General features: G+C 38.2%; 55 protein-coding genes and 1 pseudogene (2 of these 56 running past the window's edge). 25 read left to right on the top strand and 31 right to left on the bottom strand.

Going from position 1 to position 57,671, the window contains the following annotated elements; all coding sequences use genetic code 11:
• The 9 genes from M2408_RS23765 to M2408_RS23805 all read left to right on the top strand — a co-directional run.
• Positions 1-1,187, top strand: partial view of a FecR family protein gene (locus M2408_RS23765; RefSeq protein ID WP_259187072.1) — the 3' portion only. It extends 10 nt beyond the left edge of the window; 1,187 of the gene's 1,197 nt are visible here — the last part of the coding sequence; its start codon lies off the left edge, out of view; the stop codon is at positions 1,185-1,187.
• Between the two features lie 129 nt (positions 1,188-1,316).
• On the top strand, positions 1,317-4,784 hold the full coding sequence (locus M2408_RS23770; RefSeq protein ID WP_259187073.1) for a TonB-dependent receptor domain-containing protein: 3,468 nt from the start codon (positions 1,317-1,319) through the stop codon (positions 4,782-4,784).
• A 97-nt stretch (positions 4,785-4,881) separates the two neighbouring features.
• The gene (locus tag M2408_RS23775; protein ID WP_259187074.1) at positions 4,882-6,522 is read left to right on the top strand and encodes a DUF4397 domain-containing protein; all 1,641 of its coding nucleotides are present in this window, start codon (positions 4,882-4,884) and stop codon (positions 6,520-6,522) included.
• Positions 6,522-7,727 (top strand): hypothetical protein, encoded by a 1,206-nt coding sequence (locus tag M2408_RS23780; RefSeq protein WP_259187075.1) that lies wholly within the window; start codon positions 6,522-6,524, stop codon positions 7,725-7,727. The genes M2408_RS23775 and M2408_RS23780 overlap by 1 nt, the downstream gene beginning before the upstream one ends.
• A gap of 132 nt (positions 7,728-7,859) precedes the next feature.
• A complete protein-coding gene (locus tag M2408_RS23785; RefSeq protein WP_259187076.1) occupies positions 7,860-8,864 on the top strand; it encodes a fasciclin domain-containing protein in 1,005 nt (334 codons plus the stop codon).
• A complete protein-coding gene (locus tag M2408_RS23790) occupies positions 8,854-10,197 on the top strand; it encodes a fasciclin domain-containing protein (RefSeq protein WP_259187077.1) in 1,344 nt (447 codons plus the stop codon). The genes M2408_RS23785 and M2408_RS23790 overlap by 11 nt, the downstream gene beginning before the upstream one ends.
• Before the next feature lie 4 nt (positions 10,198-10,201).
• On the top strand, positions 10,202-11,200 hold the full coding sequence (locus M2408_RS23795) for a fasciclin domain-containing protein (protein WP_259187078.1): 999 nt from the start codon (positions 10,202-10,204) through the stop codon (positions 11,198-11,200).
• Positions 11,201-11,301: 101 nt separating this feature from the next.
• Positions 11,302-14,553 carry a carboxypeptidase regulatory-like domain-containing protein gene (locus M2408_RS23800; protein ID WP_259187079.1) on the top strand — a complete coding sequence of 1,084 codons (3,252 nt, stop codon included), beginning with the start codon at positions 11,302-11,304 and terminating at the stop codon, positions 14,551-14,553.
• 96 nt (positions 14,554-14,649) lie between these two features.
• Entirely contained in the window at positions 14,650-16,806 is a 2,157-nt protein-coding gene (locus M2408_RS23805) for an IPT/TIG domain-containing protein (protein WP_259187080.1), read from the top strand.
• Between the two features lie 87 nt (positions 16,807-16,893).
• Here the strand turns inward: M2408_RS23805 and M2408_RS23810 are convergent, their stop codons facing one another.
• The 3 genes from M2408_RS23810 to M2408_RS23820 form a co-directional block, all read right to left on the bottom strand.
• A complete protein-coding gene (locus M2408_RS23810; protein WP_259187081.1) occupies positions 16,894-17,634 on the bottom strand; it encodes a metallophosphoesterase in 741 nt (246 codons plus the stop codon).
• 193 nt (positions 17,635-17,827) lie between these two features.
• Positions 17,828-18,589: an SDR family NAD(P)-dependent oxidoreductase gene (locus M2408_RS23815; protein WP_259187082.1), complete on the bottom strand. Its 762-nt coding sequence runs from the start codon at positions 18,587-18,589 to the stop codon at positions 17,828-17,830.
• Between the two features lie 93 nt (positions 18,590-18,682).
• Complete coding sequence (locus tag M2408_RS23820; protein WP_259187083.1) at positions 18,683-19,597, bottom strand: AraC family transcriptional regulator; 915 nt, start codon at positions 19,595-19,597, stop codon at positions 18,683-18,685.
• 180 nt (positions 19,598-19,777) lie between these two features.
• On the opposite strand from M2408_RS23820, the gene M2408_RS23825 reads away from it, so the two are divergent.
• From M2408_RS23825 to M2408_RS23845, 5 genes are all read left to right on the top strand, one after another.
• A complete protein-coding gene (locus tag M2408_RS23825; protein WP_259187084.1) occupies positions 19,778-20,203 on the top strand; it encodes an organic hydroperoxide resistance protein in 426 nt (141 codons plus the stop codon).
• 3 nt (positions 20,204-20,206) lie between these two features.
• Positions 20,207-20,575, top strand: coding sequence for a DUF1304 domain-containing protein (locus tag M2408_RS23830; RefSeq protein WP_259187085.1), 369 nt, complete (start codon positions 20,207-20,209; stop codon positions 20,573-20,575).
• 12 nt (positions 20,576-20,587) lie between these two features.
• Positions 20,588-21,223 (top strand): nitroreductase family protein, encoded by a 636-nt coding sequence (locus M2408_RS23835; RefSeq protein ID WP_259187086.1) that lies wholly within the window; start codon positions 20,588-20,590, stop codon positions 21,221-21,223.
• 45 nt (positions 21,224-21,268) lie between these two features.
• Positions 21,269-21,700: a MarR family winged helix-turn-helix transcriptional regulator gene (locus tag M2408_RS23840; protein WP_259187087.1), complete on the top strand. Its 432-nt coding sequence runs from the start codon at positions 21,269-21,271 to the stop codon at positions 21,698-21,700.
• A gap of 98 nt (positions 21,701-21,798) precedes the next feature.
• Positions 21,799-22,227 carry a hypothetical protein gene (locus M2408_RS23845; protein WP_259187088.1) on the top strand — a complete coding sequence of 143 codons (429 nt, stop codon included), beginning with the start codon at positions 21,799-21,801 and terminating at the stop codon, positions 22,225-22,227.
• A 23-nt stretch (positions 22,228-22,250) separates the two neighbouring features.
• Here M2408_RS23845 and nudK read toward each other — a convergent pair whose 3' ends face one another.
• The 6 genes from nudK to M2408_RS23875 all read right to left on the bottom strand — a co-directional run bounded on the left by nudK (position 22,251) and on the right by M2408_RS23875 (position 29,033).
• Positions 22,251-22,832 (bottom strand): GDP-mannose pyrophosphatase NudK, encoded by a 582-nt coding sequence (nudK, locus tag M2408_RS23850; RefSeq protein WP_259187089.1) that lies wholly within the window; start codon positions 22,830-22,832, stop codon positions 22,251-22,253.
• Between the two features lie 53 nt (positions 22,833-22,885).
• Positions 22,886-24,112, bottom strand: a complete 1,227-nt coding sequence (locus M2408_RS23855) for a hypothetical protein (RefSeq protein WP_259187090.1) — start codon at positions 24,110-24,112, stop codon at positions 22,886-22,888.
• A gap of 457 nt (positions 24,113-24,569) precedes the next feature.
• Positions 24,570-24,851 (bottom strand): hypothetical protein, encoded by a 282-nt coding sequence (locus M2408_RS23860; RefSeq protein WP_259187091.1) that lies wholly within the window; start codon positions 24,849-24,851, stop codon positions 24,570-24,572.
• Positions 24,839-25,702 carry a DUF2071 domain-containing protein gene (locus M2408_RS23865; RefSeq protein WP_259187092.1) on the bottom strand — a complete coding sequence of 288 codons (864 nt, stop codon included), beginning with the start codon at positions 25,700-25,702 and terminating at the stop codon, positions 24,839-24,841. Before M2408_RS23865 ends, M2408_RS23860 begins: the two co-directional genes overlap by 13 nt.
• An 11-nt stretch (positions 25,703-25,713) precedes the next feature.
• Positions 25,714-26,604 carry an SIR2 family protein gene (locus tag M2408_RS23870; RefSeq protein ID WP_259187093.1) on the bottom strand — a complete coding sequence of 297 codons (891 nt, stop codon included), beginning with the start codon at positions 26,602-26,604 and terminating at the stop codon, positions 25,714-25,716.
• A 239-nt stretch (positions 26,605-26,843) separates the two neighbouring features.
• Positions 26,844-29,033, bottom strand: coding sequence for an ATP-binding protein (locus tag M2408_RS23875; protein ID WP_259187094.1), 2,190 nt, complete (start codon positions 29,031-29,033; stop codon positions 26,844-26,846).
• 133 nt (positions 29,034-29,166) lie between these two features.
• Between M2408_RS23875 and M2408_RS23880 the strand changes: the two genes are divergently transcribed.
• On the top strand, positions 29,167-30,255 hold the full coding sequence (locus M2408_RS23880; protein WP_259187095.1) for a lipase family protein: 1,089 nt from the start codon (positions 29,167-29,169) through the stop codon (positions 30,253-30,255).
• A 238-nt stretch (positions 30,256-30,493) separates the two neighbouring features.
• On the opposite strand, the gene M2408_RS23885 is transcribed toward M2408_RS23880, so the two are convergent.
• From M2408_RS23885 to M2408_RS23895, 3 genes are all read right to left on the bottom strand, one after another.
• Positions 30,494-31,216 carry a phytanoyl-CoA dioxygenase family protein gene (locus M2408_RS23885; RefSeq protein ID WP_259187096.1) on the bottom strand — a complete coding sequence of 241 codons (723 nt, stop codon included), beginning with the start codon at positions 31,214-31,216 and terminating at the stop codon, positions 30,494-30,496.
• Between the two features lie 55 nt (positions 31,217-31,271).
• On the bottom strand, positions 31,272-31,838 hold the full coding sequence (locus M2408_RS23890; protein WP_259187097.1) for an RNA 2'-phosphotransferase: 567 nt from the start codon (positions 31,836-31,838) through the stop codon (positions 31,272-31,274).
• A 197-nt stretch (positions 31,839-32,035) separates the two neighbouring features.
• The gene (locus M2408_RS23895; protein ID WP_259187098.1) at positions 32,036-32,593 is read right to left on the bottom strand and encodes a hypothetical protein; all 558 of its coding nucleotides are present in this window, start codon (positions 32,591-32,593) and stop codon (positions 32,036-32,038) included.
• Positions 32,594-32,955: 362 nt separating this feature from the next.
• On the opposite strand from M2408_RS23895, the gene M2408_RS23900 reads away from it, so the two are divergent.
• The 3 genes from M2408_RS23900 to M2408_RS23910 are packed head-to-tail and all read left to right on the top strand — an operon-like array spanning position 32,956 to position 34,271.
• Positions 32,956-33,450, top strand: a complete 495-nt coding sequence (locus tag M2408_RS23900) for an N-acetylmuramoyl-L-alanine amidase (RefSeq protein ID WP_223580418.1) — start codon at positions 32,956-32,958, stop codon at positions 33,448-33,450.
• A complete protein-coding gene (locus M2408_RS23905; protein ID WP_259187099.1) occupies positions 33,437-33,814 on the top strand; it encodes a hypothetical protein in 378 nt (125 codons plus the stop codon). Before M2408_RS23900 ends, M2408_RS23905 begins: the two co-directional genes overlap by 14 nt.
• Positions 33,771-34,271, top strand: a complete 501-nt coding sequence (locus tag M2408_RS23910; protein ID WP_259187100.1) for a hypothetical protein — start codon at positions 33,771-33,773, stop codon at positions 34,269-34,271. The genes M2408_RS23905 and M2408_RS23910 overlap by 44 nt, the downstream gene beginning before the upstream one ends.
• Before the next feature lie 86 nt (positions 34,272-34,357).
• Here M2408_RS23910 and M2408_RS23915 read toward each other — a convergent pair whose 3' ends face one another.
• On the bottom strand, positions 34,358-34,981 hold the full coding sequence (locus M2408_RS23915) for a hypothetical protein (protein ID WP_259187101.1): 624 nt from the start codon (positions 34,979-34,981) through the stop codon (positions 34,358-34,360).
• Between the two features lie 360 nt (positions 34,982-35,341).
• Between M2408_RS23915 and M2408_RS23920 the strand changes: the two genes are divergently transcribed.
• Together M2408_RS23920 and M2408_RS23925 are read left to right on the top strand one after the other, a co-directional pair.
• The gene (locus M2408_RS23920; protein ID WP_259187102.1) at positions 35,342-36,148 is read left to right on the top strand and encodes a LexA family transcriptional regulator; all 807 of its coding nucleotides are present in this window, start codon (positions 35,342-35,344) and stop codon (positions 36,146-36,148) included.
• Positions 36,149-36,652: 504 nt separating this feature from the next.
• Positions 36,653-36,886: a hypothetical protein gene (locus tag M2408_RS23925; RefSeq protein WP_259187103.1), complete on the top strand. Its 234-nt coding sequence runs from the start codon at positions 36,653-36,655 to the stop codon at positions 36,884-36,886.
• 368 nt (positions 36,887-37,254) lie between these two features.
• On the opposite strand, the gene msrB is transcribed toward M2408_RS23925, so the two are convergent.
• The 13 genes and pseudogenes from msrB to M2408_RS23985 all read right to left on the bottom strand — a co-directional run bounded on the left by msrB (position 37,255) and on the right by M2408_RS23985 (position 46,166).
• A complete protein-coding gene (msrB, locus tag M2408_RS26400; RefSeq protein ID WP_259187193.1) occupies positions 37,255-37,704 on the bottom strand; it encodes a peptide-methionine (R)-S-oxide reductase MsrB in 450 nt (149 codons plus the stop codon).
• A gap of 75 nt (positions 37,705-37,779) precedes the next feature.
• Positions 37,780-38,349: pseudogene (gene msrA / locus M2408_RS26405) on the bottom strand (peptide-methionine (S)-S-oxide reductase MsrA); the annotation flags it as partial.
• 6 nt (positions 38,350-38,355) lie between these two features.
• Positions 38,356-38,805 carry a YkgB family protein gene (locus M2408_RS23940; RefSeq protein ID WP_259187104.1) on the bottom strand — a complete coding sequence of 150 codons (450 nt, stop codon included), beginning with the start codon at positions 38,803-38,805 and terminating at the stop codon, positions 38,356-38,358.
• A 77-nt stretch (positions 38,806-38,882) separates the two neighbouring features.
• Positions 38,883-39,152, bottom strand: coding sequence for a hypothetical protein (locus M2408_RS23945; RefSeq protein ID WP_259187105.1), 270 nt, complete (start codon positions 39,150-39,152; stop codon positions 38,883-38,885).
• 11 nt (positions 39,153-39,163) lie between these two features.
• Positions 39,164-39,715 (bottom strand): sigma-70 family RNA polymerase sigma factor, encoded by a 552-nt coding sequence (locus M2408_RS23950; RefSeq protein WP_259187106.1) that lies wholly within the window; start codon positions 39,713-39,715, stop codon positions 39,164-39,166.
• A gap of 83 nt (positions 39,716-39,798) precedes the next feature.
• Positions 39,799-40,200 (bottom strand): DUF3784 domain-containing protein, encoded by a 402-nt coding sequence (locus M2408_RS26410; RefSeq protein WP_409049496.1) that lies wholly within the window; start codon positions 40,198-40,200, stop codon positions 39,799-39,801.
• A gap of 65 nt (positions 40,201-40,265) precedes the next feature.
• Entirely contained in the window at positions 40,266-41,348 is a 1,083-nt protein-coding gene (locus tag M2408_RS23955; protein ID WP_259187107.1) for a hypothetical protein, read from the bottom strand.
• 160 nt (positions 41,349-41,508) lie between these two features.
• Positions 41,509-41,688, bottom strand: a complete 180-nt coding sequence (locus M2408_RS23960; RefSeq protein WP_259187108.1) for a hypothetical protein — start codon at positions 41,686-41,688, stop codon at positions 41,509-41,511.
• Between the two features lie 48 nt (positions 41,689-41,736).
• Positions 41,737-42,240: a hypothetical protein gene (locus M2408_RS23965; RefSeq protein WP_259187109.1), complete on the bottom strand. Its 504-nt coding sequence runs from the start codon at positions 42,238-42,240 to the stop codon at positions 41,737-41,739.
• 344 nt (positions 42,241-42,584) lie between these two features.
• A complete protein-coding gene (locus M2408_RS23970; RefSeq protein ID WP_259187110.1) occupies positions 42,585-43,082 on the bottom strand; it encodes a DUF1772 domain-containing protein in 498 nt (165 codons plus the stop codon).
• A gap of 87 nt (positions 43,083-43,169) precedes the next feature.
• Positions 43,170-43,943, bottom strand: coding sequence for a helix-turn-helix transcriptional regulator (locus M2408_RS23975; protein ID WP_259187111.1), 774 nt, complete (start codon positions 43,941-43,943; stop codon positions 43,170-43,172).
• Between the two features lie 102 nt (positions 43,944-44,045).
• A complete protein-coding gene (locus M2408_RS23980; RefSeq protein WP_259187112.1) occupies positions 44,046-45,131 on the bottom strand; it encodes an NAD(P)/FAD-dependent oxidoreductase in 1,086 nt (361 codons plus the stop codon).
• A gap of 12 nt (positions 45,132-45,143) precedes the next feature.
• Complete coding sequence (locus M2408_RS23985; protein WP_259187113.1) at positions 45,144-46,166, bottom strand: LLM class flavin-dependent oxidoreductase; 1,023 nt, start codon at positions 46,164-46,166, stop codon at positions 45,144-45,146.
• Positions 46,167-46,348: 182 nt separating this feature from the next.
• On the opposite strand from M2408_RS23985, the gene M2408_RS23990 reads away from it, so the two are divergent.
• Positions 46,349-46,945, top strand: coding sequence for an HD family hydrolase (locus tag M2408_RS23990; RefSeq protein WP_259187114.1), 597 nt, complete (start codon positions 46,349-46,351; stop codon positions 46,943-46,945).
• A gap of 190 nt (positions 46,946-47,135) precedes the next feature.
• Here M2408_RS23990 and M2408_RS23995 read toward each other — a convergent pair whose 3' ends face one another.
• Positions 47,136-48,164 carry a hypothetical protein gene (locus tag M2408_RS23995; RefSeq protein WP_259187115.1) on the bottom strand — a complete coding sequence of 343 codons (1,029 nt, stop codon included), beginning with the start codon at positions 48,162-48,164 and terminating at the stop codon, positions 47,136-47,138.
• 273 nt (positions 48,165-48,437) lie between these two features.
• Between M2408_RS23995 and M2408_RS24000 the strand changes: the two genes are divergently transcribed.
• The 3 genes from M2408_RS24000 to M2408_RS24010 all read left to right on the top strand — a co-directional run bounded on the left by M2408_RS24000 (position 48,438) and on the right by M2408_RS24010 (position 50,878).
• Positions 48,438-49,100, top strand: a complete 663-nt coding sequence (locus M2408_RS24000; protein WP_259187116.1) for a hypothetical protein — start codon at positions 48,438-48,440, stop codon at positions 49,098-49,100.
• A gap of 508 nt (positions 49,101-49,608) precedes the next feature.
• Positions 49,609-49,830 (top strand): methyltransferase type 11, encoded by a 222-nt coding sequence (locus M2408_RS24005; protein WP_259187117.1) that lies wholly within the window; start codon positions 49,609-49,611, stop codon positions 49,828-49,830.
• A 187-nt stretch (positions 49,831-50,017) separates the two neighbouring features.
• On the top strand, positions 50,018-50,878 hold the full coding sequence (locus M2408_RS24010; protein ID WP_259187118.1) for an alpha/beta hydrolase: 861 nt from the start codon (positions 50,018-50,020) through the stop codon (positions 50,876-50,878).
• Between the two features lie 34 nt (positions 50,879-50,912).
• Here M2408_RS24010 and M2408_RS24015 read toward each other — a convergent pair whose 3' ends face one another.
• The 3 genes from M2408_RS24015 to M2408_RS24025 form a co-directional block, all read right to left on the bottom strand.
• Complete coding sequence (locus M2408_RS24015) at positions 50,913-52,124, bottom strand: MFS transporter (protein WP_259187119.1); 1,212 nt, start codon at positions 52,122-52,124, stop codon at positions 50,913-50,915.
• Positions 52,125-52,211: 87 nt separating this feature from the next.
• Positions 52,212-53,129 (bottom strand): AraC family transcriptional regulator, encoded by a 918-nt coding sequence (locus tag M2408_RS24020; RefSeq protein WP_259187120.1) that lies wholly within the window; start codon positions 53,127-53,129, stop codon positions 52,212-52,214.
• Between the two features lie 324 nt (positions 53,130-53,453).
• A complete protein-coding gene (locus M2408_RS24025) occupies positions 53,454-56,111 on the bottom strand; it encodes a glycoside hydrolase family 78 protein (RefSeq protein WP_259187121.1) in 2,658 nt (885 codons plus the stop codon).
• A 587-nt stretch (positions 56,112-56,698) separates the two neighbouring features.
• Here M2408_RS24025 and M2408_RS24030 point away from each other — a divergent pair.
• Complete coding sequence (locus M2408_RS24030; protein ID WP_259187122.1) at positions 56,699-57,256, top strand: hypothetical protein; 558 nt, start codon at positions 56,699-56,701, stop codon at positions 57,254-57,256.
• A gap of 18 nt (positions 57,257-57,274) precedes the next feature.
• Here the strand turns inward: M2408_RS24030 and M2408_RS24035 are convergent, their stop codons facing one another.
• A protein-coding gene (locus M2408_RS24035; protein ID WP_259187123.1) for a hypothetical protein crosses the window boundary here: on the bottom strand, positions 57,275-57,671 show its 3' portion. 371 nt of this gene lie beyond the right edge of the window; the window shows 397 of its 768 coding nt (coding positions 372-768); its start codon lies beyond the right edge, outside the window; the stop codon is at positions 57,275-57,277.

Genomic DNA, 57,671 nt, shown 5'->3' on the forward strand with positions numbered 1-57,671 from the left:
TTAATTTACGGGCCTTATTGCAAGATGAATCTTTTGTCAACTATTGCAGGAGAACAGAAAAAGAGGATATCGAGAAATGGGAAAAATGGCTGCAAAAATATCCAGAACATCAACAATCCATTGCGGAACTAAAGGAGACTATCTTGGCAATGGGATATTATGCCGGAGAGGTATCCGTTCAGGCAAATTACTTCCGTTTACAGCAACAGATAAAAAAGCATTCTAACCAGAACCGTTTTAAGGAAATTGGTAAAACCGTCTGGTTCAAAATTGCTGCTGCGGTACTTGCTGTAGGTACTGTTTCACTGTTTTTATTTCAACAACAAGCTCCTAAAGAAACAATAGAAATTGTCCAACATATTGGTTCTCCAGGACAAGATGCAGCACTGTTGACTTTAAAAGATGGTTCAGTAATTTCCTTAACTGACATTCGCAATGGGAGTGTCGTTGCACTTCAAGGGGGAGTGGAAATTCAGAAGAGCAAAAACGGTGAGTTGGTTTATAAGGCGGTAGAACAGGACGGTGCTGCAGCAGCGGCGGTCAATAAAATAACAACCAATCGGGGCAATCAATATCAAGTGATTTTGCCTGATGGATCTAAGGCTTTTCTGAATGCAAATTCCACTTTGACCTATCCATTGAAGTTTGCAAATGATGCGCGAAGTGTGCGTATGACGGGAGAGATCTATTTTGAGGTCGCAAAGATGGATAGGGGAACGGATGGGAAACGAATCCCTTTCTATGTGGAAACGGCAGAACAAAAAATCGAAGTACTCGGAACTCATTTCAATGTCAATGCCTATCAGGACGAACCCTATACCACAACAACACTGTTGGAGGGGAGCGTACGTGTGACTTCTTTAAAAATGAATGAATCTGTCCTATTGAAGCCGGGACAAAGAGCATTATTAAGTGAGCGGTTGCGTGTCGATGATATTGATATTTCTCAGGACGTCGCATGGATAGCGGGGGACTTTGTATTCAAGGGTGAAGAATTGGGTAGTTTACTACGTAAGATTTCAAGGTGGTACAATGTGGATGTGGAGTGTCCACAGCGGCTCAATAAACTCAAATTTGATGGTATGGTATCGCGTTCCCAACCGCTCTCTACCATCATGGACATGTTACAGACAACTGGGAAGGTAAAATTAACACTAAATGGAAGGAGGCTTATTGTGATAGATTGACCTATCTAATCTGCGATAAGCTGAATAAAAACAACCAAAGGTGCTGGTAACACCCTTGGTCAATGTGTTAAGCTTATCGATAACGTTGCGATTCAATAATCATCAAATAATATTAACTACAACAAATATATGAGTTTTTATCAATGCATGCGTGTTATGAAAATCACCATGGTATTTTTAACTTGTTTGTTGGTGAAAGTCAGTGCGTTTACTTATGGTCAACGGATTACACTCAACAGGCAAAATAGCAATATCCCAACTATTTTAAAAGAAATAAGGCAGCAGAGCGGCTATGATTTTTTTTATGATAACGGCTTATTTAATCGTGCAAAACCCGTTAATATCAGTCTCAAAAATGCAACTGTTGAGGATGCGTTAGATATCTGTTTTGCAGGACAACCATTTGGTTATGTCGTGAAAAATAAATTGGTTGTCGTGACGGCGTCGCCTTTGGTCCAGGAAAAACCAGCTTATGGATCACAACAGCAACTGCTTTCTGGACGGATAATAGACCAGGAGACAAAGCGGGCTTTGGCAAGTGTTTCCATCCGGGTTAAGGGAACATCGGGCGGGACAAATTCTGATGTCAATGGTAATTTCTCTTTGATGGTCGCTAAAAGTCCCGCAACATTGGTTGTTTCATATTTAGGCTATCAAACAAGAGAGCTGGAAGTCAAAGAAGGACAGGCAAACCTTGTTATCGGTTTAGCACCACTTGCAACAGCTCTGGAAGAGGTCACTGTTCAGGCGAGGCGCAAAGCTAATACCGAAACTGCAGTACTGGAGGAACGGAAGCGCTCATCTATTGTGCAAGACGCGATTTCTGCCGAATTGATCGAACGTACAGCAAGTATCACCACTACGCAAGCTTTACAACGTGTCACCGGGGTGACCGTAACGGATGATAAGTATATTGCAGTAAGGGGATTAGGAGATAGATCTGTGATCGGGCAATTGAATGGTGTACGATTGGCATCTTCCGATCCTGATCGTAGTGCTATCCCGCTGGATCTCGTTCCGGCTTCTCTTCTGGACAATATTACGGTATATAAAACAGTTACTCCAGATAAACCAGCGGATGCTGCTTCGGGTATTGTGGAACTGAAAACGAAATCTGTACCGGATAAAATGACATTCGAACTTATCGCCCAGACTGGTCTCAATTCGAATATTGGTCTAGGTGGTAATTACAATAGTTTTTGGAACAGTGAAATGGGAATATTCGGCACCCGAATTAACAAAAAGGATCTATCTTCTGATTTCCTGGATCTAGCGAAGCAATATCCCAATGGACTGAGCTCCATTCAAGACAGGATTTCCAACAGCAACTATAGTCCTTCCGGATATCAGGAAGTGAACCGCATCAATGGTATTATGAAAAGCTTTGATCCGGTAATGACTACACGATATCGCCGGGCACCTATGAATCAGTTATATTCAGCCACGTTTGGAAATAGCTACGACGTCTTTGGCAAACACAAATTGGGACTTGTTGTCGGCGGAAATTATTACCGAAGGATTTCTGATACTTATCAAGGTGAGTTGACACAATATAGCATCTACCAAGGTGTCGTGACAGGCAATCCAGATATATTTAGTTTTCGAAATATTCCCAATTATATCACACCCAATAGTTTGTTTATGGGGAAATATCAGACCTATAAAGAGAATACGGGAACGGAAACACTCAATTATGGTACGCTTGTCGGTGTTACTTATCGTTTCAGTACACAGCATGAAATCAGTATGCAATATTTGGGTAGCTGGGGCGGTGAGTCCATAGCCACCAATTTGAATGGACGTTATGAATATTCCGGATTACCCGGAGAAGTGAGAAGTACAATCCATTCTTTAAAACAGACTTTTCGGAATCTCAATACCTTTAATCTACAGGGAGAGCATAAATTTTTGAAAGATGGATTCTCTCCACGATTGAGTTATAACGTGGCAACTTCAAAATCCACGCAAAATGATCCAGATTTTAGATTTGTGAGCCTTGTTGATTATACACCTAGAGGTGGAGGATGGTATAGACGGCCCATTATCGGAGATCAAGCTGGATCTGATGATTATGTCTATTCTGAACACCTTTATGCACTTACATCGGGTTATGTCAACGGATTTGGAAATTATGGCATTATTCAGGCAGAGCCCAATGGTCGGAGATGGCGAAATTTAAATGAAGACAATTTTAATTCAAAAGCAGATTTAAATTTTCCTTTTAAGCTTTTTGGAGAGAAACAATTGCTAAAGACAGGTTTCAATTATTTGTTCAGAGATCGCAAATTTATGGAAAACCAATTGTTTTTACCGGGATCAAATTTTACAGGCAATAAATCCATTCCATTGTATGATGTTCAAGGAAACCTGGACCGCTTGGTCAGCAATGAAATCGTTGGTGTTGTGCTACCAAAGACAGGACAGGGGGAAGGAATGATGCCAATTGGAGGTTTCTTATATAATAGCCAAAAATCACCGAACAACTACAAAGGTTATTTTGAGACCAATGCACTTTATGGTATGTTGGATCTTAAAATTGCGGAACGGCTTCGTCTAGCGGGCGGTGTGCGATTTGAGATGACCAATATTGGATCTGCTGTAGATACAGCCAATGTATTTTTAGACCCAGCACTTACCGCAGCATCTCCAGATGGGACACGCATTCCTCTGGATCCAATCAATCCAAATTCTGTATACAAAACTGGTTACAAACCTTTTTATTCAGTCAACGCTACTTATACGCTCAACGATAATATGAATTTTCGTGGAGCTTTCAATACAACCTTGGCGAGACCAGAGTTGAGAGAGATTACGAATGTCTTTGAATTTGATGCCTTTCAAATGGGATTGGTCGTCGGTAATCCTAATCTGAAGAATCAATATACACAAAATGCGGATTTTCGTTGGGAATGGTTTCCCGAAAAGGGAGAGGTTATCGCTATTTCTGCTTTTGGAAAACGTATCGAGAATCAATTGGTCAAAGTTTTTAATTTAAAAACGGAGGGTCTGGCTGCAACTTATCCTGAATTTCCAACAATTCAATTTCAAAATGATGGTAATATCGGTAAAGTGTGGGGATTGGAGTTCGAAGTTGTGAAGAATCTAGGAACTTTATATGATCCTTTGAAAAATCTGTTTCTCGGTACCAACCTCTTGTTGGCACAAAGTGAGATAAAAAAATCTGCTGAACGTTATGAAGCAAATCGCTCCGTTGATCGGTACACGCCTAAAAATAGTCCATTATTCGAGCAAGCACCTTATTCCATCAATGCTTGGCTAAATTATGATAATGACAAATCGGGAACAGATTTGACCTTGACCTTCAACATGGTCGGAGAACGTCTGGTACAGATCAACTTGACAGGAGAACCGGATCTGTATACACAACCCGTACCTTATCTTGATTTTGTATTCTCACAAAAGCTTAATAGACGAATCTTATTTAAAGGCTATGCCAAAAATATCATTAATCCTGCAATAAAAACAGTTTATGCAAATCCACAAACAGGAGGGAAATGGTACGGAAATGAATACATCAACCGGAGCTACAAACGTGGTGCAGAAATTATGATCGGTTTTACCTATAACTTATTTTAATCTAATGAAAATCAACGTGTTTAAAAATAGATGCTGGTGGTTTTTAGGAATAACAGTTTTATGTTCGTTTTCTTTTGTCGCTTGTAAAAAAGAAAAGTTGGACGTTATTATCGACAACCGCCCTGTGACTGAAAATAGGTCAAATTCGAATTCGAGAATTGTTAACTTATTCGACTACAATCAGCTTATCGCTAATGGTGATAGCCTGACTAATTTTGTGGTATTACATCCGTTGCTTCCGGGTAATCATAAATACCCAGGCACATCGTATTTCCCAACGGATGGACGCTTAGGGAAAATATGGCCCATTCCACAAGAGCTTTTCAACCAGAAGGAAGAAGCCGAATTGAGCTTTTCCGCTCGTTATTATGCTGGTTTTGGCTTAAATCATGACCTCAAAGTCAATGTGAATAATAGTTATGAGATGCCCAAAGACTATTTTTTGCTGCCGACGATGTTCATGAATGGTCAACCTGATGTTGTCTCCTTAGAGCGGAGCGCTACTAGCCCAAGTAAACCCGATCATTTCAAGATTAGGATTGTAAATCTAGCTGGAGCAATTAAAAATCCCCCCAGCGGATTGACGGGGCCTCAGGAGAATTTGGTTGGAGCGATATCATTGGCTTATGCCGATGGTGCTTTGGTCAGCCCAAAGACGAATACAATATCTGTTGCTCAGAAGGCCTCAGAATATATCGAATTACCTTATGGGACTTATCAATTCAAGGTATTGCTTCAGGATGGGAGACCACTTCCGGCATTAGGGACGGAACGATATGAGTATGGTCTTATTGATTTACCGACTTCTACTATTCCTGAAAATCATGCTAAGTCAACTAACCTGGTCTATGCACCAATTCAGAATTTTCAACCCGGTGGAGTGTATACGATTGTAGTTGCTCCACAGAAATTTAATTACATCTCCAATGAATTGGACGAAACAGTGAATATCTATCAAAATTCGTTTCAAATTATTACAGATATTGCAGCACCAGTAAACCAAAGTTATCTTCGGATACAGGGAGTCAATGCCTACAAAGATCAGCCCATCGGGTTTAGGATCGATGGGAAAACACTCGCATCGGGGCTTGATTTTGGAAAAGTGAGTACTTATGGTGTTTTTACCCAAAAACAGTATACGATTGAGGCAATTGACAATTCAGGAAATGTACTTGCTTCCTTAAATCAGGATTTACGGAGCAACCAAAACTATACAGTTTGGCTCCATCCCGATCAAAATGGAAAAGCTCAACTGTTGCTGATTGCCAATGATCTTAGTGGTACACTTCCATTACCGGCAGAAGATGATGGTACTTATAGTAGACTCGCTTTTAAGTTTTTCTTTTTCAATCGTTTCTTAAATCTATCTATCGGGAACCCCTATATCACGTTTACGCTTCCAAATGGACAGCCTATTGGAAATAGTTCGAATGCGAATCTTCAACCTGGTATTCCTTCGCTGAATATGCCTTACACAAATATGAACGCGATGATGAAAGCATATGAGATTATGGCCTACCGATCTAAGCCCGATGTGGTACCCGGTGTGTGGGCTGAAGATATCGATGTACTGAAATCAACTGACTTTATCGCAGATAAATCGCTTTATACAAAAATCAAAAGAGCATTACCTGCTCACGAACCGGGAATTTATACCGTAGCATTAATTGGAAAAAGCGGAGCTGGAGCATCTACTAAAGAGAAAGCTAGAATGATCATTATCAAACATAATAAATAATGAAAAGACAAAGAATACTACATTGTGTAAGCGTGTTGGGCATTTTTCTCATCCTGTTGACGGGCTGTACCAAAATCGATTATACACAGATCGCTGAGCCCGCTTACCTCCGGGTTTTTAATAATATCAACTATGTACAGACCATGGGAAGCAAAGATGACAAGGTTCCTTATTTCTGTATGCTTATCAATCCGAAGACCGGAGCTGATGGAAAGTTTACCGGAGCAGAAATTGTCGGTGATTTTTTGGACAAACGGGATCCTTATGCGCCACCCTATCCTTCACATATCGGTAACAGTAATAGTCTAAGTAATCCGGAATATCCGGGAAAAGAGAATGTATTGGTTGGCCCAATCTTAAACGGATTTGATCTGAGTAGCTGGGCACAGATTCCATCTGGAGAGGTTCGTGTTGTATTCGCTTATCGCCCCAAAAATACAGTTCCATTCTTTGAATTGGAAGAACGCTTAAAAAATGACATACTGATAGATACGGTAATCAATCTGCAAAGCAAAGAAGTCTACACACTGCATCTCCTGCAAAAAGATTTTGTCAAAAAAGATCACGGGATTTTATTGCGGCAGGAGAACTTCTATAAACTTCCCTTATCCGATTCATTGGTCTACGTCAACTTCTATAACATGAGTGCCAAAGGCTTTTGGGAGGCTGATGCCAATTTAAAAGATGATGATTACAAACTGGCAAGTTTTAAGTATGGGATCAAGGATGAAATGAATGTGTTTATGTCACTTTATGAAAGCCAGGAAGAGTTGAGCCATTATGCCGCCACAGTAAAAGGCTACCGTGGTAAATTTATGACGACGGTCAAACGCAATACAAGCACGAATGCTGTAAGTCCTTATGTGAGTTTTCCGCTATGGGCAAGTAATAAAGCAAACGGTATCCGAACTGATATATGGCAACGATTTGATTTTTTTGCACTTGGAATGAATCCCGTGACAAATCCCTTTTATGATAGTGACAGCAATACAGGAAGCAATTGGGCGGTACTCAACTGCCTTTTAAATGGAAAGGTTAGATTAACAAGTAATGAGAATGGAACGTTGCTTCCAAACCTACTGGTCAATGTGCATTCAGGAAAAGACAATCCGCACACTTTTGCGACGGTCAATACGATTGAAGTTGTCAATGGACGAGTATACTTAACGACGATACAACGAAAATATGCACCGCCTATCTATTAAACATAAGCTGAAATGAATCGAACAAATAATTGCGAAATAAAATATAAGATGTCTCAGATGAAGTGCTTAGGTTGCTTTTTTGTATGCCTGTTTATTTCTATCCTACAAAGTTGTAAACATGACAATCTTACTATGCCTGTGCCGAATGAAAATATACGGCCAGCAGCGGATTTTATTCATAATAATTATGAAATGCGTCTCTTTAATGCTGCACTCCAAAAGACAGGATTGACTGCAGAACTCAATGGAGAAGGGCCATTTACTGTCCTTGTACCCAATGATCTTGCGTTTAATGAAATAGGGATATTTCGTCCGACAGATTTTGACAAGATGAATAAAGATAGTCTGCGACGAATCATTGCCTACCATATTCTTCCCCGACGTCTTTACTTACGCGATATTCCGAGCAACTCTGTCGATTTTCGGTATGCAACACGTGAAGGATCGGAATTATATGCATCCTTAGGCTCGCTCACACCAGGCGCAACTGCGCCGACCAACATGTTGTTTTTCAGTGGTGCAAAGGCAATCCGTAAAGATGTGGTTTTATCTAACGGTGTGTTGCATGTGCTCGATAAGTTGATGAAGCCACAGTTCGAAAAAAATATTCAGGATTGGCTGAGTGATAAGAAGGAATATGCAGTGTTTGTCGCTGGGCTGAAGAAGTTTGGCCTGTGGGATCAACTGGCTCAAAAAGGACCATTTACAGTATTTGCGCCAACAAATGAAGCTTTGGAAAAACGAGGGGTAACGATGAGTTTTTTGGAGGGTGCTGATCCTGAACAATATGTAGGCGAGGTGCTCTTTGGTGCCTATATCATGTATGATAAACATTTTTTTATATCGGATTCACAGGTATTCACCATTATTAATTCGAATGGTTCTTACAAATACCACTTAAAAGATAAAGTTCATTACATGGAATATTTTGCGGATGAAGCTTATCCAACATGGAAATTGAGTTACAATATGAGGCTCAGGAGCAACGATATGTTTAATTCGATTATCCTGGCCGATATAACCTATTCGGTAGCTGCCAGGATGGATTATCTATGCAGTAACGGTGTGGTACACGATTTAGATAAGGGGCTGGTAAGCCCTGATCAGGCTATTAAAAAGGAAGAAAATGAAAAATAAATCAATCAGGGGCACGCGATATATTTTACTGATTTGGGCGATAAGTTTACTCGTCATGTCCTCTTGTAGTAAGACCGAATTTATGCCTGATCTTATGGGAGAACAGGTGCCTTATCAAAATGAGGCAACACAGGATCTTAGTCAATTGTTGGCAAAACGTAGCGATGCAAAAGTATTTTTAGCAGCATGGCAGAAAAGCAACATACTAACACTCATTAAAGCTGAGGGCATTCATACGAAAGTTACCATTTTGGTTCCAACTGATAATGCACTGAAGCAAGCAGGAATAACTGCGGAGGCCATTCAAAAAATGACAAAGGAAGAGCTTACTGACTTTATCCAGTTTTACTGCTTTTGGGGTGAGTTTGATCAGACTAAACTTGGTCAATATAGCCTGATGGTGCGCTCAATGTTAAAAAATTCAAAATACCGGGTTCCATTTTATGATAACGAGGAACCTGTGGGAAGACGTTATGACTTATATTATTATAGACATTATCTGGCAGTAAAAGACGGAAATCTGCTTGTCAATGGTAAGTCTGTAGGAAAATTAAGCTATGAGCCAGCAACAAATGGCGGTATTTATTTCATGGAGAAATTTGTTCAAAAACCTACTATGACAACTCTGGAAGCTTTAATTGCTGATGGAAGATTTACTTTTTTTATTGAATCACAACGTTTGGCCGATGATGCTTTTTTTGAGAAGATGTTAAATGATATTGAGCCACTGATGGGCTATCGGATGACAAAAGAAGAATTTTTGAGTTATTACCCTGGTGTCAGATATCCCTATAAAAATGACTGGGAAGCAAACATGGAACCAAATCATGAAGAAATAGCCAATATGACCCTGACAACATTATTTGCGCCTACGGATGATGCATTTAAACGTGCGGGTTTTAACAGTGTGGAGGAAATTTTAGCATTCAATGCTAAGCGAGGTGATGTCAGGTTTGATGATTTATATTTTGAACCACGAGGAGCATATCCAACAGATACCCTGTTTAACTATCATCGCAATTGGGGACGGTTGTTTGGAACAAAAGATCCGGCCTACGGTCTTGCCATATCTAACAATACCGTATTCTACAGCAACGATCTGGATCCGGTGCTGCTAAATGATTATTATATCAACATCGGCGGTTCGGGACAGGTTCAATATGCTTATAAGATGCCATTTGCTTTCTCTCGAAATTCGAACCAGAACCAGATGAAGATCAAAAATGCGGAGCAGCTACCAGTCAATATTGTGGAATCGGATATCAATACCCTTAATGGACCTATCCATGTACTTGATAATTTGTTAATTCCGAAGGGATTCAAACTTAAATAAAGAAATGAAACAATATCAATTTAGCTATTACACGTACTGTATACTTGTACTGCTAGGCAGCCTGGTATTTGCCTGTAAAAAGGATGATAATGCGGTTAGCTTTGACAACAACAGCGTCAATTTTGTTGTTGCTGATAATTTTAATTTATCTGCATTTAATGCCGCATTGCGTGTAAGCAACATGGATAAGGAGCTGAAGACAGGAAAGGGACCTTATACATTGCTGGCACCATCGGATGATGCTTTCTCCAAAGCTGGCTATCCTAGTGTCGTCAAAATATTATCTGAGCGTGCGGCAATAATTTCCAATATCGCCTATTATCACATATTGGACGGAAAATATGAATTGGATAAACTTCCATTTCTATTTAATCAAGAACTAAAGACACGTAAAGGTAAAGTCTATGCGACACATTGGGTCAAGGGTGCTGATACGGTACTTACATTAAATGGTGCCCGTGTATTGACTCAAAATTTACCAGCTTCAAATGGATTGATACAAGTGCTTGATCGTGTCATGACGCCTTATGTCCATGATAAGATTGTGGATGCAATCAATGCGGATGCAAGTATCAGCATATTTGCCAGGGCAATTAAAAGGTCTGCTGTGCTATCGGATAAAGTCAATCAAGGGCCTTATACCATCTTTGCACCGACGAATGCAGCAATGGCACAGATGGGATTTACTTCAATACAAGAAATTGAAAAGATTGGGGTAGCCGAATTGAAGCAAGTGGTCAATTACCATATCGTTCGTGACCGCCGCTTTGTGTACGATTATATCTTAAGTACAGGTAATACAAATGTATCTAAACAAACGATGCTGGACGGGAATAACGTACAGATTAGATTGATCCCTAATGCAAATTCTCCGGGGGCATTTAGTGGTATAGCACTTCGTGGTCTGGGCAATACCAGTGATGTCTTGTTACAAAAGCAGGATATATTAACTGGTGATGGGGTACTGCATATTGTCGATCAATGCTTGCGGATTACACAATAATAAAAAAGTTTTATCTCACGATTTAAGGAAAAACAGAAATGAATAAATATCAATATGGCAGTATTTATATAGGACGGTCAACCAAGATCAGCTGTATAATAATGTCAGCACTTAAATTAATTTTCCTCTTTTTATTTCTTTTGCAGGGGTTCGTTTCTTCAGCACAGGAAACCTCAGGTGCAATCACAGGAAAGGTACAAAATAGTGGCGGGAACGCTGTGGAGAAAGCAACAGTCACTGTTGTACATACACCTACGGGGACGCGTTATGTACAGTCCACGGATAAAGATGGACGTTTTACATTAAATAATATTCGTATTGGTGGACCATATATAGTAGATGTAAGCAGTGTGGGGCTACAGGCCGATCACAGGGAAAATATCTTCGTACGTCTGGGAGAGGCCTTGCAGGTTGATTTTATCTTAGAACAACGTACCGAAACACTGGGTGAGGTGGTTATAACGGGCCGAAAAAGGGATGCTAGGGTCGGTACGGTTGGAACAGGAAATCATATCAGCAGTGAGCAGGTACGGAATATGCCGACAGCCAATCGTTCGATTACAGATGTGACAAGGCTAACACCTCAGGGTAGCCGGGACAATAGCTTCGGTGGAACCAATTTCAGGTATAACAACGTGACGGTGGACGGAGCCATCAACAATGATGCAATAGGTTTTAGCCCCTCTCTAGGAGGACAGACCGGTACTTCCGGAATGGCAGGAAGCAGTACACGGACCAATCCAATCTCTATCGATGCCATTCAGGATATGCAGGTGTATCTAGCTCCCTATGATGTCAAAATTGGAAATTTTACAGGTGGATCGGTCAATGCCGTGACAAGGAGTGGTACAAACAAGGTCGAAGGTTCGGTTTATGCTTTCGGACGTAATGCTGCATTAACAGGGAAGGATCGTGTGGGAACTTTAGGGAAAATGAGTAAGGACTTCTATGATTATCAGACGGGATTTCGAATTGGTTTTCCTTTGATTAAGGATAAATTATTCTTTTTCAGTAACGAAGAGATCACACGACGTCAAGACCCTACACAGCTACGTGTGGGAACGGTTGAAACGGCACATATTCTGGATCAAGCCGATGTAGAGGCAATAAAAACAGCAGCTCAGTCACGTTATGGAGATATTTTTAATATCGGAACAGCTGACAATTATACCAACTGGTCACGTTCAACAAAATTTTTTAATCGTTTGGACTGGAATATCAATGCACAGCACCAATTGGCGGTTCGTAACAATACCATCTTTAGCAAAGCGACACATATGGACAGGGATCAACAAGATTTTCGTTTCAGTGGAATGGCATTTGAACAAGAGAATAACCAAACCAGTACTGTTGCAGAATTAAAGAGCAGATTTAGTAACAATCTTTCCTCCAATGTTGTAGTGGGATATACGCAAGTGAATGACCGCCGTGATCCGTTGAGTGATCCTTCTTTGCCTCAGGTGCAGATTCAGGGACGTACACCGGGTACGACGATCTATCTTGGGACCGATCGTGAAGCCAGTATTTTTAATATGCGACAAGGGACTTGGGAGATTACGGCTAATCTGAATTGGACGAAAGGCAGACACAAGTTTTTGATCGGAACGCATAATGAACTTTATCGTATCCGGTATGGCTTTGTCAACAGTTGGAATGGTCGTGTTGATTATAATAGTATTGCGGATTTTGTTACCAATGTACCGTATCGTGTACGAGGTAGCTATAATTATACGGACAATAGTCGATCGTATATCTTAGATCACCCTGCTGCAGATTTTTCGGTCAATATGTACAGTCTCTACCTCCAGGATGAGATCCGTGTGAATGATCATTTCCAAATTATCCCCGGACTTAGAGCAGATTTAGCGAGCCTACCAGATATGCCAACCTTAAGCGATAAAGTCAAAGACATGTGGGCTGATCCTGGTTTCGGAACCAGTTATACATATACCCCTACCAATCGCCTGAAAAATGAGTTTTTAAATAAAATTCAACTTTCTCCCCGAATTGGATTTCGTTGGGAAGCGATGGACAATAAACAATTGATCATTAGAGGGGGAGCTGGGTTATTTACCGGACGCATACCGTTTGCTTGGCTTGCCTATGCTTATTACAATACAGGCGATAGCTATGGCGCATTTGATCAAAAAGCTGATCAAAAACCTTTCGCGCCAGGATCTGATCCCATTAAACCTAGTCCAAATGGAATTGGAGATTTTATTGCGCAAAATGGTGCTATAATCCATGATCCAAGTACCGGGAAAACACAGGTAGATTTAGTTGATAATGATTTTGTACTTCCACAAGTTCTCCGGTCAAGTTTAGGCATAGATTACCAGGCAGAAGGCTGGAAGTTTACAGTGGAAGGTATTTATACAAAAAATATAAAAGATGTATTGTTTCAGCAATTGAACAATAAAGACAATCCGTTGTGGTATGGTTACGATGTCAACAAGCAACAACCGGTTTATAACGGCACTGTAGATAATCGTTTTTCAAATGTTTACTTATTGAGCAATACCAATCAAGGTTATCGGTATAGCCTAACCGGTACGATAGGGAAAACCATCAAGGAAAAGTTGAATGCGACTTTGAGTTACACCTATGGTCAATCCAAGGATTTGAGCAATGGTGTCCGTAACTCTATGGAAAGTAACTGGCAGCTCAATCAATCATTGATTCCGAACAATCCAAAATTGGCCTACAGTAATTTCGATATACGTCATCGTATCGTTTCAAGTATAAATTATGAGCAAGTATGGCACAGTGCTGGGCGGACAAGTTTTACCTTATATTTTAGTGCACAATCAGGTAGCCCATTTACCTATGGTATTGTCAACAATAGTATCCAAGGCTTGCCACAGCAGGTCAGTTTGGTTTACATTCCGAGACAGACAGAGGCAATACATTATTTCAAGGATATTGCCGGTGGAATGTCCGCTCAACAACAGGCAGACGCTTTTAATAAATTTATTGATGGTAACGCGTACCTGAGCTCCCGCAGAGGTGATTTTACAGAACGAAACATGGGACGTACGCCATGGAATCTGCAGGCTGATCTACGTGTTGCACATGATTTTTTTGTTCAAAAGTCAAAAAAGCAATTTATCACCTTTTCGGTGGATGTCATGAATTTGACAAATCTGATTTATAGAAAATGGGGCGTTCAATACTTCTCGCCAAATACGTTTAATTCGACGAGTAGTGTAGGGTTGACGCCGTCATTGTTTCCACCGAGGCAAAATGCGGATAACTGGCCTGTATTTACATTCAGCGATCCGGGCCAACCCTATAGCATAGATTATTTTAACTCAAGGGCGCAGATACAGTGTGGCGTTCGCTATACTTTCTAATTTAAAAGGTGCTATAATGGTAGTTATCGTAAAGAGTGAAACAATGAATCGAGCAATGAGGCTCAAGAAATAAGGTGCAAAAAAGAATTTATTCCCATGAAAAATATAGTGAAACTAACGATGCTATGTATATCAATGATGATTGCATTAATCGGCTGTAGTAAAAAAGAGGAATTGATAGATAAGGAGGTGGCGAAAGTGAGTAGCTATTACCCTAATTCAGGTAAGGCAGGGACATTGGTTACGATTGAAGGACAGGGCTTCGGCAGTTCGATCACTGAATTTACGGCGACAGTCGCTGGGAATTCGGCGGAGGTGATCAGCGCGACTCCTACCTCTGTTGTGTTGCGTGTGCCGAAAGGTGATAAAAGCGGAACAGTTGTGTTGAAGTATGGTAGCAATAGCTTCGATGTCGGCACATATACTTATCAGGATTTGTCTGTAGCGAAAGTTTTTCCGACAAATGGTACCAGTGGAACCCAATTGCGGATTGATGGTGAGGGGTTTGGCAGTACGGATACGCCGGCAGAGGTTTACGTCAATAGCAAAAAGGCATTGGTGGTGAGTGTTACCGATAAGGTCATCATTGCTGAAGTGCCAGAAGATGCTGGATATGGTGCTGTAGAAGTACGCGTAGACGGAAAAAAATCCCAAGGTCAAAATTTTACCTATCAGGTTATTCGCAGCATCAAACCAACAACTGGTGGAGCAGGGACAAAGGTAACGTTGACAGGTGAGGGCTTTGAGAAACTGAATTCGGGTAATGTGGTTGATTTTAACGGTAAAATTGCTGTTGTCCTAGAGTCCAGTCCTGAAAAAATTGTTGTTGTTGCACCAGCTGGAGTGGGAACGGGGCTTTTGTCCGTCAACATCAATGAACAGAAAATATCAGGACCAACATTTACTGTTGTTGGTAAACCAATTATTGACGCTGTTTCACCTTTAAGTGGTCCAAAAGGGGCCGAAATGACGATTAGCGGACTATTATTTAGTAAGATACTAGATGAAAATCAGGTGTTTATCAATGGAAAGCAGGTCGCTATTTCTTCAAGTAGTGAAAATCAGATTAAACTGACCATTCCCGGTGGAACTGGATCGGGCAAGGTAAAAGTTGTTGTCAATGATCAATCGATTGAAGGACCACAGTTTAAAGATCAGACCTTGGGGATACGTTCGATGAGCCCAGATAATGGTCTGGCAGGGACAAGTGTTACGATTATGGGAACTGGGTTTAGTACAAATCTGGCGGAAAATCTAGTTTATTTTAATGGTGTTTTGACGCCAGTAAGCAGTGCCAGTGAAAATAAATTGGTATTGGAGGCGCCACAAGGAGTAACGACAGGTCAGGTGAAGGTCGTGGTTGGTAGCCAAGATGCTTTGGCACCGCAACCATTTCGCAGGGCAGGGATAATGACCCTAGCTGGAGGCCCAGGAATGACTACATTTGGCAGTAATATGGCTGGAATGGCGATAGATCAACAGGGAAATATCTACGTTACAGATACAGAGAATAAACAAGTCAAGAAGGTGTCACCCACAGGTAATGTATCCGTGCTGCAAGTTGATGGTGCTAACGCGATTTTTGACTATCCTTCAGGCATAGCAATTGACCAGCAAAATAATGTCTATGTCAGTGACCAACGGGCAAATCAGATACTTAAAATTACACCGGCAGGTAAACGTACGGTACACGCAAGCGGATTTTCTCCTACATCCATGTGCATAGACTTATCGGGCAATTTGTATGTCTCCCTTGCTGGATTTGCACAGGGGGTAAACAAAGTCAATATTACCGGAAATTATACAAAGGTAACGGGACCGTCCTGGGTGATGGCCAAACCTTTTGTGGATAGTCAGGGTTACTTATATTATTCGGATCAGAATACAAGTAGTAACAATGGGATTGAGTTGGTGAAGCCCGGTGATACACGTGGGGGAATGTTTGTAGGAAGTTCAGATGCCGGGTATGGAGATGGGATAGGAACTTATGCAAGTTTTAACGGTATCGGTGGAATTACTCCTGGTCTGAATAACCGATTAATTGTCGCTGATAACAATAATTTTGCGATTCGTGAAGTCAATATGAGCACGAGGGAGGTTACGACTTTGATAAAATCAAGCTATGGTTATGTAGACGGTAATTTAGCAACGGCGAAATTTACATTGGTAAAGGATGTTGTGGTGGATAAAGAGGGTAATATTTACCTTATGGATGTGGCGAATAAAGCGATTCGGAAATTGTTCCTAAAATAAAAATGTATATCCCCGATGTGTTAATATTGTTCTCAAAAAGTTAAGTTCTTTTTTGAAACGATATAAAATAAGCATCGGGGATTTTTGTTAATTACTTTCTATGGTGCGTAAAAAATCGCCATAGAAATCGGGAATATCACTGTGATAAATAGCAGCTACAACTTCCTCAATCGGATAATCGACTTTAACTATTTTGGCTTCTATGTTTTCTTCTGTCAGCGTCACTAAGGTATAGGAAGCCTTTCTGTCTTTCTCTTTGCTTCGGCCGACAGACCCACAATTGATAAAAAGGACTTCTTCAGTCCGTTGGACATAGGAGTGATGGGTATGACCCATGACCAGGATATCAATGGCTCTTTCGCGCAATTGAACTGACAGGTCCGCTTTGGGTGTTGATTCATGAATGTATTCATCGTTACTATGAAGACTGGCGTGCACAAGCAGGATCTTTCTAAGATGATTACCGACTTTGAACGTTAATTCAATATTGTAAGGTAATGTTGCCAGCCATTTTTTGTGAGCAGCTGTTATATCGTTTTTGCTGAGATTGATGGCGATGTCACGGTTTACTGTTTCGATCGCATCGTGGTGTGGTAAGGGAATAATAGGCTCATCGAAGGCAATCCGCTGATCGTGATTTCCGAGTAAACAGGGGATATTTCTTTCCTGTATTCGGGCAATAACCTCATTTCCCCATGGGGCAAAATCGACCAGATCACCTAAACAGTAAATCTGTGTTACCCCGCTCTTTTTTATATCCGCTAGTACTTCATCCAATGCTACAATATTAGCATGTATATCACTTATTATTGCAAGTTGTATCTTCATCTATCCTACAAAATTAGCCATTCGAAGCGCAAATTGACAGTATGGTTGTTGTTTTTAAAAAGAAAATGAAATTGGTATTATATTCATTAAGATGAACCATGAGTAATAGCAGCGAAAATAATATACAATATTTTAATAAGTATATATCCTGTATTATAACAGTAAGATATATACTTATTTTCTATTAAGATGATTAAAGATTCATACCACCAGATACTTCAATGCGTTGTCCATTGATCCATCGGGCATCCTCTGTACACAAGAAGGCTACAACTCCACCAATGTCGTCAGGTACACCAGCACGACCTAGGGCTGTTACACTCGCGATATGTGCATTGGTTTCTTTGTTGTCACGAACATGTCCCCCGCCAAAATCTGTTTCAATAGCTCCTGGTGCGACTACGTTCGCTGCAATATTACGAGGGCCTAGTTCCTTGGCAAGATATCTTGTCAAGACTTCGATGGTACCTTTCATCGAGCCATAAGCAGAAGAACCAGGAACCGCGAAACGGGCAAGACCCGAAGAAATATTAATGATACGCCCACCATCGTTTATAAATGGAAGTGCTTTCTGGGTTAGAAAAAAGACACCTTTATAATGGATATTGTAAACTGCGTCAAATTGCTCCTCCGTCGTATCCATAAAAGGAGCATATAATGCCGTGCCCGCATTATTAATCAGAAAATCAAAGTTTGATTGACCTGTTTGATTTTTTAGATGTTCGGTTATTTGTGTTATAAAATGATCAAAGGATTTTGTATCTCCGGCGTTGAATTGGAATGCCCCTGCATGTTGTCCCAAAGCCTTAATCGTAGAGACGACATGATCTGCTTCTTCTTTATTGCTATTATAAGTCAGTATGACATCAATTCCTTTTTTAGCAAGATTAATTGCCATGTTTCTTCCCAAACCCCGGCTTCCGCCAGTTACTAAAGCGATTTTATTTTTAGCCATTTTTATTTTGTTTTAAAATTTAATAGGACAAATTTCGCTTGAAAAGTATTTGTTGAGTTTGTGAAAAGCAAATCAATATTTGCGAAATTCAAATTATAATCGTTGAGAACGATAATTATTTGGTGAAAGCTTAGTTTGCTTTTTAAAGAAATTAGAAAAATGTGCTATTTCCTCAAAACCCAGTGAATAGGCAATCTCTGAGATATTCCAGTCCGTTTGCCTGAGGAGGATTTTTGCTTCTTGTGTAATTCTTGTGCTGATTACATGCGTTGTTGTCTTACCCGTATTGTCCTTTAGAATTTTATTGAGGTGGTTTACATGAACGGCGAGACGCTCGGCAAAATCGTTTGCAGTTCGTAGTTGCAACCGTTGCATGGGCGATTCTATTGGAAACTGTCTTTCCAATAATTCGATGAAAAGTGAGGTAATTCTGGTTGACGCATTATGCATGGGATTACTGATGCTTTTCGGTTGTAACTTTTGTCCATAATGAATAATTTCAAGAACATAATTCCGTAAAAGATCATATTTAAACCTATAATCAGAAGATAATTCCTTGTTCATTTTTTCGAAAATTCGCTCAATTTCGATGCGCTGTTCAGTTGTAATCTGGAAAATAGGAAGTCCACCAGGTTGAAAGATCGGTAGATCATCCAATACGACACCACTTTTATTTCGCGCTAGAAATTCATCAGTAAAAACACAAAAATAGCCTTGTTGGTGTTCGTCTTTGGGTATCCAATGGTAAGGAACTTTCGGTGTTGCAAATACCAATGCAGATCCCTCAATTTCGATTACTTTATCAGCATATTCAGCTGTATTCTTTCCTGTGATTAAACTGATTTTGTAATAAGTTCGCTTATTGTAAGGCATGATGGGCTTCTCTTTCAGCTTTGCAGCGAGCTCCTCAAAGCTAAATACGTTGAAGTGTCCGATCTCACGTGCTATTTCCTCGGGTATAGAAGTATTGATCTCATTGTAGAACTGTTCGATTGTAGTTGTTTTCATATCAATTACATTTGCAATAATCAAATTTACCTTTTTTATTCTTTCGTTGGAGATTAGTATAATCTAGCCCTTTAAAGATGGGCTTCTATTTTCATTTTAATGTCAATAGTCCAATTATATTTTTCACAATATAATTTTTCAATCTACATTTGTATTGTTGAAACAAAAACAAATTAAAATATGAAAACGTTATATACCATAGGTGCCACAGCCACAGGCGGACGAAACGGTCAGGTAAAAAGTGAAAATGCTGTATTGGATCTGGCGGTTCGTATGCCGAAGGGTCTTGGAGGTGCGAACGATGATTATGCAAACCCAGAAATGCTTTTCGCTGCTGGTTATGCTGCCTGCTTTGATAGTGCTTTGAATTTGGTGATTAGACAAGAACGGATAAAAACAGGTGAGACCAGGGTTACCGCTCAGGTAAGTATTGGACAATTGGAGAACGGTGGTTTTGGTTTAGCAGCGGAATTACATGCCAATATTCCTGCAGTCAGTTTGGAGGTGGCACAGCAACTGATTGAAAAAGCACATCAGGTGTGTCCATATTCAAATGCTACGAGAGGTAATATGGAGGTGAAGTTAACAGTATCAAACAACGAATAATAGATGAATCATATTGCCACAGTGCTCACGATGCTTGTACTCATTGAACATGTCTATATTGTATGGATGGAAATGTTTGCTTGGGAAACTGCTGGAAGACGTAGTTTCGGTAAAGCGCTACCTGCCGAGCTATTTAAACCTACAAAAGGGCTAGCGGCCAATCAGGGCCTATATAATGGCTTTTTGGTCGCCGGTTTGGCTTGGTCATTTTTTATCAATGATCCGATCTGGAGTGACAATGTTCGTCTATTCTTTCTAGGCTGTGTTCTTGTAGCTGGCATTTTCGGAGGTATCACTGCAAGTAAAAAGATATTCTTTGTACAGGGAGCTCCAGCATTACTAGCAATATTATTCGTTCTTTTCTCAAAATAAACAAACAATTAAATGTCCTTAATAACAGACTTACAATGGAGACACGCTGTGAAAGCGTATGATCCGACAAAAAAGGTTACACAAGAAAATATAGATAAGATCTTGGAGGCAGCTCGGTTTGCACCAACATCTTCGGGTTTGCAACCTTTTAAAGTATTGGTAGTTGAAAATCAAGCTTTGAAAGATGAGTTAGCAAAAGGAGCCTTAAATCCAGAATGCATGCGAGAATGTTCTCATGTGCTGGTTTTTGCGGCTTGGGATAAATACACTGAAGAGCGCATTGATAAAGTATATGATTTCACTACAGATGAGCGAGATTTACCTCGTGGGCGCTTTGGATCGTATACAGATAAGTTAAAATCCATTTATCTAAATGAGGCTGCGGAACGTAATTTTGTACATACAGCACGACAAACTTATATTGCTTTGGGATTAGCTCTGGCACAAGCGGCAGAACTCAAGGTTGATTCCACTCCGGCGGAAGGCTTTGATAACAAAGTAGTGGATGAAGTATTGCAATTGGAAAAACTTGGATTGAAAAGTGTATCATTAATGTATGTAGGTGTCGCAGATGCTTCTCGTGACTGGATCTCTACAATGAAAAAAGTCAGAATGCCGAAAGAAGAATTTGTGGTTGAGTATAAATAGAAACATTATATACTTCAAACTTTAAGAAAACAATATCTTTGTAAGATGGATGATTTATTGAAACTGGACAAACAGTTATGTTTTTCCGTATATGTTTTGCATCGCGAGATTATGCAGCATTATCGCGCTATTCTAGCAGAAGTAGATTTGACTTATCCACAATATATCACAATGATGGCTTTATGGGAAAATAACGAACAAACCGTAAACCAATTGGGGGAGAAGTTATTTTTGGATAATGGTACCCTTACACCACTACTGAAAAGATTGGAAAGCAAGGAGCTACTTACCCGCACGCGAAGTAAGACAGATGAACGAGTCGTAAAGATTCGTCTTACAGATCAGGGCTCGCAATTGAAAGAAAAAGCAGCCTGCATTCCGATGCAGATTTTTGAAGCTTTAAAACTGGATTATTCAGATATGCAACAGCTTAAAGCTTTGGCAGATAAAGTCGTCGCTAACGCGGAAAATGACTAACATTTTAATGATAGATTATTTTATCACAATTTTGTTGTTTTTAAGCAGAATAGATTATTTTTAGCTCATTCTAGGAGTGTTTAAATTTCATAGGAAAAATGCGTTTAATAATAATTGCCGTTTATTGTGTCTTGTTGGTTTTCTCGTTTGCAAGCTGTGAAGAAAAGAGGCGGGATGCAGAGTTATTGAAGTATGTTGCTTATAGTAATCGCGATAGTGCTCAACTAGAACTTGATCTCTTTGAAAGCCGTTTTCATGGAAAGTTGCGTTTTTATAGACCCGGTGGTGAAATTGACTCTGGAGAGGTTCGGGGGAATATCAAAAATGATACCCTGAGCGGTGACTATTACTATACGCCGTTCGGCTGGGGACAGAAAAAAAGGAGACCCTTTATTTTACTTAAGAAAGGGTCTCAATATATTTTAGGAACTGGTACCGAGCAAGAATATATGGGCATTCCTCATTATATACCATCGACAATCAATTTCCAACAGACTAAATTTATTTTCAGGGAGGTAGCTCGTTAAGATGTCCGGTTGAAAGTAACGACTTACATGATACTTTTTAACTTAATATATTGTAGGAGCATGATTGTCTTGCCATCCTTGATCTCACCGCTTTCGATCATAGCTAAAGCATCATCGATATTAATTTCTAGGATTTCAATATTTTCCTCCTCTTCCTGCAAACCTCCTCCATCACTAACCTTCATATTGTTCGTATACTCTGCAATAAAGAAATGTAGAATTTCGGTAACCGAGCCTGGAGACATATACGCTTCAAATATTTTTTTTGCTTCCTTGATCTGATAGCCAGTTTCTTCTTCTGTTTCTCTCCGGATACAATCTTCTGGCGAATCTTGATCCAACAAACCTGCACAAGCCTCTATTAGCATTCCAGATTCATTCCCATTTATATAAGTTGGAATTCTAAACTGTCTTGTCAGTATAACGGTTCTAGATGTTGTGTTATAAAGTAGTATTACAGCACCATTTCCGCGATCATAAGCTTCTCGACTTTGTTGTTGTACCGTTCCGTCCGGCTTTGTATATTGATAGGTGATTTTTTTTAAGGTATACCAATTATCAGATAGAATCTCTGTTTTTACAATTTCAATATCTTTTATTGCCATTTTTAGCGTGTTAAGGTCAAGCTATAAAAGTAAGTATTACAGCCCATATTATTTTATTTTAACCCATCTTCCAAGATCTTCTTGTTTAACTTAAATTCCCTATAACCAAACGCGCCTGATTTATAGCCAATAACAGCACCAAATTCGATGTCATTTGTTGAAGAAGATTTAGCAAACACAGCCGAGCGATATACATTCGATGAAGCTAAAGGTGTTTCAAATACACGGAAATGTATTCCATCCTTTGAATAGGCGAGATAATTCAAGTCTGAGGAGTATCTATCCACATTTCCTATAGCAAGACATAGAAAATAATAACCGTCAATATAGGCAGCTTGCAGATGCCAGGTCGAATAATTTTTGTTTAATTCAAGCCAAGGTTTATTGATGAATTTAACTTGTTTACTATTTCTATAGGGTGTAAAGTCCAGACCATTGGATGACAAACGCCGTAAGATGTTTGTCATGATAGGAGATTGATAGGTTGGCTTAAAATCTACTTCGTAGCTAAACATCTCATTTTCATTTCTAACAAAAGAAGGTGATATGATATGATTGTCCTGAATAGAAGCTGGTTCATTGCTCGTGTATACAACTTCAAGTGGAGTCCAATGAATTCCATCGATCGAAGTTTGCCTAACAACGACACGCTCGGCTTCTTGATTTAGTTTTCTCGTATTATTATTGCTCTTTGCACCCCATTGTTTTAAAATTTTATTGGAAAAGAAACATCCTCTATAATATAATTCAAACTCCTTTCCATTAAAGTTCCAATCGACATCAGACCAGTAGCCTTGGTTGGGTATGCCACTCGGAGGAATATAGGAATCTTCTAAAGCAGGACGACGTTGTATGGGATTGGATAACCCTGTTGGCGTGATCCATTCTTTGCCGTCATTTGATACCACAATACTGGGGTTTTCGTATAAAGATGCAGCTCGATCAGAACCTAATATACCAAAATAGGGTGTAAAGACCATCCAATATTTGTATCCGTTGAAGCCTTTTGGGAAATACTCAACATCAGGATGACAATAACTTGCATTTTTACCAGATATATCCTGGATCAATTCAGGACGTGAAGATCCAGGCTCATTCGCATTGGCTATACTACTAATCTTTATTGAAGCCAAATTATCTGTAAATCCTGCTGGAATAGGCATTTTGCTTCTATCAATTGGTTCGGGATCTACCGGAGTGATACCAGATGGAATGTCTTTTTTACATCCAATAAGCAACAATAAACCTAAAAAGAAATAGGTGGATCTCTTGAAAAACATTGTCGAACAATAAAAATATGAAAATGTAGATACGGTAATTTTTTGGTATTACTTTCCCTGTTAATTTTAATTTAGCCAAGACAAAATTGATGTATTTTTTTTATTTCGCAAAATATATTTTTTAGCGGAAATGATTAAATTTATTGGCTATTAAGCTTGTTTTTAGTTTTATATATTAATTATTTTTTTAAATATTTTCTTTGTGTTAGCTTTTTATATTTCTTTCTGTAGGAAAGATTTAATGATGCAAGTTGGTTGTTTTGACGGAGTTCCTTCATCTGATGTTCTGCTAAGTTTGCTGGATAAGGACACTCTGGTACGGAATAGTCATTTTGTTTCAATGGAAATAGGATGAGAATATCTTCAGTAAGGTGTTATAATAGATATTTGATTATGCTAACCAATTAGAGCCTGAGGAGAAAAAAATAAGCTTAATATTGCGATAAAACTGTTGAGATTATTTTTTATGGAACTTGTTGATGAGCAGTCTACCAAATGCAAAGTAGAGCAAAAGCACTGCAAGGCCACCAAGTATAGCGGGATTTGTATAGATATTCGTTATTCCATATTGAACAGAGAAGAGCGATACTGCAATAATGAGCTGGAAAAGAGCATAGCAGATATTGCCTGTAGGTGAATAACCAAACAGCCCTAAAAAACGTATTTTGGCGATCCCAAAAATGAAATGCGGTATCGCATTCGCTATCAATACAGCGATAAAAAAATCTATATAAAACATTGTTTTATTCTTTTTTCATTATTCATAAAAAATGTCAATGACGGTATTTGAAAGGCAAAACATTCTTCTTCTTTTACAATTTCATATAATGTATGACTTTTGAAAAAGTCAATTTTTAAAGGTTTGATCTCCTTTATATCAAAAGCGAGTGAAATGTTGGCAATATGTGACGAATTCAGATCTTGAGATGTTAATGCACGGTTTTGAAGAATAATTTTTTCAAGAAGCTTGCTGGGATGAGTTGATATATGCTGAAAATCGTTGGGAATTTTCCATTCTTCAACTGAATGGCAAATGACTTCCAGATCTGGCGCATTGCTGGTGCCGGGATCTATTTTTGTATGAATGTGATCATCAATATATTGATGGCTAAACGATAGGGGATGATGTGTATACATCATATTGCTAAATAGGCGACTGCCTAAACAGTAGAGGAAACTACTCATGCTATTGGAGACAAATAAGACCGTTGGTTCTTTAAATAGCTTGGTATTTGTTGCAATATAAAATCTCCAATTGCTTTGTAGTGGAGAACTATAAAATGACCTCAGTCTATTTGGTTGAGCTGGTCCGAAATGACCATGACGATAGGTCAAAATAGAAAATAGTACTTTCCCCTGAATAATATTCACTTGTAGCCCTTCGGGAATTATGTCTCGAATTTTTTCAATAGGTATCATCCAGTTCAAATAAACGACCTTGGTGATTTCGCTCTTTAGTTTTACATCTGAAAATGGGGGCGGAAATATATTTTTTATTCTCTTTAAGAGGGAACCATTTAAAAGGCTTTCAATACAGGGAGAGAGTATATTTCTTTTTGATAAGCGAAACTCTTTTTTTGTCAATGACATGGAATAGTAGGCTATTTATTGGAAGGAAGCCGGTATCGTTTACCGATTTCTTTCAATATTTTTTTGTAATATTTTGTTTTGTCAGATTCATCAATAACGATAATTTCCACATCGTTGGCTTTGAGTAATTGCATTTTATCGACAGCGATTTGATGCCATTTTTTTGTGGTATAGTAAAACAGCTGATTTTGAATGAAGTCACTTTTTCTATAAAACTTATTTCGGGCACGATAGGTCAATAACCACCAGAGATCTATTTCCACAAAATCCAGCGATAGTCCCAAAATATGAATATCTTGGGTAAAGAACAGGTCTATCCATGATTGCAGCTGTAAGTCTTTTTTCTGTTTCAATCTCTTTATTAAAGCCGCTTTAAATACCGTATCCGAGGAATAATTAGTGCCATTTACAACATAATCTCTCATTTTCTGAAGCTGCCCACAATAATGTTCGTACCCCAGGTTGATGGAGCTGGGACTGTCACAATCACCATGGATATGCCAAAATGTTTTGTCCGAAGTTTCATGCCGGCGAAAAACACTGTATGTTGTTTCTCGGATCAGGCTTGTATTCTTCTTTGAAGTGGATCCTTCCAAACTAAATTCATAATTTGTTGTGATGATGTTTTTAGTAGGGAGGGTCCGGATCAACTGGTGAATTTCATTTTGATTTATCTGGGAGACACTCTCCGAGATATATGTTTTAAGTTCTTTCTCATTAAGATGCTGTATCTTAATTGCATTTAGAAAAATCTCTTCATACAACATCGGAAAAGGTTTTTGCCCATTTTCCAATGCCGTTACATGATATTTTGTTTTAATGTTAGACAGCAAATCACTCCAACTGATTCCAGGGGAAATGTTATTGATATCATTGCCAACTAACAAGCTGAATTTATCCATTTTACAATTAATACTTATTGAAGATTCCCTCTATGACCGGTAGATCAAATGATTCTGTACACATTATAATTTATACCTGTTGAGTACGAATCTGAATCTATCGGCTGGTCCCTAATTTAATAAAAAAGAATGGATGAAACGGGGTACAGATTGCTTTGCACCTTCATCTGTTCTAGACCTTCTTTTGACCAACATTCTTGTCGGAAATAGTGCATTTTTTTGTTTCTATACCATAAAAATCAGTTTCTTATGGGGAATCTGATCTCGAAAATTGTACCCTGATTCAACTTGCTTTCGACAGAGATTTTTGCGTTGAGTCGGTCTGCAATTCTTTTCACAATTGATAGGCCGACTCCTGATCCATCAAATTGCATCGCGTTAGGTAAACGATGGAATATTTCGAAAATCCGTTCAGTTTCTTCCGCTGACATTCCGATGCCATTATCCCATATTTTATACAAAACATAATCTTCTTCTATTTGGCTGTTTATACCTATTAAGGGAGCCGTTTTATTACTGCTATACTTGATCGCATTTCCCAAAAGATTTAGAAACAGTTGATAGACTAAGGTCTTTTCACCATCAATTGGAAGGATTCGCCCTTTTTCGAATTGCAGATTTGGAACATTAAATCTTACACTGCAGTCATCAATGATATTTTCAATAAATCGCTCCGGATAGACAGTTTCGTATTCGAACTCATAGCTTTTGCTACGGGCGAAATCGACTGTTTTATCTAGCATGTTATTCATTAACAGGATAGCGTCCATCATGTTTTTACCTGCTTTTCCAAGAAATTCCTGACTTAAACCGGTTCTGTCCCGGATCATCTGGGCTGTCATCTGTAGTGCAGCCAAGGGGTTTTTTAGATCATGACTCAGTGTGTAACTGAATGTTTCCAGGACATTATTTATTTCAATCAGTTTTTCGTTGAGCGCTTGGATTTCGATGATCTTCTTTAAGCAGGCTTCCTGAATTGTAATGCTTAGGCTTTTTAAGAAATTAATTTCGCGTTCTTTCCATTTCGGGGCTGTGCCTTCGACTATTTTCTTCCACGCATTGAAGGATGTGCGGGGAGAAGGGAAATTTATGGTCTTTGTTGGATCATAAATAAGCTGCTTTTCAGGTTGCCCTGCCCAGGTTTCCTCAACTTTTACTTCCTTTCGGAAGAAATAGATTTTGAAGTCTAATTTATTTTCCAAATCTATTCCAGCAATACCAGGAAATGGAAATGTAGTCTCGTTTTCATCTTGATGTCCTTTGAAATCGGATTGCCAAAACAATTGATCAGAAATTGTTCTACTGAAATGATTATCCAGATTTAATAACATATCTTTTTTTGGCGCATGGCCAACAATATGCCATTTGTCGAGATATTTAAATGCGATACCATCTGTTCGAAGGATGTCCATTAAGCTAGTGGTCAGTGCACTAATTACTTTGTAAAGATCTTTCTTTGTAAATAGATTTTGTCTGATTTCAAATGCGACACTCTTTGTTTTAAGTTTGAAGTTATTCTCTTCAATATGTTTATTGGCCAAAAAGCTATTTACAGCATATTGAACAATGAAAATGGAAAGATGCCTTTGTGCTAGGTCAATGTATTTGGGTAGTCTATTTTGACAAGCAACCAATCCCCATAGTTTTCCGTTGATGATGATGGAGAAACTACCACTTGCTTTTACTTGGGCATTTCGAAGATATTGCAGATGTATGGGAGACATTGCGCGTATCGCTGTCATAGAGAGATCTAATTTCTCAGGTTCAAGACCCCAAATCGGTACTGGGACAGCATCTACATCGGGTGTTACCCTGGCAAATATTTTAGTATAGAGTTGGCGCGCTTGTTGGGGAATATCAAACTCAGGATAACGATAGCCTAGTAATGGTTCCAAGTCGCCAACAACATGTTCAGCAATGACTTGGCCATCTCCACTCTCTGAAAATTTATAGATCATAACACGGTCATAGTCCGTCACCGTAAAAATATTCTCAGCCAGAGCCTTCCAGATGTCCTCACTGTCATTGATATGCTTGGCATAAAAGAATGTGTTTTTAAATTGATGCGATTGCGAACGATGTTGTTCGATTTCAATATATATCTTATTGTCAAAGGGATAGATACTTAGGTAATATGGGGTTTGTCCCAGATAGATATCAGCTACGTAGCGGTGTTTGAAACTATCAGCATGATCGTGTAATATCTGATCAAGATCGATTGCATGTTGAATAGCTAAACAGTCGATAAACTTGGTCAAGCTTTGTCCCAAGAATACACTTTGTTTAGGCAAACCTGTTTCTGTCCAGTTTTCACTCCAGCCTATACAATTTTGAGTGGCATCAAATAGGATGAGACAACCAAAATGCTGTATTTGACCACAAAGATGTATCGGTTCTTGGTCACAATTAGAAAAATGATTATTGTCCATAAAACGCCTTTTGATATATTCTTCTAAAGTACAAAATAAATAATTAAGGCATAGCTATTGCTGTTGGACATGTATTAACTGCATTTCGAAAATTATTTTTTTTGAATTTATTTACACAAATAGAAATAACACTATGATAAAATATTGGTTATTTAGCTGTCTGCTTTTTGTTGCTACAGCTGTTGAAGCCCAGCGGCTTAATCCTGGATTTAACCTGCCCGAATATCAGGAAATGTTGCGAGTTAATGCACATATCTACGAACAGGATGAGAGCGATTCATCTGATATCCCAGCACCCGAGTATTCGAAATTGATTTATAGAAGTCCAGCTATGGGACTCAATAATTTGTATGAGTTATGGCAGCGGGATGAAAACACAGCAATTTTTTGTACGCGAGGATCAGTAGACGATAATCTAAGCTGGCTGGCAAATCTCTATGCCGCAATGGTTCCAGCTATCGGTAAATTGGAAATAGATACTAATTTTGTATTTGATTATAAATTGTCTAATGATCCCAATGCCGCTGTTCATGTCGGCTACCTAATTAGTACAGCCTTTCTTTCTAGGGATATGTTGCCCAAAATAGATTCACTTTATCAACAGGGTACAAAGGATATTCTGATTGTCGGACATAGTCAGGGTGGGGGAATCAGTTATCTGTTGACGGCCTATTTCTATCAATTGCAAGATGCTGGCCGCTTGCCGAAAGACATTCGGTTCAAGACCTACTGCTCGGCTGCGCCTAAACCTGGTAACCTTTATTTCGCCTATGAATATGAAAATAGAAGTTATGGGTGGGCTTACCAAATTGTTAATCCCAAAGATTGGGTTCCACAGATGCCATTTACTGTACAGCAGCTTCAAGATCTTCCAAGTAGAAATCCGGTAACACCGATAGCTTCTACGATCAAGAAGCAAGGTCTGAAGAAAAGAATCGCTTTTCGGATGTTGAAAAATCCATCACAGAAAGCAGTAGTGAATTATCAAAAGATCTTGGGCAAACAGGTTTCAAAAATGGTTAAGAAATATTTACCGAATTTTAAAGAACCGACTTATTTTCCTAGCAATGATTATGTCCGTACAGGGACACATGTTATTTTAACTCCTGATGCGGAGTACTTCAGGATATTTGATGAACAAAAAAGCGATGAAATGATGCTGCACCATTCCTTGAAGCCCTATTATAAACTGGCTTTAGCGTTAAAACCTACATTTCCGTGAGTGGTAGGACAGGTTGTGCATTCTATGGCGCTAGCATCACAGCCATGTTTTGTGATGTTGAGTAAAACAAATAATGACTCGTTTTAGTACAGATGGATGTATTGGCGCTGACAATAAAAAAGGCTAGGTGAACCGATTTCCTAGCCTTCACGATATAACTCATCCTATGCTATAACGATCAAATAACAATGGAATAACGGAAAAGTTTTTTTTGTGGCCAACGAGAGTATCTTTTATACTAGAATCTTTCAGCCCAGCATAAGTTATTGGCTAGTTCTATACTAGAAAATTCAATATGGATAACTCTTCTACGTTTGTTGTTGCTTGTGCGTTTGGAACTATGGAGTAATAGTGGTTTCATGATCATAATTCCGCCTTCCGGGACAGGACAGTTTTTTTCCTGTTCCATGCTCCAATCGATGGTTTCGGGACGGTATATTCCTTTGTTATGTGAGCCTGGAATAATATTTAGTGCACCATTCTCCGCATCCGTGTCATCAAGATGAATTCTTATCGTAACTATATTTTCCAAAATTTCCAGCGGGGGCTGTACTGCATATTGATTATGTTTGACCGTCCAGTTCGAAAAACCTTCAGAATCAATTTTTTCGAGTACAGATATCGTTAAGTCTTGGTGGTATGATACATACCAATTTGATGTTGCGGGTTTATCGAAATAGATGCTCTTTACAATAAAATGGTCTGCTCCCAATAATTTAGAAATAACATCTTTAAGGTTATCATTGAAAATTATAGTATATATAGCAGGTATTTCTTTAATTATCTGGCGGATCGCAAAAAGATCAGAGGAACGCCTGAATGTATCTCTTGAATGATCTTCGTTTTCAATCATGGTTACCAATTGCTCAACTTCATTTCTGCTAAAGACATTCTCGATGACAGTGAAACCGTCTTCTTTTATCTCGTTTGTTTTAATTGTTATTTGTTCGGATGTAAGCATCGCTGTTATTAACTATTGGAAATGGTGTTATTCTAAAACTTATGCGTTATGGTCCCTATTTAGTAGATTCTCCTTTGAAATTGACAAAATGTAAGTATTGTGCAGGCACGTGGTCAGTGAGCCAAACACCATTTTCGGATAAGAAAAAATCAAATCTATCTTTAAACATAGCTAATGCATTTATTTCGAGTAAAATAGGTTTTCCATGTCGTTGTCCGACTGATTTTGCAGTTTCGATGTCCTTACTTAGGTGCACATGCAGTCTATTCTGTTTTTTTATTCCCTGCTCAATGATTGAATTTGCATATTGCACCGCTGTGCCATGGTATAGGACATCAGGTGGAACCTCTGGACGTAATCCGAGTTCAATAGTAATAGAATGCCCCTGATTTGCTCTGATTTTCTTAAAACTATCATCGAAGGTGAATCTCTTTTTCGGATTCGTGGCAACAATATGCTTAAGCATATCCAATGTCAATTCGTGGTTATGATCATTAATCTTTTGAATCAATAAGTCTGTATCCGCCCAACCATTCTCATCAAGTTCGATACCAATACGCTCCGGTACATGCCGAAGTATTAGGCTTAAAAATTTGCTAGTTGCTACTTCTTTTTTATTCATAAATCATTTTCAATAGCTAATCAAGTCGAAGTAAATTTACTTTTTTTATTTTTCTTGGCGGATCCAATTTTAAGAAAGGAATCGTAGCGATGCATCATAGTTCTAATTTTTAAATTGGTTAGGCTTGTTTAAAAACTCGACTTAGCACATTCGCTTATCTACTAAGCAAGAGGTTGGCAGAGTGAAAAGATAGATAGTTAGTTTAAACTAAAGTGAGATAATGGTGGTTGTTTCTGGCTTATTTTTAGGTAATTGCTCAATAGAAATTGATATTCCTCGAAAGTGATTTCCAAGGTGCTGTATAGGATAATTGTTGATAGTTTGGTTTTGGGATCCATGGTGAAAAAGTAAATTCTTCCGCAGGTTTCCGATTCATAGCTATTGGTCTCTTGGAAACCAATTTGATAGCCCATCGCTTCATATGATTTTAAATCTGAGAGTTTTAGCCCATTGTTGATTTGATAGCTTAAATTATCAGAAGTTAACAAGAAAAATTCTTCTCCACTATGGTGCCAAATGTAAATTTTGAAAAAGCCAAATGATATCAGCATTCCCAACATCAAAATAAGAAGAGATGATGGGCCGAGCAGGGCGAAGATATCGAATATAATAACCAGAGATAGTGTTCCAATAATAGAGAGGGCACATAGACTAGCGAATACGAGTTTATATAATCGGGGATGAACCATTTTAATGACAAATGAAATGGAGTCCCCATTGTTTTCAAAATACACTGCGTTTTTGGTTATTGGCATAATAATATGTCTTGGATACTAAATTAATATATAGTTTCGAAAGATTTAAATTTTCATTCCCCCAGATAATCTCTTTTCAAATATTCTATTCGATGGGAAGCGCTTTTATTTTTTGAGCACCTTCTTTTTGTTGTGAACCGACCGGCAATAAAAATTCTTCATTTTGAGCTGATATTCGGTAGTTGTTCCATACCGCTTACATACAGTTGATATTCTAATTTTCAAGCTTGATTCCCACCTAAATTTGTATAGAAATAGCAAATAAAGTAAATGCTGGCGGCCTTTATCGGAATAAAATTGGAATCCAGATAAGAAGAAGGAGGCGATTAACATCAAAGTAAATTATAATAATAAAAGAAGACATGAATATTAAAGAACATCAATTGGTAGGTGTGTCCTATAAAGATACACCTAATAAAAGCGGTAATATCAAACCTATTTATATCATCATGCATTATGATGGCGCGTCTAATGCTACTAGTGCGATTTATTGGATGTCAGATCCAAAAAGCAAAGTTTCGGCTCACGTGCACATCAGTCGCGATGGTGTTGTAACACAACTGGCGCGATTCAATGTCAAATGTTGGCACGCAGGCCTGAGTTCCTGGGATGGATTGAAAGATCTGAACAGATACAGTATTGGGATTGAGTTGCAAAATAGAGGGACAGAATCTTATACCGAAAAGCAGATCAATGCGGCCATTGAAGTCTGTCAGGCAATTATTGCCCATTATCCTATTCAGGAAATTTTGGGGCACAGTGATATTGCCCCTGGAAGAAAGGAGGACCCGGGAGTACAATTCCCTTGGATGAAGTTTAAGCCACTATTAAAAAATAATTACTATGGAACTACTTGAAATTTTGGAAAAGCTGATTATTCCTATCGTTACTGCTATCGGAGGTTACTTTGTTGGTCGTCCCAAGCAGCAGGCGGAAGTGGAAGCTACAAATGTGGAGAATGCTGGGAAAGTGATTGATAAGTGGGAAGGTTATGCAAACCGGCTGGAAAAAGATATAGAACATTTAAGAGCCATTATCGAAGATCTTAATGAAGGACTAAAACTCGCCAATGAGGATCGTATAGCCTGCTCGAAGACGTTGGCTGAGCTGCAGATGAAATATGATGACCTGATGAAGCTTTATAATGAATTGCAGATTGAACTAAAAAGAGTGAAAAATGAAAAATATATTTCGATTGACCGTAATGCTACTGCTCGTTAGTAGCTGCGGTCTATTTAAAAAGATTACTAAAACAAAGGAGTCGCAGACAGTGGAGGCGAACGAAAAAATGACCGAACTGTCAAGCGTGGATTCTAGTAGAAGGCACCTGGAGATTGAGCAATCATATAATCGACTCTTGACACAGGCTGAGGATCTGATGCAGTTCGAAGGTGAGGAGATCGAGATTAGTCCGAATGGCGTTGTGCGAATAGGTAAGGGACGGGTAAATAAACGCCGAACGCATTATTCTGATAGCAGTAATGGTGTTGAGAAATATCTTTCTGATCAGCGTCGGGAGAGTGCCCACAATGTTCACTACAAAGAAGATAAACTGCGGATAGATGAAAAGACTTCAAAACGGACGGTGCAGCCGGCTGGAACAAATGTATTCTATTTTTTGATAGGCCTACTTGTAGTGATATGCCTTATGGTCTGGTGGTTGCGTAGGAGAGCGTAATAATTGGGTAAAAGATTATTATACCGATCATGTAAAACTTCGTACTTGTTTGTTTTATGATCGGTATAATTCTTGCGTAACCAATCTTATTTGTCATTGAAACGTTTATTAATGAAATAATAATTTGTCGCTTGCTTGATATCTTTCTTAAAATCGTTATACATGTCAAATTGGTTACATGCACAGATGATGGACTTTTGTAAGGTGTCGCTATTTATCTTTAAATATGGACCTAGTTCCTTGTATATCGTGCTTTTTACTTTAGTCTTTAGGTTATCCAGTTTTTCGGGCTGAAAAATACGCAAGACAACGGCGATTGCCTTGTAACGATGCTGGATATCTTTGTAATTGATGTACTCACCCATAATCTGTTGCGAGGGTATCCCCATAAATTCACAATAACAGTCGATGACCTGACTGATCTTGGAAAGATCGGGCTCGTATATTTTGTCAATTGATCTCAAAATTTCGGGATGGTTCTCTTTTAAGAAACTCATAATGAAAGAATAATATAAAGTGTTCATACGTTGGGAATTGGTCTTATCATTTCGTTGACTTGTAATTGTTGTTAAACTTTTTGGTTGCATTAGCACGGTCATTAATTCCATACTTTGTGTTTCTTTTGAAATAATACCATATTTTCTGATGTGCTGATGGTTCAATCCTGTTGATCTGTTTAGCTGTGAATTTGTTGTGATGAAGCGTTCCATTTTTATGTTCTTCTAAAGTGTATATTTTTTGTTCTGTCTTATTGCTACTAATCATTCAAAGTCATTAACAGCTTCTTTTCCCTCTAATGAGTTGCCGATAGTAAGCACTAAGCGTCCATAATGTTTGTTAAACAAAGTTAAACAAATTTGTTAATCATTCAAGATTTTTAATGTTAATTTTGTTGAATATTTTGTATTCAATAAAAATTGTTAAACTTATTTGTTTAATTATAATATATTGATAATGAGCTGTTAATGTGTTTATTTTATTTATTTATTTGTTTAGGTTTAATATCTTGTGTAACTTAGTGTCAGATTGTTATGAATTAGTGTAACATTTGTTAAATACCCTATAAAAACATGGAAACTTATCCGGATAATAATTTTGAGATTTTACGCTTGGAGATGGGAATTACCAATCGGGAATTTGCAGGCTTATTGGGGGTGCGTGAACAGGTGTATTCGCGTATAAAGAAGGGTGAATATCCGATCGGTCTCACCATGAAAACCCGTATTCAAAATGCTTTTCCCCAAGTTCAGTACGATTGGCTGCTTTATGGAAAAGGAGAACGAAATCAGTCCAGTGCAATCATTCAGCCTGATACTGTTTCCATGGTCAATGTAGGAAACGGAAAATCTATTGGATATTTTTCCAGTGATGTCAACTTTATTGACGAGAATAAGAACAATATATTCTTTGAGGTGTCTCCTGGACGCTATTTGATGCAAACTAAGCTCGTGACCGAGAAGGCAAAAGCAGGTTATCTTTCTGGTTTTTCGGACGCTGAGTACATGGATGATTTACCTGCACATTTTATTACCGTGAATGAATTTCACAAAGGAGCTTACCGTTCTTTTGAAGTTAGTGGTGATAGTATGACAGACGGGACTGATGCCAGTGTCCTTGACGGTGATATTGTTACCGGACGTTTGATTAAACGAGAATTGTGGCAGTCAAAATTTCATACCCATAAATATAGATATTGGGTTGTTGTACATCGATATGAAGGGGTGATTATTAAGGAAATTGCTCATCATGATGTTGCCAATGGAATCCTTACATTACGTTCCCTCAATACGGACAAAGCTACTTATCCAGACTTTGAAGTCAGCTTGGATGATGTGGATCAGATCTTTAATGTTGTTGATATCAGCCGCTCATTATAAAGATGTTCAGTACATTTTTGTCTTCCATTGGACATCTTTGAAGTGATCAACCATAATCAAACCTTGTTTCGCAAATAAAACCCGCTTTTATTGGGAAACAAGATTCCTGTTGCTCCTGCATATAGCTACTTGTATATGTCCAATTGTATCACCGCTTTCTCGTCCTAACGCTGTTTGGAATAATAAAGAGATTCTTTATGTTCGGAAAATATAAACCTTATGGCTCACAACTTGTTAGTTTTTAACTAAAAAATATAGTAAATAAAACTAATTTAATTAGTTTTATTTACTATATTTGAATATGAATTGGAAGCAGATGAACATGTTTAATGTATGGTGTCTTAGCGTCGAACAGTATATATGATATACGCTATGACAAACAACCATATATAAAGGATATTGGTTGCTCATTATTCTTACATGTTCATTGCTTTCAATTTCTATAAATCTAAGTGGTTAAATACGGCGTGTGCAGAGCATACGAGAAATAGAAACTTTAGAGAGATGAATATCCCATTGACGAATGATATCCTTCAGGACTTAAAATGTAAAGGCTATAATATACTTAAGTCTGAGAATACTGTGGAAGATACGAATCAGTATTTTGTTCCGATAAAAGTGAATGATTTGTGGAGATTTCTGGAAGAGTTTAACAAAGAGTCTGCAACAATAGTGGTCGAAGATATCCTCAATGTTTCTGAGGGAGCCTTGGAAGGTAAATTTATTAGGGTATTTTAGAACTTAATCTAATTTCAAGTATAGATCCCGGATCGTATCGTGGAGATAGACTGTTCATAGGGGCTGCCATTTACTAATCCATCATATGTTTATTTTTAAGGCCAGGTTTTTCAACCTGGCTTTTTGTGTTTAAAAGAAGCGTTCCAAATCCCAAAAACAAACCCTTTCGGATTTGGAAAATGATTATCGGGGGATGCCAACGAAATTAGATAAACTAGGGCTGTTCGACCTTCTTGGCTCTCCTGTTGTAAAGAGATTCCCCGGGCAATAATCTCTGTAAACTCTAGTATGACACCCCTCAAATGGACTAATGGAATTTTATCCTGCCAGCAATTACACTTATTAATAGTCTGATATGAGATGTTGTGCTACTTAGTTTTGTCGCTTTTGGTTTGTAACAGAGGAATAAATTTCTCATAACCTTCCGCTTTCATTTGATCTTTTGGGATAAAGTGTAGTGAAGCACTGTTGATACAATAACGTAGTCCCCCTTGTTCAGTCGGACCATCATTAAAAACATGGCCTAAATGAGCGTCACCTGTTTTGCTTCTCACTTCAGTTCTATTCATCCCAAAAGACCTATCGCTTTTTTCGGCAATCAGCCGATCATTGATCGGTTTAGAAAAGCTTGGCCATCCGCAATCGGATTCAAACTTATCTGTAGAAATAAATAGCGGCTCGCCGGTGGTAACGTCAACATAAATGCCTTCCCGAAATTCATTCCAATAAGCATTGTCAAAAGCCTTTTCAGTAGCATTGTTTTGAGTAACATCATATTGTAATGCAGTCAGCTCCTTTTTCAGTGTTTTTTTTTCCACTTTATTGTACTTAGCCGGTTTCGGATTTGCCTGTCGCGCTTTCTCAAATAGGTCAGCAGGAATATGGCAGTAACCCTGAGGATTTTTCTCTAAATAATTTTGATGATAATTTTCAGCAGTATAGAAATTCCTTAGGGGACCAACTTCTACTACAAGCTTTGAGCTATAGCTCTTTGCAAGCTGACCAATCTCATCCCGGATCGTTTTTTCATCCTCTTTCTTTGTAAAGTAAATCCCTGTCCGATATTGAGTACCAATATCATTACCCTGTTTATCCATGCTTGTCGGGTCAATTGTTTTAAAGTATAAGTCGATCAACAATTTCAAATCAACTAGCGTAGGATCATAATCGACTTTTACGGCTTCTACAAACCCAGTATTGCCCGTTGATACCTGTTCATAGCTCGGTTTGGCAAGATTCCCATTCGCATACCCAACTTTTGTAGCTGTTACCCCTCTTATTTGTTTGAAGTAATGTTCTGTCCCCCAAAAGCAGCCCCCCGCAAAGTAGATTTCGCTAGTTTTACTGTTATGAGCTGAGTTCTTTCCTGGAGCTGATGCTTTCTCTTCTCCTTGTGAAAAGCCTATTTTGACTATTATCAAGCCTATAAAGGCGAGCATAGTGATGATCCATATAATTTTCATGATCTTTTATTTTTTAGCTGATTGCAATAAACTGATTCCAAATCCAAGAAATAGTATATCCTTAAGGATAAAGAAGTCCGTCACAGGCACTCCGTCTATATGTTTGAACATATTTGGTGTAGTAAAAAGATAACTTAAAGTCATCATAAAAATAATGCATACCCCAATTCCTGCGTATCGTCTCAATTGCTTAAATTGTAAACTCAGTAAAATAAGTATAGCAACAGCTATTTCAACAATACCAACAATATTGGACACCATTTGTTCACTCCATAGTTTGTATAGCCAGGAAGAGAGTGGATGATTCGCTATCAATGGCTTTATGGCCATCGCCTCCGTTGGGGTAAATTTGAAAATCCCAAGCCACAGAAGAATGAAGACTATGCCGAATGTGGAAATGTAGAAACCCCATTGCGATGATGGTGGGGAATTTTTTGTTTGCGTTATGAGATGCATTTTTCTAAAATTTTAATTTGTAATTACTGTTTCCCTTTTAGTAGCATGCACTTCAAAATCCTGACAAAAAAATCCTTTTATTTTAACTTGTCTTTTAATTTGTCTTTAAAGAGCTCTAGTTCATTTTTACTGAATTTTTCAGGAGCATCTTGTGTGAATATCTTTTTCATCATACTTTCCATTGCATGTACTTTGCGGTTATAGGCACTGCACCACTTACAGATCAAAAGATGTAACCTTAAGCGTATTTTTTGGAAAAATGGAATCTCACCAGCATTTTGCTGTTCGATAAGCAGTGTTGCTTGTTTGCAGGGCATTATCAATATATGAATGAGTTGTTTTATCATTGCTTACGAAATCATGAGATATTAAACCAGTTAAATTCCAGGCACTCCCGAAGTTGCATACGACTTCGTTGGAGGATTTTCCATAGATTAGTTGTCGTAAGGCCAGTTTCCTGACATACGCTAGCCGCTTTTTTTTCTTCTAAATAATAGAGCTTTACCGGGATAAGCCATTTTAGGGGCAATTTGTCCATACACTCAGCCATTACGCTATTAAAATCGCTGTTGTCAAGGAGGTTGTCGTCTTTTTCATTCCAGTCTTGTAGAATATCATCATGCTTCCATGATCCCTCACTATCAAAATAATGATCTAGTGGAATATTGCCTGTATGTCGGTACTTTTTACGGTAAAACTCAGCGACTTTATTCTTAAGAATAGCCATTAGCCAAGTCTTTACATTGCTTCGCCCCTGGAAAGAATGGTATGATTCGAATGCAGACATAAATACATTTTGGACTATATCTTCCGCATCTTGTCGGTCTGCAAGCAAAAAAAGAGCGCTATTGAGAAGTGTATCACTATAGATATCAATCCATTGTTGTAGATGTTCTGATCGCTTGTCCATATAGTCAATTATAATCCTATAAAATTAGAAATAGTTTTTTGATACTTCTTATCTAATCAAAATTGATTACGGCGATCACAGAATTAGCTCTCTAAAAATTGGATCATAATCACTAAAAGAACAATAAGAAGAAAGCAAATGACAGTAATTGAAAGGATATACTGTTTTTTATTCCTTTTTATGAAAAAACTGTTCGCTTTCCAAATAAAAAATATATAAGCAAGTAAGGGATAAGCTATACTAAAAATCTTTGCCCAATACGAACTGATAACGAAGAGAAGGAAGAGGGAAATCAACAAATATGAAACCGCTAGTGATAGATGAAATTTTCTAAAATATGGGACAAAAGCCTTTATATCAAATTGTTGCTTTGCTGTTGACGAAAGGGTGTTATATCCAGAAAGTGACGAGTCTGCATTCTCTTCAGTGACTAGAAAAGCAACTGTCGCCAAAATTACGCTTAATACTAAAACTAAAGTAATCATCTGTTAAAAATTGTTTTTTGCGATCCTATTTTGTCTATTTTCTATTGAAACCTTACTTCGTTCCTCTAGTTCCATTTTCTGTAATTTTTGGGGATTAAAGGAACTCCTTTTGGGAAATAAAACCCATTAAAATCAAAATAAAAAAAAGTTCCAGTTTCCGCATGTCTTATCTGTAGGAGCGCTTCTAAATTTTGGGGTGTACTTATGTACCTGTAATCGAAGTGGCCATTTCCTAAGATGGAAGTATTTCCTTGCTGCGTATTGACAAGTACCAATTGTGTCTGATCATCTTTTGCCGGAATTAAGCTAAATTCGTCGTTCAATACAATTGTTTTATTTCGAGAGGTAATTATCTGGTTTTCCAGGTTTGGTGGAGGTATCATACTACCCCGTAGTTCAATTTCATGATTGAATAGTTTTTTGATTGCTGCATTCTGGTAATCTGTATTGCCTAATTTTTTAAAATGGATATCATAGACTTCAACCATTTGGTTAGATTCCGGAATATTATATTTCTGGCCGAAAGCACGTTGGATCGCATTTTTGCTACCCAAGACAAATCCAACCAAAGTTATGGGAGCATCTTCATTTATTCGATATACCAGATCAAAACTTTCAAAATTCGGTAAGGAATTTATACGGGCAAAGTTTTTATCGGCACTCAAAACATCGTAGGTTTCATCCGTTTTTTGTGCCCAGATATATTGCTTGCCATCCAAGCTTTCATTGTCCCACGCGTCATGATTTGGTTCAATGCTTTGGTATCGGGTTGTTAGCTGTATAAGAGGACTTCCAGGCTTTAAGAGAGCTGAGTTTCCATCCACTTCAAAGTGATAATAACTGTCTTTGTTGATTTTCAAGCGGCCACATGCACTATCAAAATGCCCAAAAAACTGTTCCTGCCCCGAATAGGCATCAACTACAGCATCTTCCTTTTCATTTTTCGAGATAATATAACTACAGAAATCTCCAATGACATAATATCTGTTCGGGCCATCCATTAGAGCGTCCGGATACACAGGTTCTGCTGTGGATACATCCATTAAACCCAATTTACCGTCAAATTTGAACGGAATAAGTTGGGGTCGTTCTTGAGCAAATACAAATAGTTGTATGGAAAAGAGAACACAAGTGAAAATGAATTTCATGATAAATTTACATTTAACAATGGCATCGATCACGATTGATTCGAATATTTAAACTTGAATTTACAAAAATAAATTTATTCAAGTGTTAAAGTTCTGTTGTATACTTGTGCACTCTTCCGTTTTTTATATCTAAAAAAACAGCTATTGGAGAAGATTACTTTTATTTTTCAAAAAGCCATTTTATACCTACAACTAACATAATGATAACGGCAATAACATATTTTATTTTAATTGCGTGTTGTTTTCTATAAGCGATGTAAATCCCCAGAGCCATGATAAGGGCAAATCCAATAATTACCCATCCAAAAGAGAAACTGTTTCCAAGCTGAATATTGATCATGTTTTTAGTTTTTATTAACGAGTTTGATCGGGTTTATAGCATGATTTTTTAATCTTTTTCGAAGGTTACGTCAGTTATTTTATAGTTGAAATTGCTTTTGTCCCGTTCACCTTCAGGTTTTTCCAATTCACTGTAATGTACGGTGCCCGTCATTTTAAATGTGGTATGCGTATCGAGATTGATTTTCTCCCCATTTTTATCAATGACATGGAAATTTTTTAGTGTATAGTTTTTTTGGTCTGCAGGGAGTTCAAATAGAACACTGTTTTTTTCTGTTCCAACAGGTAATATAACACTGAATGCAGTAAATTTCTCCGAACTGATTGCATGAGGTTTTACAACAAAATTCATTGACATGGTCTTCGATTTGCCCGATGAAAAGGTAAAGGATGGAGCATCAAATTCACCGGTTAACTCGATGGTTTTATTCTGATTGTCATAGTTGGATTCCATGGCTTTAATCGTATCTACTGATGTTCCATTACATGCAGATAAGGACATTAAACCTATGGAGGACAATAGCAGGGCTGGGATTATGTTTTGTGTTTTCATTGGATTTTTTTATTAGTTTACGTTCAAGATGATTTCATCTGGGTCTTTTCTTCTTTATTTTTTTATAAAAGTACAATAGAATCTGTTGCGCTTTACCGCAGGATTTAAATCCGTTGACAATGAATTTAAATCCGTATGCTTTGCTTCTTTTTTCGTCTTTTACATGATCCGTTGTCCGCTACATCAGTACTTTTATTAAGGGAGATGGTATAGGGATTTATGTGTAAAAAAGGACGGTTTAGAAAGCTGAGATGGAAAAAAGGCTACCTCATCAGGCAGCCCACTAAAGGAATTACAACGTAGCTTTGATAATATGAAAGGAAATATGCCTTTTTGGTTCGCCGTTAATCTTTGGATTTGAAAAATATAAGACTGATAATTAAACAGACTAAGGTTATGAAAGAGAACGCCGTTCGCAGATTATTCCAGAACACCCAAGGTTCCTCTATAAGGAGACGCATTCGATGTAAAGTATCAGATGTTGCACCTGTAATATCTAATGTATCCAATTGATTGTTTAGCGGAACATTCTTTGCAGCTGTAATAATAAATACACCGATGATATAACTTGTGCATGCAGCTGCTATCAAATAGAACTTTGGAGAAGATAAATCGAAATACATCACCGATGATGCCATTAATAATAATGGTGCTCCTAAAAAACAGCTGTAAAATATTGGATTTAAGATTTCTCTATTGATATTTTGCATTGCCATCAAATACCCCCTGTCATCCAATTTGTGAAGTCCAAGATTGACGGAAAACGTGTAGGCAAAAAAGAGCCCGGATATTAATGCCGATGTTATCACAGCAGCAGTTAAAGTGATTTCTTGTAGTTTCATTGATGGTGATTTAAATATATTATATTTAATTTCTTAGGGTAAAATTCGCTATTAGCATGAATCCAAAATAGAATAAAAGCGACAATTTTATTGTTTGCCAAATGTATGGGGAGTTACTCCTGTGAAATCTTTGAAAACTCGAATAAAATGTGATTGGTCAGAGAATCCATTCGTATAAACAATTTCGTTTATCTCCCTAAAATCATTTGTGGTTAATTGAGTGAGTGAAGATTGAAATTGGACTATTTTCGCGAATTGTTTTGCGGATATTCCAGTCTCTTTGAGAAATCTTCTTTCAAGTGTTCGGATGTGCAATCTTTCTTTTTTGGCGATCTCTTTGATAGGCACAGTGCCCTTTTTATCTATAATAGATTGAATTACCCCCCTTATTGAAAAATCCAGCTTGTTTCTTTTCTGCTCAAAATAACTTATAAGAAACTTGGATATTATGATGACCTTTTCTTGAATAGTTGGAGAGGACAGGATTTCTGTAATAAGTTCATTGAGTTTTGTTTCTGGCCTATTATTTAGATCATAGCAGTTGTCATTGATCTCTTCGGGATTTATTTCCCAAAAAGCGCGTAATACAAATGGATAAAATTGAAAAATAATGATTTTGAAGGGACCGTTAACGTCAATGGTAATGGGTTTGATCGTTTGGCCATATAAGGAGATTATGGGCATTTTTTTGCCATGAGGTTGAATGGTTAAGCCTGCTTCGGTTTGATGGAATAATAGCCCAGGGTATCCATCCGCAAAAAATGGAATGATTGTTTCCCCATCGCTCTTGCTTTCGAATACCATAATATTCTTGACAAACAACGCAATGGATTGATCTGGAATAATATTTTGCGCATCCATCAGTGATATTTATTTTATTATGAAACTCTTGACTGACCTAAATATAGATAAATCTTCACTAAATATAATTTGGTATGATTTTTAATCCTAACCTAGATAACATTACAAAAGGCTTAATGTTTTTACGAGCTCTCTTGCTGCTGCACTTCCAGCACGGTTGGCTCCGATTGTGGAGGCAGAGGGGCCATAGCCGACCAGATGAATGCGGGGTTCCTTCGCGATCCTTGTGGCCAGTCTCCCATCCATTAAGATACCCCCATTTTCTTCTTTGGGCAGTACCATATCTAAATGTTTCAATGCGCTTTTGAAGCCTGTATTCCAGAGGATAATATCTGCTTTTTCTTCTTTTCCATCTTCCCATTTTACACCAGTTTTAGTGATCTCACTAAACATGGGAAGCCGTGTGAGTACCCCTCGTTTTTCCATCGCCCGGATTTCGGGTGAATAAGGTAGTCCCGTCACGGACACAACTGATAGCGGTGGTAAACCTTTCCGCACACGCTCCTCCACCATAGCAACGGCATTGTGCCCCGCCATATCATCAAAAGGGCCTTCACGGAATAGCGGAGGACGTCGTGTGACCCATGTTGTCGTAGTCACTTCCGAAATCTGATCCAACAATTGGATGGCAGATATACCACCACCGACTATAATAACGTGCTTGTTTCTGAAATAGTCCGCTTTTTTAAAATCTTTTGTATGAAGTTGCTCTCCTTGAAATAGTGTTGCTCCCGGGTAGAAAGGAATATAAGGATTCTCCCAGGTACCCGTGGCGTTAATAATGCCCGCTGCAGAAAACAAAGTTTCAGCAGTATCTATATGAAAACGTTCCCCCTGTAAGGAGACACTATCAACTTTAAGTGGTCGATAAACTTCTAGCCCATACCTTTTTTCATAGAGATCGAAATAATGTGGGACAGCTATATTTGCCTGTACCTCGGTCTCATTATTTGTCAATGTTTCTTCAAATGACATACCTGGTAGGTCATGGATTTTGTTAACCGTACTTAATGTGAGCGAAGACCAGCGAAATTGCCAAGCACCACCAGGAGCAGGGGCTTCATCCAAAATAATGAAGTCCCGATTAATCTCCAATCCCAATTTCTTTAAATGATAAGCAGAAGAAAGCCCGGCTTGTCCTGCACCGATTATCGCAATTTTGGTTTTGTAACGAATATTGTTTATCATCAATTAGGATATCTAGCGCCAGCCTAACTCAGGTGCAACATGTTCCAAAATAGCCGAAAGTACATGAATATTGTAATCTACACCCAAGGTATTTGGAATTGTCAGGAGAAGAGTATCAGCTTCCTGGATAGCTTCGTCCTGAGCCAGTTCTTTGACGAGCTGATCAGGCTCGGCCGCATAACTACGGCCAAAAATAGCGCGTTTGTCCGCTTCAATGAAACCTATCTTGTCGGCCCGATCTGCTTCCTGTCCAAAATAATACCTATCTAAATCATCAACCAATGCAAAAATTGACCGACTGACTGAAACTCTGGGTTCGCCAGGATGTCCAGCTTCTTTCCAGGTTTGTTTATATAGCCGTATCTGTTCAGCCTGTTGTATATGGAAAGGCTTTCCATTTTCGTCATACTTTAATGTCGAACTCTGTAAGTGCATCCTATTTTGAGCCGCCCATACCGCTGTGGCATTCGATGCTGCACCCCACCAGATGCGGTCTCGTAGTCCTTCAGCATGTGGTTCTAGCCTAAGTAAGCCCGGAGGGTTCGGAAACATCGGATAGGGATTTGGTTCAGCAAAACCTTTTCCTTTGAGTTTTTCCAGGAATTCTAAAGCCTTCCTACGGCCCATATCAGCGTCGGTCTCGCCTTCAGCGAGCTCATAACCAAAATAACGCCATCCGTCTATTACCTGTTCAGGTGAACCTCTACTGATACCCAGTTGTAATCGGCCTTCCGAAATTAAATCGGCTGCTCCAGCATCTTCCACCATATAAAGTGGATTTTCATAGCGCATATCAATTACTCCTGTACCTATTTCAATCGTATTGGTCTTTGCCCCAATGGCGGACAATAAAGGAAAGGGAGAGGCTAACTGATTGGCAAAATGATGTACACGAAAATAAGCTCCGTCTATGCCTATTTCTTCTGCTGCTACAGCCAGATCTATTGACTGAAGTAATGTGTCACTTGCTGTTTGGGTGCTATAAGCAGGGTGTTTGGACCAATGTCCAAAAGATAAAAATCCTATTTTCTTCATTCGTCGGGACGAGATTTGATGTTTATCAAATTTAATAAATCTATGCTGATCTAGGACTCTTGGTTTGTCCTATGGATGTCAATAAAATAGCAATTGAAATCGTCCTCACCAATTGCCATTTGGCAATTGGTGAGGAGTATAAAAGCACTAACTTTGTATATTGATTGTACTATAATATATTCATGATGACATCCGAAAAATTGTTGAAACAGATTGATTTTATCAAGGAGATTGATAAGTTGAAATACATCCAGCGAAGGACTAAGCTTTTTAATAGTGATCGTTGTGAGAATGATGCCGAACACAGCTGGCATTTGGCGCTGATGGCTATTGTTTTAGCTGAGCATGCTGACGAGTCTATAGATCTATTGAAAGTTATTAAAATGGTATTGATACATGACATTGTTGAAATTGATGCTGGAGATACCTTTATCTATGATAACGAAAAAGCACATAGTAATACGGAGGAAGAGCGTTTAGCCGCCAAACGAATATTTGGGATGTTACCGGAGCAGCAAGCGGAAGAACTCATTTCGATCTGGGAGGAGTTTGAAGCTGGGGAGACTCGCGAAGCGCAGTTCGCCAAAGCAATGGACCGATTGGAACCACTGTTGCAGAATAGTTCTAACAATGGGGGTACCTGGAATGAACCTGGTGTAAACTATAATAAGGTATACGCAAAAAAGAGCGTGATCAAAGATGGTTCCCCTGTATTATGGGAATATGCCGAAAGTTTAATTGATGATGGTGTGAAAAAGGGGATTTTGAAGAAAAGCTGATTTTATTATTTCCAAATTTGATACTGATTCGCAATTATGGTTCTAAGTTTTGAGACAGCCCCAAATTGAACGTATTTTATATAATGGCTGTTTTATTAAATGACTTCGTGCTAAAATCAAAAAGCGCTTGGAATTTAAATTCAATATTACCATTCTCACAATGATGCTGAAAATTTATTTTGACCCGACCTTATTTGCTTGTTTTCTTCACTTGTAAATCAAAGGTATTGGTATACCCTAGGATTTCGCCTGTAGTGATATGCATGGCGAGATAACTAAGAGGGTAAGTAAAATTATCAAAATTGCTTTCTATCCGATGACTTAATGTCGAAAGTGTACTTTTAATCTCCTGAAGATTAATAGCATGACGAATAAAAGTGTCCTTACTTCCATCTCTATAATAGACGAGCAGTTTTGTTGCATTGAGTACTTGCTCATCAATATTATCCAATGGATTTCCTTCTAACAGTTTATCGATAGCTCTGTTCATGTCAGGTCTAGTGAAATCGCTTTCCGCCGCGATAACAAGTTGATAACCATAATTGACGGATATGATGAAATAGGGTGAATAACCCAATTTCTTGAGATTATTTAAATCAGATTCTTGGTAATTTGAAAAATAATCAACCTGGTCAGTATCTAAAGTTAATCGTCTTACCAATGTGTGCCTGAAGGTACTGTGAGTCTTTTGGACAGTTGTTGAATCACCGTGTTTTACGAGATTGAGTACTTTTTCGATGTCCTTATTTAACGGAATATATAATTGTATCTCGGCATAATCGGAAAAGTCTCTTGAACCCATTTCTATCGATCCTGAGAGATCTGTGTTCTTGAATAAATTGGCATAATTTAATATGCTTGTATAGGACGGAAAAAAATGGCCCATTTCTTCTTTGGCCGAATTCGCCATGACATAAATAGGGAATTTTTTTGCCATGGACTGAATATTTTCTAAATGTAGACTTTTTGTTGTGTCTTTTAGGCTCCAAAGGCTACCTAAAAACAATTGTTGATCCACAGTTTCATCAACGAAGTGCTCATTGATCACAAAACTGAATGATTTTCTTTCAAAAAGTGAATCCTTGGGTTTGGGCACAACAACCTTCGTCGTGTCAATAGGAGTGGGTGGTTCGATTTCTGGTTTAATCACCGGATCTTTTGTACAACTTGAAATTAATTCCAATACGAATAAAAGTAAAATCCAATTTTTTAGAAGCATTTTTTTCTTTGATATATAAACAAATATGCTTATAAAATGCGTAAATATTTTTGTTTATTTAAAAATTACACATTTGTGTTTAATTTTTTGTAGTTAAAATTAGTTTGGGGCCTCGATGGAAGTCTGCTGAAATAGTTGTTCGTTTTTTCTGTTTATTCAAACGAATATTAAATCAACGCTGGCGAATTGTAAATGTGAAATTATGGTAAGGCGTATTTTATATACATTTATTTTGAAATCAGATATGAATTATATAAAAGCGAGAATCAGTATATGAACATGATACAATTTGATAAATTTGAGCACGACCGTACAATTATTGATAAGTATGTGAAAAGTTCTGCTTTTGGAAAGAACAAGCTTGTCTATGCGCCTTTGATTATAGGCATAGGTTTACTCTGTTTCCTCGCATTTGCTATTTTTGAAGGACTGGTCGAAACTATTGGTATAGGTGTCATTAGTATCATGTCGGTTATTGTGGTTGTCTGCTTTATTTTGGTAGCAGTTATTAATCGCTCTGCACATAAAAAGCTTTATGAAGAGACTAAGACGGCGCCTGTATGTATCGCAAAGAAAGTCTACGGAAATGATGTGCAAAATATTTACTACTGTATCTATAGTACTGGAGAGACGAGACACGACAGCTCCTTTATCAATAAAATCGCTGAAAAAATTTTTGCTATTCCAACGAATACCAATGACAAGATAGATAAGGAAATTCTGGATCTTTTCAAGATAGATTTTGTGAAACCTGGAGAATTTGCGAAGAAACTTCCATTGGCATTTACAGATGGGGTAGCGGTTTGGAGACGACAGTTTGCATTAGGTAATTTGCCTAAAGATGTCCAACAGCAGATCGAAGATAATGACAGGCAGTTTTGTGTGATAGCGATCGTTCCTGAAAATCCACGTATACTTACAGAACAGTTTTCTTAAGAAGCCATTTAAATCAATATACTAACTGAGCCACATTTTGTCAAATGTGGCTTTTTTTTTAATGCTTAATGTGTATTAAAAGGAAAAAAGAGATTGTTTACCGACCGAAATCTGCTTTTTACCGAAAATATATGGGATAAGAGCTCCTTATTTGGGAAATTGGACCATCATAATTTAATCACTATAGGTATGGTACATTTCTTTAATGCGTTGATCATTTTGTTGTTTTTTATGGTTTTAGCTTTGTTTTCGAATATCGAGACAAAAAAACATAATGAAGTGTTCACTGATGCTCTACAAGTCTATCATACGGATTCAGTAGGTACATCTGACAAGAGGGAACTGACCGATTTACAACGCTTATCAATCGATAAGCAGTAGATGTGATCTAAAGAGTTGGACGATAAGGTATTTTATGCTTAACGTATAGAAGAAAAAGCTAAATGAAGGCATGATTCGGTGATGAGAGTATACTAGAGTTCTTTAAAATTAAGTGAGATCCGATACTATGAAAAGAGTTGAAATATTTAAAACGAATGTCAATAAATATAGAGAGGCACAACAAATCGTTGTGACGCTTCTACAGCTGTTCTCCTCCTATAAAGTTAACTTTGATCTTGACGACGAGGAACGGATTTTAAGGATTGAATCTTCACAATCGGATATCGAGATAAGTGGGATTGTCAAACAGATGCTCGATTGGGGCTACCAATGTGAACGTATAGAATAACGATGAGCGTCCACGATAGTGGACTTAGCTATAAATGAAATGGGGCTACGCATAGAATAATAAAAAATGTTTTTTTAAATTAATTATTAGACTTACTTTCGACTCCAGTTTCTCTCCTCCAGACAAAGCTTCTATACCAAAATGAAGATGTCTATGATGGAGGTTCTTTAATAACATCATGTTCGAAATGAAATATTGTAAAAATATCATTCTTTTTATAGCCATAATTTATAGCTTTATCTCTTTTGCACAAACCAAAAGTAATGTGCTTTCTGGCTGTCAATCCGAAGTATTGCATTCTAATATTTTAAACGAAAAGCGGACGATAAATATCTTTCTTCCTAATAATTATCAGGCCAACGATACCGTAACTTATCCTGTCATCTATGTCTTGGACGGGGGTATGGAAGAAGACTTTTTTCATATTGCGGGAATTGTTCGTTTTGATACACAACCTTGGATTGCGAGATTCCCCAATAGTATTGTTGTCGGAATCGAGGGAAATACCCGAAAACGTGATTTTACTTTCGCTGTTCCAAACGTTGATTTCCTAGAGAAAGAAGGTTTTCAAAAAAGCAGTTTTCCTACCTATGGCGGATCCGAAAAATACATAGGTTTTCTAAAAGATGAATTACTGCCCTATATCAGTAAAAATTATAGGGTAAACAAGGAACGGACGGTTATTGGAGAGTCACTAGCTGGGCTTTTCTCTGCAGAAATACTACTTAAACAACCTGATCTCTTTGATAATTATATTATTGTCAGCCCAAGTTTGTGGTGGGGACAGCAGGAGCTATTGAAAAATACCGAAAAGCTATTGGAGGCTAATTTGAGAAAAAAGGTGCGTGTATATCTGGGAGTGCCTAATAGAGAAGAAGATATTAGAATGTATCAGGATGCCGAGGCGTTTTACAAAGTCATAGGTAACCATAAGAAGATGGATGTTATTTTTGATTATATGCCTGAAGAATTGCATTCAACAGTTATCCATCAGGCTGTGTATAATGCATTCAAGAGATTATACCCAAAAACAGCCTATTCTAAGTAGTTCTCCTGATATTTTTTGTCTGACTAACCTTAGCTTAATGAGCTGTTTGTCTACTATTATCTTTTCGTAGTTTCCACATGTACATGATAATCAATGTCAATAGCACAGAAAAAATAAAATAACGCCATGCTAATCCATTTTGTGTGGTTACTTTGCCAGTAATGGCCACAATAAAATTGGAAAGTGATGTCACAATGTAAACCATTCCACCCATTAGACCGCCTGCGGTACCTGCATGCTTTGGGAAAAATAACATGCTGTTGGTGAAAAAGTTCGTAAATAAAACACCTGAAATTATATGAATAAAAAATGCAAAACCGACCATGATATATAGGTTTTGATGGAACATACTCACTACAATTAAAGCGACAATAAGTGATGCCTGGAATAGGACAGGAGCTATTACCCTGGGTACGAAATCAAGATGCATCTGCTTTTTCGTGACAAACCCGCCAATCATCCACGAAAAACCCAGTATCAATGTACAGTAGCCAATTGTGACGGATGAAAAATGAAATGTATTTTCAATAATAAATGGCCCCGTCATATTGAATAGCATCACAATGGAGTAACTAAAACCAAGCACCAGGATACCCAGTATAAAAAGCTTATTTTGAAGCATCATTTTATATAGGTTGAGATTGTCCCTTAGATTGATCCTTTTCTTTTCGGCAATACTTTCCCCACTGTACAATACTTCAAATACTAATAATACACCCGCGTAGAAAGCAAGGAAATAAAAATTGGCCTGCCAATCGAATAGTTTTTCCAGATAACCTCCTAAAAAAGGCGCTAGTATTGGGCCACATGACCAGACGATGGTAAAATAGCTTAGGTAATTTTTTAACCGATCACCCGCATATAGATCGACGAAAAGTGCACGTGTAGCTACCACCAAAATGGATATCGCTATACCTTGAACTATTCTTAATAAGCAAATAAGCAAAACACTGTGTGTATGGGTTATCAATAAGCTGCTTAGTATCACCAGTGTTAATGCCAAAAGCTTAGGTCGATATCGGCCTATACTGTCAAGAATATTACCTATAAATAACTGGGAAATGCCATAGCTCAATAGATAACTGGTCAATGTTAATTGAATATGTCGTTCGTGAACAAGTAGACTTTTGGCCATTGCCGGAAACGAAGGCAGGTAGATATCTGTTACAAATCCTGAAAGGGGCATGGATACAAATGCCATGAATGTTACTAACCTGATGCGTTGCGCAGATGCTTCTTTTAACATTTTCACTCTTTTTTGTTAAACAAAACTAGAGACTTTCTGGCTAATATCGATGCTGTCTGACAAAGTAAAAATTACGAAAATCAAATATCATTTATTTTTCTGCCTAAACTTGAGGGGAGATGTCTCTGCATTTTTCTTAAAGAAGTTGTTGAAGTGAGCTGGTTCATCAAAGCCAAGGGTATAACCAATCTCAGCGACATTCCAATCTGTATAGATCAATAGATTTTTGGCCTCCTCGTAGATTTTTTGTTTGATGATCTGCGTAGTTGTCTGATTGGTTACCGATTTGACAGAGGCATTGAGATGATTGACATGTACATTGAGCTTTGCCGCGAAATCGGCTGCGGTATGTAATGCAAGCGGGTAAGCGGGGGAATCCAATGGAAATTGTTTGTGAAGTAATTCATCAAACAAACGATACATTCGGACGCTGCCCGATTGATCTTGCAACTCTACATCTTCCATTCTCCACTCTAAGGCCAGATGAAGGATTGCTGCCAAATTGCTTTTGATTGCACTACAGCGAAGAGGGTAACTGGAATTATTCAACCGGAACATGTTATCGAAAAATGTTGTAATCAAATGCAGCTGTCCATCATCTAAAAAGATGATGGGTTTACTCCATTCTTTAAATAACGAGGTCTTTTTAAATGGCTCAAATGTCTGGCTTCCTGAAAAGAATTCTTGATTGAAAAGACAAAAGTATCCTTCTTGTTTGCTCGTGTCACATACCCATGTATAGGGAATATTTAGTGCGGGTAAAAACAGCGCCGGTCGATCGATATATAATTCATGTTGTCCATATTTGAACCATCCTTTGCCTAAGATGAGACTGATTTTGTAAAAATCGCGTCTGTTGTAGGGTGTTTTAAAATCACAGTATTTGCGTGGCGAAATATTGAAATGTGATTTTCCGAGTTCAACATCCAGTATATCCCCACTATTTGTATGGAGATGGCTTAATCTTTTGTAGTAATCCTGTAGAGTTTCCAGTGTTTCGCTCATGATTATGTAAAGTTACAAAAATCAAATGTAATCCTAGCTCTTTACAATAACCTTCTCTTTCCCCATTGTATAAAGGACACAATTCATTTGATTATGGCCCTTTTGACAGACAAATTGATTTGAATTAATCTTTCAAAGAATGATTGGCGGGAGTAAAAATAATATTCCAACCTAAGATGGCTTCTTAAAATACCTGTTAAATTATGAATAAAATGTTTAAGATAATAATTGTTTGTTGCGCATATTGTTCTCTTCTAAAATTGAGATAAAACTGTTACTCCGTTCGTATTTTTATCTTAACCCAGATCTGAGCTGGATTACATATCAAATTTTACTTTCAAAATAATAGGTGCCTGAACCAATTTCTCTTGTTGAATCAGGCAAAATTACTGTGGCTTTACTGTTTGCTGGTATGGTGACCTCAAGTTTCAGGAGTCCATTTTCAAGTTTCCATGCTGATTTTACCGTGCCATAAACGGTTTCTAATTCCGCAGATGCACTTGTTATTTTTCCATTCGGTTTGGGAGCAATGACAACAGCTTTATAACCCGGTTCTTCAGCAACCGAATTGATTCCTGCAATCGTTCTGTACATCCAGTCCCCAATTGCCCCATATGCATAGTGGTTGTAAGAGTTCATATCTGGGGTTTGAAAAGATCCATCAGGTTTAATTCCGTCCCACCGTTCCCATATTGTTGTTGCCCCCATTTTTACGGGATAAAGCCAAGAAGGATAGCTTTCCTGCATTAAAAGGTCGTAAGCCACATCGTTGTGACCAAACCTGGTCAGCACATGACATAAATATGGCGTACCCAAGAATCCGGTTGTGAGGTGATTTCCATAGTCCCGGATATTGGCTACAAGACGATCCGCGCAGGCTGCTCTGAGTTGTTCGGGTAGCATATCAAATTGTAGTGCGAGTACATAGGCTGTTTGTGTGCCTGAAACCAACCTACCCGTTGGGGTCATGTATTCCCTTACAAAAGCGGATTTAATGTTTGTTAGGAGGGTGCTGTATTTAGCTACGTCTTCCTGTTTACCCAATACATTTGCTGCATTGATCAATAGTTGGGTCGAATGTGCATAAAAAGTCTGTGCAATCAAATATTTGTCCGTTACAGCAGCTCTTCCATCGTTATCATCATTAGGACGATAAAAAAGCCAATCTCCAAAGTGGAAACCTGAATTCCATAGGTTATTTTTGGCGGTAGATGAGATATAATCTACCCATTTTCGCATGCTCTCATATTGATTTTCCAAGAACTGTCGATCGCCATAAGCCACATACATATCCCATGGGATAATGGTAGCTACATCTGCCCAGCCGGCAGAAGCACCATCATTTGCCCCCAGTACATTGGGGATTACGTGGGGGATTGCACCATTAGGGAGTTGGTCCGCCTTTACGTCCTTTAGCCATTTGGTGAAAAATCCCGACACATCCATGTTATAGGCCGCTGTATTGGCAAAAGCTTGCGCATCACCAGTCCACCCTAAGCGCTCATCGCGTTGTGGGCAATCTGTTGGTACATCCAAAAAATTTCCTTTTTGTCCCCATTGAATGTTGTGCTGTAACTGGTTTAATAATGCATTTGAGGTTACGAATTTGCCTGTGGTCTCCATTGCTGAATATAAGGCGATAGCTGTAATGTTCTCAGAGGTCAATTCACCTGGATAACCTTCTACCTTCACATACCTGAAACCCTGAAATGTAAAATGAGGTTCAAAGATCTGTGCTGTGTTTTCCTTTAAAATATAGATATCCTGTGCCTTTGCAGACCTGAGATTTGTTGTATAAAAATTGCCTTCTTTTGTAAGCACTTCAGCATGACTCAAGGTGATCTTGGTTCCGGCTGCACCTTTCGCTTTGAGCATGACCCAACCTACTAGATTTTGTCCAAAATCTACAACTGTTTCACCTGCTGATGTTTTGAAAACCTTAAGGGCTTTAAACTGTTCATGTTTCTTAACTGGTGGACCGGCCATCGCAACAAGTTTTTCTGGCCCTTTCTCCATGATGCCAACGTTATTCCATTTATTGTTCTCTTTAAAGCCGATATTGTCCCAGCCGGCTATTTCCATCCTGGCATCATAAATTTCGCCGTCATAAATATCAGATGCCATGATCGGTCCATAAGCATATTTCCAGCTTTCATCGGAATTGATCGTTTCTGTTGTACCATCCGTATATTCCACGAGGAGTTGCAGAAGCAATCCACGCGTGTCGCCATAAAAATTATGTTGATTTCCGAAGCCTATCCGTCCTTTATACCAGCCGTTTCCGAGGCTGACACCGAATACGTTGGTACCATTTTTTAGTACAGTGGTCACATCATATACTTGGTACTGTAAATGATTTTTATAACTGGTCCACCCCGGAGCAAAATAAGTATCGCTGATGCGCTGGCCATTTATACGAGCTTCATAAAGCCCTTTTGCTGTGACATAGACCATTGCAGACTTTAGTTTTTTATTTATGGAGAATTCTTTTCTAAAAATGGGACTTCGTGCTGAGGTGTCCGTTTCTGCTACCTTGATCCATTTCGCGCTCCAGTCCATAGCGCCAATACCCATCTGAAAGAAATGGGCATCAGACCAGGCGGAGGTATTGCCATGATTGTCTTTTACCCTAACTTGCCAAAAATATCTTCTTTTTGAATGCAGTGCTGCTCCATTATATTTAATCAGTACAGATTGATCTCCGGAGACAGTAGCTTCCCAGACGAGATCTTTTCCAAGGTTTATCGAAGCCTTATTTGTACCTACTCTGATTTCATAAGACGATTGTAAAGTGTTTTTTATAGGAGAAATAATTTTCCAGCTAAATCGGGGATTAACCGTCTCGATTGCCATAGGATTTTTAAGATGTTCTACCTTGAGGTCGATTACGCTTAATTTTTGAGCATAGGTCATAAGTGAGAGGATGCACAGAAATCCTACTATTACAAATTTTTGAAGCAGAGTCTTTATAAATGGTTTCATATTTGACGATCGGTTTGGCCGGAAATCCGGAATGATAAACTATTATCCGTAATAAACTTGATAGATGCATCATGGGCTATCCTGCTCGCTTGGTCAGCAAATGATGGTATCACTTGAAAAGAAATAGGTATCCTAAAGGAAAATGCAATTTTCAGCTTGATATAGAACTTCAAATAAGGGAAGGATTGTAGTCGGTGAAATAGGAGAGCTGAGCCTTGGACTCTACTTTTGTTTTAAAACATGCTGGTGCAAAAATGGGCCAATAATTATTGGCCCATTTTGAATGTTTATCAGGACAGTTGTTTTTGGTTTTTTATTCTGGTCAATAGTAATGATAGCGAGCTTATCTAACGCTTGAAGATAGCTAGAACCCCTATTTTGACTATATTTTTTTCTTAGTTGTGGCTATATCTTTGCTACTTTATTGTGTTTTTTTAATCTTCGATTTACTTATTTGATAGAATTTTTTATCATATTTTAGCCTTGTCTATTATCCTAGAATCTAGTTGGTCAATAAATTTTGTACAGGGATCGATTCTTTAGCTATCATGGTGCTATGAATCTGTAATAAAAAGGAGCTTATGAAAATGAAAAGAGGAACATTTATATCAGTGGGAATTTTTGCTATGATCATCTCTATCTGCTCGCAGGGCTGTGTTGGCAATGGTGGTTCGCGCGAGGGAAAGACCCCAGATAACACCACTTCTGGTTCTTTTCAGTTTGATTCGCTTGTTCATTATTCAACAATGATTGATCTTAATCAAATAGGAGAGTTGCAAGACAAGAAGATCCAATCCGAGCAGGATGTTTTTTTGTTGTCTGTATTAGGTGATAATCAAGTTGACACTGCTATCCTAAAAAGGCTGGAGGATGTCGACTATACCAAAACGCTGATTAATGGAAAGCATTATGGCGTTATAGATTCATTATTTTTTCGAAAAGCTAGACAAGAGGATATAGATAGTTCATGTATACATGAATTTAGAGACATCCTTGTTTTTTATAAGAATAAAAAATGTATTGGACTTGCCAAAATTTGCTTTGATTGCAAAGCAATGGTTCCATGGGGCCAAGGTGTCCAGTTCAAAGGTTTTGGCGATTGGTCAGATTATGATAAATTACATCCAATATTACGAGAAAAATAAGACCTACGACTTAATCTGTCAAGGTTTGGACAGTAGTACATTTTCCAGGTCAGCTAGATCTGCAATGCCTTTTTTTATGATAATTTCTTTTCCGAACCTAGGTTGATAATAAGAAAAAACGACAGCCTTATTTTCTTTAATTTTTAGTGTCCCCTTCTGAAAGTATTCACCCTTAATTTTTACCCAAACCTCTAAAATGGTTTGATGGCAAAAACGTACATCTTCTAAGAGTTCTTGATGTGATTTAGGATTTATCTTGATATAAAATCGAGCATCATTGATGTTGAGTTCTTCCGTAAAATCAATCTGTAATTTGAGGAATGGATGACTCATTGACAATGGTTTTCCGAGTAAGCTCTGTTCAGCTTTTTCCCACCAGAAGCCTTTAGCGATAACCTCTACAAATTCGTCATGA

Origin of the sequence: Sphingobacterium sp. BIGb0165 (assembly GCF_024810095.1) — a bacterium.
GTDB lineage: Bacteria > Bacteroidota > Bacteroidia > Sphingobacteriales > Sphingobacteriaceae > Sphingobacterium > Sphingobacterium detergens.

Excerpts from the sequence above, each read along its gene's own strand:
- M2408_RS23770 (WP_259187073.1), top strand. The coding sequence starts at position 1,317 with ATGAGTTTTTATCAATGCATGCGTGTTATGAAAATCACCATGGTATTT.
- M2408_RS23780 (WP_259187075.1), top strand. The coding sequence starts at position 6,522 with ATGAAAAGACAAAGAATACTACATTGTGTAAGCGTGTTGGGCATTTTT.
- M2408_RS23785 (WP_259187076.1), top strand. The coding sequence starts at position 7,860 with ATGCCTGTGCCGAATGAAAATATACGGCCAGCAGCGGATTTTATTCAT.
- M2408_RS23790 (WP_259187077.1), top strand. The coding sequence starts at position 8,854 with ATGAAAAATAAATCAATCAGGGGCACGCGATATATTTTACTGATTTGG.
- M2408_RS23795 (WP_259187078.1), top strand. The coding sequence starts at position 10,202 with ATGAAACAATATCAATTTAGCTATTACACGTACTGTATACTTGTACTG.
- M2408_RS23800 (WP_259187079.1), top strand. The coding sequence starts at position 11,302 with ATGTCAGCACTTAAATTAATTTTCCTCTTTTTATTTCTTTTGCAGGGG.
- M2408_RS23805 (WP_259187080.1), top strand. The coding sequence starts at position 14,650 with ATGAAAAATATAGTGAAACTAACGATGCTATGTATATCAATGATGATT.
- M2408_RS23810 (WP_259187081.1), bottom strand. The coding sequence starts at position 17,634 with ATGAAGATACAACTTGCAATAATAAGTGATATACATGCTAATATTGTA.
- M2408_RS23815 (WP_259187082.1), bottom strand. The coding sequence starts at position 18,589 with ATGGCTAAAAATAAAATCGCTTTAGTAACTGGCGGAAGCCGGGGTTTG.
- M2408_RS23820 (WP_259187083.1), bottom strand. The coding sequence starts at position 19,597 with ATGAAAACAACTACAATCGAACAGTTCTACAATGAGATCAATACTTCT.
- M2408_RS23825 (WP_259187084.1), top strand. The coding sequence starts at position 19,778 with ATGAAAACGTTATATACCATAGGTGCCACAGCCACAGGCGGACGAAAC.
- M2408_RS23830 (WP_259187085.1), top strand. The coding sequence starts at position 20,207 with ATGAATCATATTGCCACAGTGCTCACGATGCTTGTACTCATTGAACAT.
- M2408_RS23835 (WP_259187086.1), top strand. The coding sequence starts at position 20,588 with ATGTCCTTAATAACAGACTTACAATGGAGACACGCTGTGAAAGCGTAT.
- M2408_RS23840 (WP_259187087.1), top strand. The coding sequence starts at position 21,269 with ATGGATGATTTATTGAAACTGGACAAACAGTTATGTTTTTCCGTATAT.
- M2408_RS23845 (WP_259187088.1), top strand. The coding sequence starts at position 21,799 with ATGCGTTTAATAATAATTGCCGTTTATTGTGTCTTGTTGGTTTTCTCG.
- nudK (WP_259187089.1), bottom strand. The coding sequence starts at position 22,832 with ATGGCAATAAAAGATATTGAAATTGTAAAAACAGAGATTCTATCTGAT.
- M2408_RS23855 (WP_259187090.1), bottom strand. The coding sequence starts at position 24,112 with ATGTTTTTCAAGAGATCCACCTATTTCTTTTTAGGTTTATTGTTGCTT.
- M2408_RS23860 (WP_259187091.1), bottom strand. The coding sequence starts at position 24,851 with ATGTTTTATATAGATTTTTTTATCGCTGTATTGATAGCGAATGCGATA.
- M2408_RS23865 (WP_259187092.1), bottom strand. The coding sequence starts at position 25,702 with ATGTCATTGACAAAAAAAGAGTTTCGCTTATCAAAAAGAAATATACTC.
- M2408_RS23870 (WP_259187093.1), bottom strand. The coding sequence starts at position 26,604 with ATGGATAAATTCAGCTTGTTAGTTGGCAATGATATCAATAACATTTCC.
- M2408_RS23875 (WP_259187094.1), bottom strand. The coding sequence starts at position 29,033 with ATGGACAATAATCATTTTTCTAATTGTGACCAAGAACCGATACATCTT.
- M2408_RS23880 (WP_259187095.1), top strand. The coding sequence starts at position 29,167 with ATGATAAAATATTGGTTATTTAGCTGTCTGCTTTTTGTTGCTACAGCT.
- M2408_RS23885 (WP_259187096.1), bottom strand. The coding sequence starts at position 31,216 with ATGCTTACATCCGAACAAATAACAATTAAAACAAACGAGATAAAAGAA.
- M2408_RS23890 (WP_259187097.1), bottom strand. The coding sequence starts at position 31,838 with ATGAATAAAAAAGAAGTAGCAACTAGCAAATTTTTAAGCCTAATACTT.
- M2408_RS23895 (WP_259187098.1), bottom strand. The coding sequence starts at position 32,593 with ATGCCAATAACCAAAAACGCAGTGTATTTTGAAAACAATGGGGACTCC.
- M2408_RS23900 (WP_223580418.1), top strand. The coding sequence starts at position 32,956 with ATGAATATTAAAGAACATCAATTGGTAGGTGTGTCCTATAAAGATACA.
- M2408_RS23905 (WP_259187099.1), top strand. The coding sequence starts at position 33,437 with ATGGAACTACTTGAAATTTTGGAAAAGCTGATTATTCCTATCGTTACT.
- M2408_RS23910 (WP_259187100.1), top strand. The coding sequence starts at position 33,771 with ATGAAAAATATATTTCGATTGACCGTAATGCTACTGCTCGTTAGTAGC.
- M2408_RS23915 (WP_259187101.1), bottom strand. The coding sequence starts at position 34,981 with ATGGAACGCTTCATCACAACAAATTCACAGCTAAACAGATCAACAGGA.
- M2408_RS23920 (WP_259187102.1), top strand. The coding sequence starts at position 35,342 with ATGGAAACTTATCCGGATAATAATTTTGAGATTTTACGCTTGGAGATG.
- M2408_RS23925 (WP_259187103.1), top strand. The coding sequence starts at position 36,653 with ATGAATATCCCATTGACGAATGATATCCTTCAGGACTTAAAATGTAAA.
- M2408_RS23940 (WP_259187104.1), bottom strand. The coding sequence starts at position 38,805 with ATGCATCTCATAACGCAAACAAAAAATTCCCCACCATCATCGCAATGG.
- M2408_RS23945 (WP_259187105.1), bottom strand. The coding sequence starts at position 39,152 with ATGATAAAACAACTCATTCATATATTGATAATGCCCTGCAAACAAGCA.
- M2408_RS23950 (WP_259187106.1), bottom strand. The coding sequence starts at position 39,715 with ATGGACAAGCGATCAGAACATCTACAACAATGGATTGATATCTATAGT.
- M2408_RS26410 (WP_409049496.1), bottom strand. The coding sequence starts at position 40,200 with ATGATTACTTTAGTTTTAGTATTAAGCGTAATTTTGGCGACAGTTGCT.
- M2408_RS23955 (WP_259187107.1), bottom strand. The coding sequence starts at position 41,348 with ATGAAATTCATTTTCACTTGTGTTCTCTTTTCCATACAACTATTTGTA.
- M2408_RS23960 (WP_259187108.1), bottom strand. The coding sequence starts at position 41,688 with ATGATCAATATTCAGCTTGGAAACAGTTTCTCTTTTGGATGGGTAATT.
- M2408_RS23965 (WP_259187109.1), bottom strand. The coding sequence starts at position 42,240 with ATGAAAACACAAAACATAATCCCAGCCCTGCTATTGTCCTCCATAGGT.
- M2408_RS23970 (WP_259187110.1), bottom strand. The coding sequence starts at position 43,082 with ATGAAACTACAAGAAATCACTTTAACTGCTGCTGTGATAACATCGGCA.
- M2408_RS23975 (WP_259187111.1), bottom strand. The coding sequence starts at position 43,943 with ATGGATGCGCAAAATATTATTCCAGATCAATCCATTGCGTTGTTTGTC.
- M2408_RS23980 (WP_259187112.1), bottom strand. The coding sequence starts at position 45,131 with ATGATAAACAATATTCGTTACAAAACCAAAATTGCGATAATCGGTGCA.
- M2408_RS23985 (WP_259187113.1), bottom strand. The coding sequence starts at position 46,166 with ATGAAGAAAATAGGATTTTTATCTTTTGGACATTGGTCCAAACACCCT.
- M2408_RS23990 (WP_259187114.1), top strand. The coding sequence starts at position 46,349 with ATGATGACATCCGAAAAATTGTTGAAACAGATTGATTTTATCAAGGAG.
- M2408_RS23995 (WP_259187115.1), bottom strand. The coding sequence starts at position 48,164 with ATGCTTCTAAAAAATTGGATTTTACTTTTATTCGTATTGGAATTAATT.
- M2408_RS24000 (WP_259187116.1), top strand. The coding sequence starts at position 48,438 with ATGAACATGATACAATTTGATAAATTTGAGCACGACCGTACAATTATT.
- M2408_RS24005 (WP_259187117.1), top strand. The coding sequence starts at position 49,609 with ATGAAAAGAGTTGAAATATTTAAAACGAATGTCAATAAATATAGAGAG.
- M2408_RS24010 (WP_259187118.1), top strand. The coding sequence starts at position 50,018 with ATGAAATATTGTAAAAATATCATTCTTTTTATAGCCATAATTTATAGC.
- M2408_RS24015 (WP_259187119.1), bottom strand. The coding sequence starts at position 52,124 with ATGTTAAAAGAAGCATCTGCGCAACGCATCAGGTTAGTAACATTCATG.
- M2408_RS24020 (WP_259187120.1), bottom strand. The coding sequence starts at position 53,129 with ATGAGCGAAACACTGGAAACTCTACAGGATTACTACAAAAGATTAAGC.
- M2408_RS24025 (WP_259187121.1), bottom strand. The coding sequence starts at position 56,111 with ATGAAACCATTTATAAAGACTCTGCTTCAAAAATTTGTAATAGTAGGA.
- M2408_RS24030 (WP_259187122.1), top strand. The coding sequence starts at position 56,699 with ATGAAAAGAGGAACATTTATATCAGTGGGAATTTTTGCTATGATCATC.